General features: G+C 68.6%; 59 protein-coding genes and 1 other RNA gene (1 of these 60 running past the window's edge). 35 read left to right on the top strand and 25 right to left on the bottom strand.

Annotated elements, in window-relative coordinates:
* Positions 1-1,722, top strand: the 3' portion of a protein-coding gene (gene hrpB, locus I7S92_RS16650; RefSeq protein WP_197646429.1) for an ATP-dependent helicase HrpB. The gene continues 804 nt to the left of window position 1, outside the view; only the last 1,722 of its 2,526 coding nucleotides appear in the window; its start codon lies off the left edge, out of view; it ends in the stop codon at positions 1,720-1,722.
* Positions 1,723-1,871: 149 nt separating this feature from the next.
* Positions 1,872-3,074: an MFS transporter gene (locus I7S92_RS16645; RefSeq protein WP_197646427.1), complete on the top strand. Its 1,203-nt coding sequence runs from the start codon at positions 1,872-1,874 to the stop codon at positions 3,072-3,074.
* Between the two features lie 40 nt (positions 3,075-3,114).
* Here I7S92_RS16645 and I7S92_RS16640 read toward each other — a convergent pair whose 3' ends face one another.
* The 3 genes from I7S92_RS16640 to I7S92_RS16630 all read right to left on the bottom strand — a co-directional run bounded on the left by I7S92_RS16640 (position 3,115) and on the right by I7S92_RS16630 (position 5,914).
* A complete protein-coding gene (locus I7S92_RS16640; protein WP_197646425.1) occupies positions 3,115-3,609 on the bottom strand; it encodes a DUF1993 domain-containing protein in 495 nt (164 codons plus the stop codon).
* Positions 3,610-3,731: 122 nt separating this feature from the next.
* On the bottom strand, positions 3,732-4,658 hold the full coding sequence (gene argF, locus I7S92_RS16635) for an ornithine carbamoyltransferase (protein ID WP_197646423.1): 927 nt from the start codon (positions 4,656-4,658) through the stop codon (positions 3,732-3,734).
* A 77-nt stretch (positions 4,659-4,735) separates the two neighbouring features.
* On the bottom strand, positions 4,736-5,914 hold the full coding sequence (locus tag I7S92_RS16630; RefSeq protein ID WP_197646421.1) for an aspartate aminotransferase family protein: 1,179 nt from the start codon (positions 5,912-5,914) through the stop codon (positions 4,736-4,738).
* A gap of 330 nt (positions 5,915-6,244) precedes the next feature.
* Between I7S92_RS16630 and I7S92_RS16625 the strand changes: the two genes are divergently transcribed.
* A complete protein-coding gene (locus I7S92_RS16625; protein WP_197646419.1) occupies positions 6,245-6,865 on the top strand; it encodes a GcrA family cell cycle regulator in 621 nt (206 codons plus the stop codon).
* Between the two features lie 4 nt (positions 6,866-6,869).
* Here I7S92_RS16625 and I7S92_RS16620 read toward each other — a convergent pair whose 3' ends face one another.
* Entirely contained in the window at positions 6,870-8,861 is a 1,992-nt protein-coding gene (locus tag I7S92_RS16620) for an AsmA family protein (protein WP_197646417.1), read from the bottom strand.
* Between the two features lie 99 nt (positions 8,862-8,960).
* Positions 8,961-10,064, bottom strand: coding sequence for a class II histone deacetylase (locus I7S92_RS16615; RefSeq protein ID WP_197646415.1), 1,104 nt, complete (start codon positions 10,062-10,064; stop codon positions 8,961-8,963).
* Positions 10,065-10,223: 159 nt separating this feature from the next.
* On the opposite strand from I7S92_RS16615, the gene I7S92_RS16610 reads away from it, so the two are divergent.
* Positions 10,224-10,472 carry a DUF167 domain-containing protein gene (locus I7S92_RS16610; RefSeq protein ID WP_197646413.1) on the top strand — a complete coding sequence of 83 codons (249 nt, stop codon included), beginning with the start codon at positions 10,224-10,226 and terminating at the stop codon, positions 10,470-10,472.
* Here the strand turns inward: I7S92_RS16610 and I7S92_RS16605 are convergent.
* Positions 10,469-10,711 carry a DUF8831 family protein gene (locus I7S92_RS16605; protein ID WP_197646411.1) on the bottom strand — a complete coding sequence of 81 codons (243 nt, stop codon included), beginning with the start codon at positions 10,709-10,711 and terminating at the stop codon, positions 10,469-10,471. The two genes, I7S92_RS16610 and I7S92_RS16605, sit on opposite strands and share 4 nt — an antisense overlap.
* Positions 10,712-10,826: 115 nt before the next feature.
* On the opposite strand from I7S92_RS16605, the gene I7S92_RS16600 reads away from it, so the two are divergent.
* The 5 genes from I7S92_RS16600 (at position 10,827) to I7S92_RS16580 (ending at position 14,389) form a co-directional block, all read left to right on the top strand.
* Complete coding sequence (locus tag I7S92_RS16600; protein WP_197646409.1) at positions 10,827-11,537, top strand: M48 family metallopeptidase; 711 nt, start codon at positions 10,827-10,829, stop codon at positions 11,535-11,537.
* 61 nt (positions 11,538-11,598) lie between these two features.
* Complete coding sequence (locus I7S92_RS16595) at positions 11,599-11,850, top strand: DUF6455 family protein (protein ID WP_197646408.1); 252 nt, start codon at positions 11,599-11,601, stop codon at positions 11,848-11,850.
* Positions 11,851-11,986: 136 nt separating this feature from the next.
* A complete protein-coding gene (locus I7S92_RS16590; protein WP_197646405.1) occupies positions 11,987-12,364 on the top strand; it encodes a YigZ family protein in 378 nt (125 codons plus the stop codon).
* A 77-nt stretch (positions 12,365-12,441) separates the two neighbouring features.
* Positions 12,442-12,816, top strand: coding sequence for a hypothetical protein (locus I7S92_RS16585; RefSeq protein ID WP_197646403.1), 375 nt, complete (start codon positions 12,442-12,444; stop codon positions 12,814-12,816).
* A gap of 139 nt (positions 12,817-12,955) precedes the next feature.
* Positions 12,956-14,389 (top strand): mannose-1-phosphate guanylyltransferase/mannose-6-phosphate isomerase, encoded by a 1,434-nt coding sequence (locus tag I7S92_RS16580; RefSeq protein ID WP_197646402.1) that lies wholly within the window; start codon positions 12,956-12,958, stop codon positions 14,387-14,389.
* A 380-nt stretch (positions 14,390-14,769) separates the two neighbouring features.
* On the opposite strand, the gene I7S92_RS16575 is transcribed toward I7S92_RS16580, so the two are convergent.
* Complete coding sequence (locus I7S92_RS16575) at positions 14,770-15,621, bottom strand: lytic transglycosylase domain-containing protein (RefSeq protein WP_197646543.1); 852 nt, start codon at positions 15,619-15,621, stop codon at positions 14,770-14,772.
* A gap of 354 nt (positions 15,622-15,975) precedes the next feature.
* Between I7S92_RS16575 and I7S92_RS16570 the strand changes: the two genes are divergently transcribed.
* The 13 genes from I7S92_RS16570 (at position 15,976) to I7S92_RS16510 (ending at position 28,034) form a co-directional block, all read left to right on the top strand.
* Positions 15,976-16,182, top strand: a complete 207-nt coding sequence (locus I7S92_RS16570; RefSeq protein WP_197646400.1) for a hypothetical protein — start codon at positions 15,976-15,978, stop codon at positions 16,180-16,182.
* A 196-nt stretch (positions 16,183-16,378) separates the two neighbouring features.
* The gene (locus I7S92_RS16565; RefSeq protein WP_197646399.1) at positions 16,379-16,576 is read left to right on the top strand and encodes a Flp family type IVb pilin; all 198 of its coding nucleotides are present in this window, start codon (positions 16,379-16,381) and stop codon (positions 16,574-16,576) included.
* A gap of 111 nt (positions 16,577-16,687) precedes the next feature.
* Positions 16,688-17,536, top strand: coding sequence for a Flp pilus assembly protein CpaB (gene cpaB / locus I7S92_RS16560; protein WP_197646398.1), 849 nt, complete (start codon positions 16,688-16,690; stop codon positions 17,534-17,536).
* 208 nt (positions 17,537-17,744) lie between these two features.
* Positions 17,745-19,136, top strand: coding sequence for a type II and III secretion system protein family protein (locus tag I7S92_RS16555; RefSeq protein WP_197646396.1), 1,392 nt, complete (start codon positions 17,745-17,747; stop codon positions 19,134-19,136).
* 4 nt (positions 19,137-19,140) lie between these two features.
* A complete protein-coding gene (locus I7S92_RS16550; protein WP_197646394.1) occupies positions 19,141-19,797 on the top strand; it encodes an OmpA family protein in 657 nt (218 codons plus the stop codon).
* 242 nt (positions 19,798-20,039) lie between these two features.
* The gene (locus tag I7S92_RS16545; protein ID WP_197646392.1) at positions 20,040-21,299 is read left to right on the top strand and encodes a CpaE/TadZ family protein; all 1,260 of its coding nucleotides are present in this window, start codon (positions 20,040-20,042) and stop codon (positions 21,297-21,299) included.
* 17 nt (positions 21,300-21,316) lie between these two features.
* Positions 21,317-22,732: a TadA family conjugal transfer-associated ATPase gene (locus tag I7S92_RS16540; protein ID WP_354001342.1), complete on the top strand. Its 1,416-nt coding sequence runs from the start codon at positions 21,317-21,319 to the stop codon at positions 22,730-22,732.
* 8 nt (positions 22,733-22,740) lie between these two features.
* Positions 22,741-23,709, top strand: a complete 969-nt coding sequence (locus tag I7S92_RS16535) for a type II secretion system F family protein (protein ID WP_197646390.1) — start codon at positions 22,741-22,743, stop codon at positions 23,707-23,709.
* 8 nt (positions 23,710-23,717) lie between these two features.
* Positions 23,718-24,683 carry a type II secretion system F family protein gene (locus I7S92_RS16530; protein ID WP_197646381.1) on the top strand — a complete coding sequence of 322 codons (966 nt, stop codon included), beginning with the start codon at positions 23,718-23,720 and terminating at the stop codon, positions 24,681-24,683.
* A 19-nt stretch (positions 24,684-24,702) separates the two neighbouring features.
* Complete coding sequence (locus tag I7S92_RS16525; protein ID WP_386003107.1) at positions 24,703-25,251, top strand: tetratricopeptide repeat protein; 549 nt, start codon at positions 24,703-24,705, stop codon at positions 25,249-25,251.
* A gap of 48 nt (positions 25,252-25,299) precedes the next feature.
* Positions 25,300-26,157 carry a tetratricopeptide repeat protein gene (locus I7S92_RS16520; protein WP_197646379.1) on the top strand — a complete coding sequence of 286 codons (858 nt, stop codon included), beginning with the start codon at positions 25,300-25,302 and terminating at the stop codon, positions 26,155-26,157.
* A complete protein-coding gene (locus tag I7S92_RS16515) occupies positions 26,157-26,654 on the top strand; it encodes an A24 family peptidase (protein WP_197646377.1) in 498 nt (165 codons plus the stop codon). Before I7S92_RS16520 ends, I7S92_RS16515 begins: the two co-directional genes overlap by 1 nt.
* 63 nt (positions 26,655-26,717) lie before the next feature.
* Positions 26,718-28,034 carry a DUF8689 domain-containing protein gene (locus I7S92_RS16510; RefSeq protein WP_197646375.1) on the top strand — a complete coding sequence of 439 codons (1,317 nt, stop codon included), beginning with the start codon at positions 26,718-26,720 and terminating at the stop codon, positions 28,032-28,034.
* Positions 28,035-28,102: 68 nt separating this feature from the next.
* On the opposite strand, the gene I7S92_RS16505 is transcribed toward I7S92_RS16510, so the two are convergent.
* Together I7S92_RS16505 and mgtE are read right to left on the bottom strand one after the other, a co-directional pair.
* On the bottom strand, positions 28,103-28,663 hold the full coding sequence (locus tag I7S92_RS16505) for a 5-formyltetrahydrofolate cyclo-ligase (RefSeq protein WP_197646373.1): 561 nt from the start codon (positions 28,661-28,663) through the stop codon (positions 28,103-28,105).
* Complete coding sequence (mgtE, locus tag I7S92_RS16500; protein ID WP_197646371.1) at positions 28,660-30,030, bottom strand: magnesium transporter; 1,371 nt, start codon at positions 30,028-30,030, stop codon at positions 28,660-28,662. The genes I7S92_RS16505 and mgtE overlap by 4 nt, the downstream gene beginning before the upstream one ends.
* 119 nt (positions 30,031-30,149) lie before the next feature.
* Here mgtE and guaD point away from each other — a divergent pair, with 119 nt between their 5' ends.
* A complete protein-coding gene (gene guaD / locus I7S92_RS16495) occupies positions 30,150-31,430 on the top strand; it encodes a guanine deaminase (protein ID WP_197646369.1) in 1,281 nt (426 codons plus the stop codon).
* A 217-nt stretch (positions 31,431-31,647) separates the two neighbouring features.
* Here guaD and I7S92_RS16490 read toward each other — a convergent pair whose 3' ends face one another.
* The 4 genes from I7S92_RS16490 to I7S92_RS16475 form a co-directional block, all read right to left on the bottom strand.
* Positions 31,648-31,965: a ribonuclease E inhibitor RraB gene (locus tag I7S92_RS16490; RefSeq protein ID WP_197646368.1), complete on the bottom strand. Its 318-nt coding sequence runs from the start codon at positions 31,963-31,965 to the stop codon at positions 31,648-31,650.
* Positions 31,966-32,018: 53 nt separating this feature from the next.
* Complete coding sequence (locus tag I7S92_RS16485) at positions 32,019-33,359, bottom strand: 8-oxoguanine deaminase (protein WP_197646367.1); 1,341 nt, start codon at positions 33,357-33,359, stop codon at positions 32,019-32,021.
* 114 nt (positions 33,360-33,473) lie between these two features.
* On the bottom strand, positions 33,474-34,271 hold the full coding sequence (gene hisN, locus I7S92_RS16480) for a histidinol-phosphatase (RefSeq protein ID WP_197646366.1): 798 nt from the start codon (positions 34,269-34,271) through the stop codon (positions 33,474-33,476).
* Positions 34,272-34,346: 75 nt separating this feature from the next.
* A complete protein-coding gene (locus I7S92_RS16475; RefSeq protein WP_197646365.1) occupies positions 34,347-34,709 on the bottom strand; it encodes a helix-turn-helix domain-containing protein in 363 nt (120 codons plus the stop codon).
* A gap of 367 nt (positions 34,710-35,076) precedes the next feature.
* On the opposite strand from I7S92_RS16475, the gene I7S92_RS16470 reads away from it, so the two are divergent.
* Positions 35,077-36,045 (top strand): NADPH:quinone oxidoreductase family protein, encoded by a 969-nt coding sequence (locus I7S92_RS16470; protein WP_197646364.1) that lies wholly within the window; start codon positions 35,077-35,079, stop codon positions 36,043-36,045.
* Here I7S92_RS16470 and I7S92_RS16465 read toward each other — a convergent pair.
* Positions 36,033-36,884: a LysR family transcriptional regulator gene (locus I7S92_RS16465; RefSeq protein ID WP_197646363.1), complete on the bottom strand. Its 852-nt coding sequence runs from the start codon at positions 36,882-36,884 to the stop codon at positions 36,033-36,035. The genes I7S92_RS16470 and I7S92_RS16465 overlap by 13 nt on opposite strands.
* A gap of 119 nt (positions 36,885-37,003) precedes the next feature.
* Here I7S92_RS16465 and I7S92_RS16460 point away from each other — a divergent pair, with 119 nt between their 5' ends.
* Both I7S92_RS16460 and I7S92_RS16455 read left to right on the top strand, forming a co-directional pair.
* On the top strand, positions 37,004-37,207 hold the full coding sequence (locus I7S92_RS16460; RefSeq protein WP_197646362.1) for a DUF1127 domain-containing protein: 204 nt from the start codon (positions 37,004-37,006) through the stop codon (positions 37,205-37,207).
* A 124-nt stretch (positions 37,208-37,331) separates the two neighbouring features.
* Positions 37,332-38,069: a Bax inhibitor-1/YccA family protein gene (locus I7S92_RS16455; protein ID WP_197646361.1), complete on the top strand. Its 738-nt coding sequence runs from the start codon at positions 37,332-37,334 to the stop codon at positions 38,067-38,069.
* A 52-nt stretch (positions 38,070-38,121) separates the two neighbouring features.
* On the opposite strand, the gene I7S92_RS16450 is transcribed toward I7S92_RS16455, so the two are convergent.
* From I7S92_RS16450 to gatC, 8 genes are all read right to left on the bottom strand, one after another.
* Complete coding sequence (locus I7S92_RS16450; RefSeq protein WP_197646359.1) at positions 38,122-38,814, bottom strand: VIT1/CCC1 transporter family protein; 693 nt, start codon at positions 38,812-38,814, stop codon at positions 38,122-38,124.
* Positions 38,815-38,967: 153 nt separating this feature from the next.
* A complete protein-coding gene (rpmG, locus tag I7S92_RS16445; RefSeq protein ID WP_135448918.1) occupies positions 38,968-39,135 on the bottom strand; it encodes a 50S ribosomal protein L33 in 168 nt (55 codons plus the stop codon).
* A 101-nt stretch (positions 39,136-39,236) separates the two neighbouring features.
* On the bottom strand, positions 39,237-39,872 hold the full coding sequence (locus I7S92_RS16440; RefSeq protein ID WP_197646357.1) for a CREC-EF hand family protein: 636 nt from the start codon (positions 39,870-39,872) through the stop codon (positions 39,237-39,239).
* A gap of 103 nt (positions 39,873-39,975) precedes the next feature.
* Positions 39,976-40,367: RNase P RNA component class A (gene rnpB / locus I7S92_RS16435), an RNA gene on the bottom strand.
* Between the two features lie 32 nt (positions 40,368-40,399).
* Positions 40,400-41,095 carry an N-acetylmuramoyl-L-alanine amidase gene (locus I7S92_RS16430; protein WP_197646355.1) on the bottom strand — a complete coding sequence of 232 codons (696 nt, stop codon included), beginning with the start codon at positions 41,093-41,095 and terminating at the stop codon, positions 40,400-40,402.
* On the bottom strand, positions 41,092-41,817 hold the full coding sequence (locus tag I7S92_RS16425; protein ID WP_197646353.1) for a hypothetical protein: 726 nt from the start codon (positions 41,815-41,817) through the stop codon (positions 41,092-41,094). Before I7S92_RS16425 ends, I7S92_RS16430 begins: the two co-directional genes overlap by 4 nt.
* 34 nt (positions 41,818-41,851) lie before the next feature.
* Complete coding sequence (gatA, locus tag I7S92_RS16420; protein ID WP_197646351.1) at positions 41,852-43,336, bottom strand: Asp-tRNA(Asn)/Glu-tRNA(Gln) amidotransferase subunit GatA; 1,485 nt, start codon at positions 43,334-43,336, stop codon at positions 41,852-41,854.
* Positions 43,333-43,620: an Asp-tRNA(Asn)/Glu-tRNA(Gln) amidotransferase subunit GatC gene (gene gatC, locus I7S92_RS16415; RefSeq protein ID WP_197646349.1), complete on the bottom strand. Its 288-nt coding sequence runs from the start codon at positions 43,618-43,620 to the stop codon at positions 43,333-43,335. The genes gatA and gatC overlap by 4 nt, the downstream gene beginning before the upstream one ends.
* A 163-nt stretch (positions 43,621-43,783) precedes the next feature.
* Between gatC and I7S92_RS16410 the strand changes: the two genes are divergently transcribed.
* Positions 43,784-44,479 carry a metal-dependent hydrolase gene (locus I7S92_RS16410; RefSeq protein WP_197646347.1) on the top strand — a complete coding sequence of 232 codons (696 nt, stop codon included), beginning with the start codon at positions 43,784-43,786 and terminating at the stop codon, positions 44,477-44,479.
* 90 nt (positions 44,480-44,569) lie between these two features.
* Here the strand turns inward: I7S92_RS16410 and I7S92_RS16405 are convergent, their stop codons facing one another.
* The gene (locus I7S92_RS16405) at positions 44,570-45,031 is read right to left on the bottom strand and encodes a nucleoside deaminase (RefSeq protein ID WP_242070245.1); all 462 of its coding nucleotides are present in this window, start codon (positions 45,029-45,031) and stop codon (positions 44,570-44,572) included.
* A gap of 77 nt (positions 45,032-45,108) precedes the next feature.
* Here I7S92_RS16405 and I7S92_RS16400 point away from each other — a divergent pair, with 77 nt between their 5' ends.
* From I7S92_RS16400 to I7S92_RS16375, 6 genes are all read left to right on the top strand, one after another.
* On the top strand, positions 45,109-46,122 hold the full coding sequence (locus tag I7S92_RS16400; RefSeq protein ID WP_197646345.1) for a pseudouridine synthase: 1,014 nt from the start codon (positions 45,109-45,111) through the stop codon (positions 46,120-46,122).
* Positions 46,123-46,305: 183 nt separating this feature from the next.
* Positions 46,306-47,172, top strand: coding sequence for a 5-bromo-4-chloroindolyl phosphate hydrolysis family protein (locus tag I7S92_RS16395; protein ID WP_197646343.1), 867 nt, complete (start codon positions 46,306-46,308; stop codon positions 47,170-47,172).
* A 14-nt stretch (positions 47,173-47,186) separates the two neighbouring features.
* A complete protein-coding gene (locus I7S92_RS16390; protein ID WP_197646341.1) occupies positions 47,187-48,359 on the top strand; it encodes a toxic anion resistance protein in 1,173 nt (390 codons plus the stop codon).
* A 3-nt stretch (positions 48,360-48,362) separates the two neighbouring features.
* Positions 48,363-49,295: a DUF2927 domain-containing protein gene (locus tag I7S92_RS16385; RefSeq protein ID WP_287866187.1), complete on the top strand. Its 933-nt coding sequence runs from the start codon at positions 48,363-48,365 to the stop codon at positions 49,293-49,295.
* Between the two features lie 18 nt (positions 49,296-49,313).
* Complete coding sequence (locus I7S92_RS16380; RefSeq protein WP_197646340.1) at positions 49,314-50,414, top strand: SPFH domain-containing protein; 1,101 nt, start codon at positions 49,314-49,316, stop codon at positions 50,412-50,414.
* 3 nt (positions 50,415-50,417) lie between these two features.
* A complete protein-coding gene (locus I7S92_RS16375) occupies positions 50,418-51,554 on the top strand; it encodes a TFIIB-type zinc ribbon-containing protein (protein ID WP_197646339.1) in 1,137 nt (378 codons plus the stop codon).
* Here the strand turns inward: I7S92_RS16375 and I7S92_RS16370 are convergent.
* Positions 51,551-51,733 carry a hypothetical protein gene (locus I7S92_RS16370; RefSeq protein ID WP_197646338.1) on the bottom strand — a complete coding sequence of 61 codons (183 nt, stop codon included), beginning with the start codon at positions 51,731-51,733 and terminating at the stop codon, positions 51,551-51,553. The two genes, I7S92_RS16375 and I7S92_RS16370, sit on opposite strands and share 4 nt — an antisense overlap.
* 50 nt (positions 51,734-51,783) lie before the next feature.
* On the opposite strand from I7S92_RS16370, the gene I7S92_RS16365 reads away from it, so the two are divergent.
* Entirely contained in the window at positions 51,784-52,101 is a 318-nt protein-coding gene (locus I7S92_RS16365) for an antibiotic biosynthesis monooxygenase family protein (protein WP_197646337.1), read from the top strand.
* Here the strand turns inward: I7S92_RS16365 and I7S92_RS16360 are convergent.
* A complete protein-coding gene (locus I7S92_RS16360; protein ID WP_197646336.1) occupies positions 52,098-52,835 on the bottom strand; it encodes a DUF72 domain-containing protein in 738 nt (245 codons plus the stop codon). The genes I7S92_RS16365 and I7S92_RS16360 overlap by 4 nt on opposite strands.
* A gap of 134 nt (positions 52,836-52,969) precedes the next feature.
* On the opposite strand from I7S92_RS16360, the gene I7S92_RS16355 reads away from it, so the two are divergent.
* Positions 52,970-53,494, top strand: a complete 525-nt coding sequence (locus I7S92_RS16355; protein ID WP_197646335.1) for an REP-associated tyrosine transposase — start codon at positions 52,970-52,972, stop codon at positions 53,492-53,494.
* The last annotated feature ends 76 nt before the right edge of the window (positions 53,495-53,570 follow it).

Here is a 53,570-nt window from a genome sequence, read left to right as displayed (position 1 = left end):
AAGGTGGTGCTGGCCACCTCGATCGCCGAGACCTCGCTGACGCTGCCGGACATCCGCGTGGTGGTGGATGCGGGCCGGGCGCGGCGGGCGCGGTTCGATCCGAACTCGGGCATGTCGCGGCTGGTCACGGAACGGGTGACCAGGGCCGAGGCCGAGCAGCGCCGGGGGCGGGCCGGGCGGGTGGCCGAGGGGGTCTGCTACCGGCTCTGGACGAAGGGGGAGGAGGGCGGGCTGGCCCCCTTCCCGCCGGCCGAGATCGAGGTGGCGGATCTGGCGGGGCTGGCGCTGGAACTGGCGCTGTGGGGCGGCGCGGACCTGCCCTTCCTGACGCCGCCGCCGCCCGGCCCGCTGGCCGAGGCGCGGGCGCTGCTCATGGGCCTGGGTGCGCTGGACGCGCAGGGGCGCATCACGCCGCATGGGCGACGGCTGGCCGGGCTGCCGCTGCATCCGCGGCTGGCGCATATGCTGGCCGTGGCCGGGCCGGAGGCGGCGACCTTGGCCGCGCTGCTGGCGGAACGCGATCCCCTGCGCGGGGCGGGGCCGGATCTGGCGCTGCGGCTGCAGGCGATCGCGCGGCCCGGCCCCGAGGCGGACCGGGGCGTGGTGGAGCGGATCCGGGCCGAGGCGAAACGGCTGGCGGCGGCGGCGCGGGGGCTAAGTGCGGCAAGCCCCCCTCCCCCATCCCCTCCCCACCGGGGGGAGGGGAGCCGCAACGTGGCCAACGCAGCGCGAGGATCGACGCAGGGCACCCAGAGGGGGGGCCTGCCGGGCGGCCATTCGCTGGCCGAGATGGCGGCGCTGGCCTATCCCGACCGGATCGGGTTGCGGCGGAAGGGCGAGGCGCCGCGCTGGGTGCTCTCGGGCGGCAAGGGCGCGGCGATGGCGGCCGGGCTGGCCCTCTCCGGGGCGCGGCTGATCGTGGCGACCGACCTGGACGGCGATGCGCGCGAGGCGACCGTGCGGCAGGCGGTGGCAATCTCCGAGGCCGAGGTCCGTGGCCTCCATGCCGACCGCATCCGCTGGGAGAGCCGCTGCGAATGGTCGAAGCGCGAGGGACGGGTCCTGACGCGGCGGCAGGAGCGGCTGGGGGCGCTGGTGCTGGACGACCGGCATTGGGACGCGCCGCCCGAGGCGGTGGCGACGGCGGCGCTGGAAGGGCTGCGGCTCATCGGCCTGCCCTGGTCGCCCGCCGCGCGGCGGCTGCGGGCGCGGGCCCGGCTTGCGCGGGGCGAGGGCTGGCCGGGGATCGAGGACGCCGACCTTCTGGCGACGGCGGAGGACTGGCTGCTGCCGCATCTGACCGGCGTCAGGACCGAGGCGGAGATCCGCGGCTTCGACCTGGTTCCGGCGCTGCAGGGGCTGCTCGGCTGGGACCGGCTGGCCACGATGGACCGGCTGGTCCCGGCCAGTTTCGAGACCCCCCTGGGGCGGAAGGTGCCGATCGATTATGACGGCGCGGTCCCGGCGATCGAGGTCCGCCTGCAGGAGATGTTCGGGGTGACGGCGCATCCGGTGGTGGGCGTCGGACGCCTGCCCTTGCGGGTGACGCTGCTGTCCCCGGCGCAGCGCCCGGTGCAGGTCACGACCGACCTGCCGCGGTTCTGGGCGACCTCCTATGCCGATGTGCGCAAGGACATGCGCGGGGCCTATCCGCGCCACCCCTGGCCCGAGGACCCGACGCAGGCGGAACCGACGCTGCGGGCGAAACCGCGCGGCACGTGACGCGCAAAAGTTTTCGAAAACTTTTGCAAAATCCTTCGAAGGATTTTGGCGGCGCTTCCTTTCAAGCCTGCAACAGCCGGTGATCGGCCGGGCCTTCCCCCTGCCCCGCGTCCGGCCTATGACAGGCGCTGAAGGTGCAGGGGCGGATCATGCGGACGGACAGGCAGGCGCGGCGGGCGCGGTGGGCGGTGGCGGCCATGTTCCTGGCGAACGGCTTCGTCATGGGGGCCTGGGCGCCGCAGATCCCCCTGCTCCTGCCGCGCCACGGGGTGACGGAATCCGTCCTGGGCCTCTTGATCCTGGTCCTGGGCCTGGGCGCGGTCTCGGCGATGATCTTCGCGGGGCGGCTGATCTCGGCCCATGGCGGGCGGCGGGTGCTGGCCTGGTTCTCGCTGGCGCTGGTCCCGGTGCTGCCGATGGTGGTCTTTTCGCCGAACCTCTGGCTTCTGGCGCTGTCCATGGCGGTTTTCGGCGCGATGGCGGGCTGCATGGATGTGGCGATGAACGCCCAGGCGGTCGAGGTCGAGCGGCGGCTGCACAAGGCGATCATGTCCTCGAGCCACGGGTTCTGGAGCCTTGGCGGCTTCATCGGCGGCTCGGCCGGGAGCTACCTCATCGCCGTCCGGGGGGCCGAGGCGCAGGCGCTGGCGACGGCAGGGGTGGTGGCGGTGCTGGTCCTGGGGGCGATGCCCTTCCTGCTGCCCGACAGCCCCCGCGCCCGGCTGGCCGGGGCGGTGGCCCGCGCCCCGGCGCAGCGGACGCGGCTTTTCCCCAGGGATCTGCATGTCTGGCTTCTGGGCTTCCTCGCGCTGTTCTCGATGGTGCCGGAAGGCGCGGTGCTGGACTGGGCGGCGATCTATCTGCAGAAGGAGCTGGGGGCGGATGCCTTCGTCTCGGGCCTGGGCTTCGCCTTCTTCGCCGGGGCCATGGCGGCGATGCGTTTCCTGGGCGATACGGTGCGCAACCGCTGTGGCGCGGTGCGGACGCTGCGGCTGTCGGGGATGATCGGGGCGGCCGGGCTGATGGGCGGGGCGCTGGCACCCTTCGACGGGGTGGCGATCGCCAGTTTCGCGCTGGCGGGCCTCGGGGTGGCGAACATGGTGCCGGTCCTGTTCTCGGCCGCGGGCAACCATCCGCGCCTGCCGGCGGCCAGCGCGATCTCGATCGTGACCATGGTGGGCTACTCGGGCATCCTGGTGGCGCCGTCCTCGATCGGTTTTTTGGCCGAGCATCTGGGCTTCCGGCCGACCTATGCCGGGCTCTCGGTCCTGCTGGTGGTGGTGGCCTTCCTCGCCGCGCGGGCCGCGGATGCGGATGCGGCGCGGATCCTGCCCGAGGCGCGGGCCGCCTGAGACGGGGCGGCGGACTTCCCGGCCCGGGGGCGCCGGGAGGTCAGGGCGCGCCCATGTAGTCGCGCTTGCCGAGCTCGACCCCGTTGTGGCGCAGGATGTCGTAGGCGGTGGCCAGGTGGAAGAAGAACTGCGGCAGGGCGTAGAAGGACAGGAATTCGTCGCCCTTCAGCACCATGTCGCGGCCCCCGGCCTTGAAATGCACCTCGCGCGTGTCGGCATGGGCGAAGTCGGCGGGCTGGAAGCCGCCCATGTAGCCGCGCGCGGCGGCGATGCGGCCTTTCAGCTCGGCGAAGCTGACCTCGTGGTCGGGGAAGGACTTCGGCTCCTGCCCCGCCAGCCGGGCGGTGCCGCGCGCGGCGAAGTCGCAGGCAAGCTGGACCTGGCGGGTCAGCGGGAACATGTCGGGAAAGAGCCGGGCGGCGAGGATGACCTCGGGCTTGATCCTGCGGGCCTCGCAATGCGCCTCGGCCTTGTCGAGGATCACGGCGAGGGTCGCGAGGAAACGGTCGAAGACGGCGACGGAGCGGCGGTGCATGGGGGCCTCCTTTGCCGGAAAGGGTCCGGTGCCACGCCCGCCTTGTCAAGCCGCCGCCTTGGGCCGGGCGCCGGAATTCGAAGTCGAATTCCGGGCCGATTTCCGTTCGGAAATCGCTGGCCCTAGAGGCCGAGGCACCAGCGCATGACGGCCTTCTGGGCGTGCAGGCGGTTCTCGGCCTCGTCGAAGATCACCGAATGCGGCCCGTCCATCACCGCGCTGGTCGCCTCGTCGTTGCGATGCGCGGGCAGGCAATGCATGAAGAGGGCATCGGGCCTGGCCCGGCTCATCAGCTGCTCGTTCACCTGGTAGGGGCGCAGCTGGTTGTGCCGGCGTTCCTTGGCCGATTCCGGGTCGTGCATCGAGACCCAGGTGTCGGTCACCACCAGGTCCGCGCCCTCGACGGCGGTGAAGGGGTCGCGCTGGATGGTGACCTTCGAGCCCTTCTCGCGGGCGAAGGCGACGAACTTGTCCTCGGGGTCCAGCGTCTCGGGGCCGGTGAAGGTGAAGTCGAAGCCGAACTGCCCGGCGGCGTGCAGGAAGGAGGCCGCGACGTTGTTGCCGTCGCCGCACCAGACCACCTTCTTGCCCCGGATCGGGCCGCGGTGCTCCTCGTATGTCATCACGTCGGCCATGATCTGGCAGGGATGGGTGCGGTTGGTCAGGCCGTTGATCACCGGGACGGTGGCGTGCTCGGCCATCTCGAGGAGGGTCGCTTCCTCGAAGGTGCGGATCATGATCAGGTCGACGTAGCGCGAGAGCACCCGGGCGGTGTCGGCGATGGTCTCGCCGTGGCCGAGCTGCATTTCCTTGCCGGAGAGCACCATGGTCTCGCCGCCCATCTGCCGCACGCCTACGTCGAAGCTGACGCGGGTGCGGGTCGAGGGTTTCTCGAAGATCAGCGCGACCATGCGGCCCTGAAGCGGCGTCTCGTCGTCGGGCGAGCCCTTGGGGCGGCCGTTGCGGGCGGTCTTCATCGCCTGGGCGTTGTCGATCATGACCCGCAGGTCGGCCGGGCTGGTCTTGTGGATGTCGAGGAAGTGGTTCATGGCGTTTCGCTTTGCTGGCGGCGGCCGGGGGTTTCACACCCCCGGACCCCCGTGGAGTATTTGCACCAAGAGGAAGATCACTGGGCGGTTTCGAGTCGGACGGCGGCCTGGTCGAGGCGGGCAAGCGCCTCGGCGATGTCGGCGTCGGGGATGTTGAGCGCGGGCAGGAGGCGCAGCACGTTGTCGGCGGCGGCGACGGTGAGGACGCCGGCCTCGTAGCCGGCCTTCACCACGTCGGCGGGAGCGGGCTTGCATTTCAGGCCGAGCATCAGCCCCTCGCCCCGGACGGAGTCGAAGACCGCCGGGTGGCGCGCGACCAGGCTCTCCAGGCCCTGGCGCATCAGGGCACCCTTGCGGGCGACCTCGGCCAGGAAGGCGGGGTCGGCGATCAGTTCGACGACCCTGGCGCCCACCGCGCAGCCGAGCGGGTTGCCGCCGTAGGTGGAGCCGTGGGTGCCCGCCGTCATGCCGGAGGCGGCGCGTTCGGTGGCGAGCACCGCGCCCAGGGGGAAGCCGCCGCCGATGCCCTTGGCGACCATCATGATGTCGGGGGTCACGCCCGCCCATTCATGCGCGAAGAGCCGCCCGGTGCGGCCCATGCCGCATTGCACCTCGTCGAAGATCAGGAGCGTGCCGGTCTCGTCGCAGAGCTCGCGCAGAAGCTTCAGCTCGGCGTCGGGGACGACACGGATGCCGCCCTCGCCCTGGATCGGCTCGATGATCACGGCGCAGGTGTCGTTGGTGATCGCCGCGCGGGCCCCTTCGCTGTCGCCCCATTTCAAATGCACGAAGCCGGGCATCAGCGGGCCGAAGCCCTTGACCATCTTCTCGGACCCGGCGGCCGCGATGGCGCCGGTGGAGCGGCCGTGGAAGGCGCCCTCGAAGGCGACGATCCCGGTGCGCTCGGGGTGGCCGGCGTCGTGATGGAACTTGCGGGCCATCTTGATCGCGAGCTCGGCCGCCTCGGTGCCGGAGTTGGTGAAGAAGACGGTGTCGGCGAAGCTGTTCCCGGTCAGGAGTTGCGCCAGCCGTTCCTGTTCCGGGATCGTGTAGACGTTGGACACATGCCAGAGCTTTTGCGCCTGGTCCGTCAGGGTCTGGACCAGTGCGGGATGGGCGTGGCCGAGCGCGTTCACCGCGATCCCGGAGCCGAGGTCGAGGTATCGCCGCCCGTCCTCGGCGGTCAGCCAGCTGCCCTCGCCCTTCACGAAGGCGAGGGGCGCGCGGTTGTAGGTCGGCAGGACGGGTGGGATCATGGCAGGGGTCCTTGAACGGATATGGCCAATGGGTGCCCGAGGGCAGGGGCCGAGTCAACGGAGGGAAGGAGTGCGCCGGGATCGGCGCGGATGACGGCGGAAGGCTGCGCGGCGTCAGACGCGGTTGCGTCGGCGCAGGGTGGCAGCGTATCGGGTCCAGGCGGTCATGGCGCTGGCATAGCGGGGCGGATCGGCGCGGTAAAGCGGAATTTCACCGGGCCCCGGCCGGGAGGGGCGTCTTTCCCCGGCGGCGTCCGGGTTCAGCCGCCCTTGCGGCCCCTGCCCCGGCGCGGATAGTATGGGCCGGTCAATGACCAGCCGGAGAGCAAGATGTCCTGGACCGACGAGCGCGTCGAGACGCTCAAGCGCATGTGGGGCGAGGGCCAGTCGGCCAGCCAGATCGCCAAGGAGCTTGGCGGCGTGACCCGCAACGCGGTCATCGGCAAGGTGCACCGGCTGGGCCTGTCGAACCGCGTCGGCGGCAAGGAGGAGGAAGAGGAGGCGCAGGCCACCCCCGCCCCGGCCGCGGCCGCCCCCCGGCCGGACCCCGTGGCGCGGCCCGAGCCCGCCGCCCCCCGTGCCGAGGCTCCGCGCCCGGCCCCGGCTTCGCCCGCCGCCCCGGCAGCCGCCGCGGCCGCGCCGGTGTCGAATGTCACGCCGCTGCCGGTCCGCAAGGCCATCGTCCCGGCCGGCCAGCCGCTGCCGCCGCAGCCGAGCCTGAACGAGATCAGCCCCGAGGCGCTGGCCTCGGTGCGCGAGGTCGAGAAGCGGGCGCGGAAGCTGACGCTGATGGAACTGACCGAGCGGACCTGCAAATGGCCGATCGGCGATCCGGCGACGGACGACTTCTGGTTCTGCGGCCTGCCCAGCCTGCCCGGCAAGCCCTATTGCGAGGCCCATGTCGGCGTGGCCTTCCAGCCGATGAGCGCCCGGCGCGACCGGCGGCGCTGAGGCCCTACTCGCCGCGCAGGATCTCCTCCAGCGCCTTGCGGGCCTGGTCTTCCAGCGCCTCGGTCGCGCCGCGGATCGCGGCATCGCCGGTGCTCTCCTCCGGGGCGACCTCGACGCCGAGCTCGTCCTTCAGGCGCTGTTCGAGTTCCGCCTTCGCCGCCGCTTCGGCCGCCTTTGCCGCTTCGGCCGCGCGTTCCGCGGCGGCTTTGGCCTCGGCCTCCATCTTCTCGCGGGCGATGCTTTCCAGATCCAGCCGGAAGCGGGGCGCGGCCCAGGGGCCGGTGATCAGAAGCGGCACCATCACGCCGCCGGTCCCGTCCTCGGCCGCGAGCGCGGTCGGGCGGATGCGGTAGTCGAGGGTGCGGGCGCCAAGGCCGATCTCGCCCGCGCCCGAGGCGGTGAGATAGGGGGCGACCAGTTTCAGGTCGCGGTTGGTCAGCACGCCTTCGGCCATGGTGAAGGTCCCGGCCAGGCCGTCGAAGATCGTCTTCTGCCCCTCGCCGACATAGCCCGTGTCCAGTGTGCGCAGCATGCCGCCGATGTCGAGGCCGCGAAGCTCGCCCTTGCCCAGTTCCAGCGCGCCCTCGCCTTCGAGGCTGGCCATGATCGCGGCGATGGAATTGCCGACGCCGAGGAATTTCAGCTCCAGATTGCCGGTCGAGAGCAGGCGGTCATAGCCCGCGAGGTCGGACAGGAGCGGCTGGGTCTGGATCCCGGCCAGGGCCAGCCTGCCGCCGACCGAGAGGCCGCCGCGGCCGTTGACCACGAAGTCGCCGGTGACCGAGCCGCCATAGGCCTCCATCTGCCGGATGTCGAACACCGCCCGCGCCCGCTCGACGGTGATCACCGCGCGGGTCGCGCCGAGGGTCAGGACGCCGAGGTCGATCGAGGGCGCGGAAAGCGCGATCTCGGCATCCATCGCGGCCAGGGCGCCGACGTCGATCTCGGCCTCGGGCCAGCCGGCGGCCTGCATCCCGCCCGCGTCGCCATCGCCCATGCCGCCCCCGGGGACGATGCGGATCGGGGCGGCGGCCAGTTCGGCCGAGAGCTTGGGCCGCGCCTCGCCGGGGCGCAGGTCGAGGTCGCCGGTCAGGCGATTGTCATCGGCCAGGATCTCGGCCCCGCGCAGGAAGGCGGTGCCGGTGCCGTCCAGCGTGAGCTTGCCCGCGACGGTCAGCGCCTTCTGCCCGAGGCCGGGCGCGGGGGCGGCAAGCGCGGTGCCCAGAAGCCCGCCCAGCGCCGGCAGATCGGCGAGGTTTGCCCGCAGCGCGCCTTCGGCGACCAGGGGGGCGATCCCGCCGCGCCCGTCGAAGTCGAGCCGCGAGCCGCCGGCCGCGAGGGCCAGCCGGAGCGGCACCACGCGCCCCATGGCGAAGGTCGAGAACACCCCGCCGGAAAGGTCGAGCGCCACCTTCTGCCCGCCGGAAAGCCCGGTCGCGGACAGGGTGAAGGGCCCCGAGACCTCGGGGATCGAGAGCCGTCCCTCGACGGCATCCAGCGCGATCACCCGGCCCGACTGCCGGTCGTCGAAGCGGATGCTGCCGCCGGTGATCCGGCCCTCGTCCAGGGTGAAGGCGGGGGCGGCGGCGGGGACGGTGCCGTCGCCCTGCGCCTGGAACACCCAGTTCGCCCGGCCCTCGGGGCTGCGTTCCAGGTTCAGTTGCGGCCGGTCGGCGGAGAGGCCGAGGATGTGGACCTCGCCGCCGAAGAGGGCGCCGAAATTGACGTCGATCGACAGGCTTTCGGCGGTGAAGAGCGGTGCCTCGCCCTGTGCCCAGTCGGCGTTGGCGATGCTGACCGGGCCGGTGGTGACGCCGAGATTGGGCCAGAAGCGCGGCCGGACCTCGCCCTGCAGCACCAGCTTGCGCCCGGTCAGGCTTTCGAATTGCGCGCCGGCGGCGGCGGCCACGCGCTCGGACGGCACCATGGCCGTGAGGCCCAGCGCCAGAAGGACCAGAACCGCCAGTCCCAGTCCGACACGGATGATCCAGCGCATGCCCGCCCTCCGGATTTTCTTGCTTTGCTCCAGAATAGGCCCCGCCGCGCCGGATTGCCAAGCAGCCGCCGGGCGCGTGGCATCAAATGGCCGAGAGCGTCAGAACCCCAGCGCGCGGGCGGCCCCCTCGATCCAGCCGCGGGCGAAGGCGTCGAAGCGGGCGTCGGGCTGGCGTTTCTCCAGCGTCGGGGCCAGGGGATCGGGGGCGCTGACGGGTGCGGCGGACAGTTCCTCCAGCACGGCATGGCCGCAGAAGGGGACATGGACCTCGGAATAGCCGCCCTCGTGCACCAGGACGAGGCGGCCATCGCAGAGCGCGTCGGCCGCCCGCATCAGCTGGCGGGTCATCAGGCGGAAGGTCCCGGCGGTGCAGAGCATCCGGCCCAGGGGATCGACGGCCGAGGCGTCATAGCCGCAGGCGACCACGATCGCGTCGGGGCGGAAGCGGTGCAGGGCGGGCAGGACCACCCGCTCCATCGCGTGCAGATAGGCCTGGTGGCCGCAACCGGGCGGCAGCGGCAGGTTGAGGTTGGCGCCGGGGGCGTTCGGGCCGCCCTGCGCCTCGACCCCGCCGGTATCGAGCGGATAGTTGTGCTCCTGGTGCAGGCTGATCGTCAGCACATCCGGGTCGTCCCAGAAGATCGCCTCGGTCCCGTTGCCGTGATGGACGTCCCAGTCCACCACGGCGACCCGGCGCGCAAGACCTTCGGCCTGGGCCGCCCGGATCGCCACGGCGATGTTGTTCAGCAGGCAGAAACCATTGGGGAAATCCGTGGTGCAATGATGCCCCGGCGGGCGGGACAGCGCATAGGCATTGGCGGCCGCGCCGGTGAGGACGGCGCGCAGGGCAGCGGTCGCAAGGCCGGCCGAAAGCGCCGCGATCTCGTAGCCGCCCTTGCCGAAGGGGGTGCGCAGGCCAAGCTCGCCCCCGCCCGCGTCGGAGAGCGCCCTGAAGGCCGAGAGATAGCTTTCGGGATGGACGCGGCGGAGGTCGGCTTCGGTCGCGGGATCGGCGCTTTGGACCGCGAGGTGGCGGGCAAGGCCGGTGACCTCGACCAGGTTCCGCAGGCGGCGTTTGGTCTCGGGGTTCTCGGGCAGGCCCCCGGCCAGGGGCTGCACCAAGCCCCCGACCGGAAGGGTGAAGGCATAGTTGCCGCCGCCGTGCCAGAAGCAGCGTTCGTCGGTGAAGAAGGCGGTGGTCATGGCGTGTCTCCCTTTGCGGGCAGCCTATGTGGCGGGCGCGCCGCTGGCCAGAGGGACGCGCGGGGGCGGCCGGGGGCCAAAATCCTTCGAAGGATTTTGCAAAATTTTTCGAAAACTTTTGCCCTTGCCCCGGCGGAGTGCCCGGGCCACCACTCCCGCATGTCCGACCTCTCGCACCTCGCCCTGCCCGGCGCGACCTTCGCCGTCCGCGTCACCCCGAACGCCCGCCGCGCCGGGCTGGAGCTGGCCGGCGGGGTCATCCGCATCGCCGTGACCGAGGTGCCCGAGGCCGGCCGCGCGACCGAGGCCGCCCGGGTGGCGCTGGCGCGGGCCCTTGGCGTGGCCAAGTCGCGGCTGACGCTGCTGCGGGGGGCCACGGCGCGGGACAAGCTGTTCCGGCTGGACTAGTCCGGCTTGCGTTCCAGCCGGTAGCTGCCCTCGGGCAGGTTCAGCGCAGCGGCGAGGTCGCGGACCTGGCTGAGCGACAGGGTGATCCGCGACACCTCCTCGGTGCGGGGATCGAGCTGTTCCAGGGTCACGCAATCCTCGAAGGCGGCGATCGTCACATCCTCGATCAGCGGCAATTCCTCGCCGTCGTCGACGAGGGTGATCACGGTGGCGTCGAATTCGTGCTCGATGGTGAACATGGGGGAAGGCTAGCGCCATGGGCCGCGCCCGGCAAGGCATGACAGCTGCGTGAGGCGGGCTTTCCCCCGCCGGGCGATTTGCTACCCTGCCGCCGTCCCCGACCGAGGTTTTCCGATGCGCCTGCCCCTGATCGCCGCCCTGCTGGTTTCGCTGGGCGGCTGCGTGCCGGCCTATTCCCCGCCCCCCGCCGTCCCGATGGCCGAGCCCCCTGCCCCGCGTCTTGCCGCCGAGGATGCGGCAAGGAGCTTCCTCACGGTGGTGGCCCGGGTCGAGCCGGTGGCCGAGGCGCAGTGCCGGGCGCGCGGCGTGGCGGGGAATTGCGACTTCCGCATCGTGGTGGACGACCGGCCGGGCCAGCCGCCAAATGCCTTCCAGACGCTGGACAGCTACGGCCGGCCGGTGATCGGCTTCACGCTGGCGCTGATCGGCGATGCGCGCAACGCCGACGAGCTGGCCTTCGTCCTGGGCCACGAGGCGGCGCATCACATCGCGGGCCATATCCCGCGCCGCAAGGACCAGGCGCTGTCCGGCGCGCTCTTGGCCGGGGTGCTGGCCCAGGCCAGCGGGCTGACGCCGGACGAGGTGCGGGCGGCGCAGGATATGGGGGCCGAGGTCGCGGCGCGGGGCTACTCCAGGGATTTCGAGCTGGAGGCCGATGCGATGGGGGCCGAGATCGCCCTTCTCGCCGGCTACGATCCGCTGCGCGGCACCGGCTTCTTCGACCGGCTGCCCGATCCCGGCGACCGCTTCCTCGGCTCGCATCCGCCGAATGCCGAGCGCAAGGCGATGGTGCTGGCGACGGTGCGCCGGTTGCGCGGCACTTGATCTGCGTCAAGGCAGGGAAGGTCATACCGGCGCATCCTGATTGCAGATGGAGGGGTCGAGGATGATCGGGTATCCGGAAGCACCGAAAGCCTGGTGGCTGACAAGGGGAATGGCGCGCATCTCGGGCGTGAACCTGCCGCGCGCGGTGGTCGAGGGCTGGCTGCAGCGCGACGAGCTGGAGGATCTGGTCACCCGCTGCGCCGCCTGCCGCCGGAGCGCCGATTGCGAGGCCTGGCTGGCGCGTTCGGCGAGTGCGAGCTCGATGCCCGGCTTCTGCCCGAACAAGGCCCGGATCGAGGCCCTCGTCTCGTGAATTCCTTGCGCGTTTTCCCGGGCTTCTTCCCTTGGCCCCGCGCATGACCTGCGGCGCCTGACCGCATCCCGGTCGGGCGCCGCCCTTTCCCCCGAGGGGGGCTGCATCCCGCCGCGCGCCGTGGCAGTATCGCCCGATGATCGTCCTGGAAGACATCCTGCGCGACCGCGGTTCGCGTTATGCGGCCTCGGCCGGCCCGGTGCGGGGCCGGGCCGGGATCGAGGCTTTCCTCGCCACCCTGCGGCAGAGGCGCAAGTTCGCCAAGGCCACCCATCACAGCTGGGCCGCGGTCCTGTCGGGCGAGGGTCCGCTGAAGGGCGACGACGGCGAGGCGGGCGCCGGGGCGGTGATCCTGAAGATGCTGGAGCGCGAGGGGCTGGTCGATCAAATCGTCGTGGTCACCCGCTGGTACGGCGGGGTGCATCTTGGCGGCGACCGCTTCGCCCATGTCGTGACCTCTACCCGCGCGGCGCTGGCGGCGCTGCGGGACCGTCCAATTCAAGAATTGGAATAATTCTCTTTGGTGCGGGCGGCGAAGGGTCTACCCTGTCGCCGCGGGCAGGAAGACCCGCATTTTCCAAAGGGACGGACATGAACATCTCGCGCGGATTTCTTCTGACGGGTGCGGTCTATCTTCTGATCGGCATTCTCCTCGGCTCATACATGGGGGCCAGCGGCAAACACGAACTTGCGCCGGTGCATGCACATATCAACCTGCTGGGCTTCACCCTGATGACGGTCTTCGGGCTGGCCTACCGGCTGATCCCGGCGCTGGCCGAGGGGCTGCTGCCCCGGCTGCATTTCTGGCTGCACCAGCTGGGCAGCCTCGGCCTCTTGATCGGGCTGTTCCTGATGATGAGCGGCAGCGTCCCGGCCGAGACGATCGGGCCGATCTTTCCGATCTTCGAGGGCGCGATCCTGGTGGGCGCGCTTCTGTGGCTGACCAACCTGCTGCGCCGGGCCTGACGGGAACCGGACGCCCGGCCGGCCGGGCGTCCGGCATCCGGGGCCCTGCCCCGATCCTTCCACGGTTATTCCATTGAACTGCCTGCCTTCCGCTTTAACATCGCCGGGATGTCAGGAACCCCGTGGAGCGGATCGTCCAATGCCAGAGCTTCATCCCATCCTGCTGTGCGGCGGCTCCGGCACGCGGCTCTGGCCGCTGTCGCGCAAGAGCTTTCCCAAGCAGTTCGTGCCGCTGACCGGCGAGACGACGCTGTTCCAGGCGGCGGCGGCGCGGATGGCGGGGACGCCGGGGGTCGCGGCGCCGGTCGTGGTCACCAATTCCGACTTCCGCTTCATCGTGACCGAGCAGCTGGCCCATGCCGGGATCGACCCCGGCGCGGTGCTGATCGAGCCTTCGCCTCGCAACACCGCGCCGGCGATCCTGGCGGCGGCGCTGCAGCTTCTGGCCTCGGACCCCGGGGCGCTGATGCTGGTCATGCCGACCGACCACGAGATCCCGGACCGCGAGGCCTTTCGCGCCGCCGTGGCCGCCGGGATGCCGCAGGCGCAGGCGGGCCGGATCGTCACCTTCGGCATCCGGCCCGACCGGCCCGAGACCGGCTATGGCTGGCTTGAACTCTCGGCCCTGCCCGAAAGCGGCCGGGCGCAGCCGCTGGTCCGCTTCGTCGAGAAGCCCTGCGCCGAACGCGCCGCCGCGATGCTGGCCGAGGGACGCTATCTGTGGAACGCGGGCATCTTCCTGATGTCGGCCGCCGCCCTGAAAGCCGCCTTCGAGGCGCATGCGCCGGAACTTCTGGCCCCGGTGGCCGAAGCCGTGCGGGAGGCGCGGGCGGACCTGGGCTTCCTGCGCCTGGCCGCCGGCCCCTGGGAGAAGGCGCGCGACATCTCGGTCGATTTCGCGGTGATGGAAAGGGCGGACAACCTGGACGTGGTGCCCTTCGACGGCGCCTGGTCCGACCTTGGCGACTGGAACGCGGTCTGGCGCGCGGCCGAGGTGCAGGGCCTGGCCACGCATGGCGCCGTCACCACGATGGATTGCTCGGGCAGCCTGATCTGGTCCGAGACCGAGGCGATGCATGTCATGGGGATCGGGCTGAGCGATACCGTGGTCGTCGCCATGCCCGACGCGGTGCTGGTCGCCGACCGCTCGCGCACGCAGGAAGTGAAGGAGGCGGTCGCCGCGCTGAAGCAAAGGGGCGCGCGCCAGGCCGAGATCTTTCCGCGCGACCATCGCCCCTGGGGCTGGTTCGAGACGCTGGCACTCGGCGACCGCTTCCAGGTCAAGCGGATCGTCGTGCATCCCGGCGCGGCGCTGAGCCTGCAAAGCCATGTCCACCGGGCCGAGCATTGGGTGGTGGTGTCCGGCACCGCCAGGGTCACGATCGACGGCGAGGCGCGGCTTCTGACCGAGAACCAGTCGGTCTATGTGCCGCTGGGCGCCGTGCACCGGATGGAGAACCCCGGCCGCGTCCCGGTGGTGCTGATCGAGATCCAGACCGGCAGCTACCTGGGCGAGGATGACATCATCCGCTACGAGGACATCTATGCCCGTGGCCAGGGCGCGAAGGGCTGACCTCTGGACCAGCCGGATCGCCCCGCCGCCGAACTCCAGCAGATCGACGCCCGCCCGGCGGGCCGCGCCAAGGGGCCTCAACAGGTCGCGGGTTGCGGCCTGGTCAGACAAGGCCGCCGAGCCCGGCCCCGGCCAGTCCAGCCGGGGACTGGCCGAGAAATCGCCCGACAGCCTGTTCTCGATCGACAGCTCGATCATCCGGCCCACCAGCAGGCGGCCACGGGCAAAAGGGGCGCGGATCACGCCCTCGGGCGCTCTCGTGGTGGATTGGGCGCCAGGATCAACGCGATGGGCGGGCGGGCGCGGGCTGCCGCCAGCGCAACCCGGTCGAGCGGCTCTTCCCAAGCTCCGGCACTTCGGCGAGCCTATGGGTCCACGACCTAGCCGCCGGCCGTCATCACCCGGAAGATGCAGGGATCCGTCACCAGCTCGGGCGGCGTCAGGCAGAGGCCCTGCGCCACCTGCCAGGCGGCCAGCACCTTCGGCACATAGTCCCGCGTCTCGGCATAGGGCGGCACGCCCTGGTTGGCCCGGACCGCGCCCTCGCCCGCGTTATAGGCGGCCAGCACCATCAGCGGGTCGTTGTCGAACTCGCGCATCAGCCAGTCCAGGTAGGCGACCCCGCCCGCGATGTTCTGCACCGGATCGGTCGAATCATCGACACCGAAGCGCCTGGCCGTCGCCGGGATCAGCTGCATCAGCCCGACCGCCCCGGCATGGCTGACCGCATCCGTCCGCCCCGCGCTCTCGATCCCGATCACCGCCAGCACCAGCGCGGGCGAGACCCTCGTGTCCAGCGTGGCGCGCAGGATATCCTTGCCATAGCGGTCGGCGACCGACTGCAGATGCTGCATCCGGGGCGCGCCCACCACCGTGCCATCCGGCCCCTGGGCCAGCGCCGCCAGCGCCAGGTCGAAGCGGCCGCTCGCCTCGCTCAGGCCTGGCGGCACCTTGTCCCAGAACCAAGCATATGAGGAGGCAGGGGCCGGAGCCGCCCTACCCTCGGGCCTGTCGGCCCCGACCGGCGGCAGGTCCGGCGAGGGTTTGGGATGCGGATCGACCTTCGGCAGCGCGGCCAGGTAGCGCGCCTGCTCCTCGGGGTCGATCTGCACGGTGATGCGCTTGCCGGGCTGGCTGTCGCCCACCTTGATGCGCTTGAACGTATGGTCCTCTGCCGCCGCCGTGCCGGGCAGAAGGACGCAGAGAATCACTGCGACCGTCCGGGAGGTCATGTCCATGATCGGGCCTGCTCGCCTCGTTGTCATTGCCGGAAGGAATCGCAGCTTCGAAGGGGTTCGACCAGCGATTTTGGGCTACAATCATGGCATTTCCGCCAAATTCGACCCGAAAAGCACGGTCCAGGCTTCCTGGGATTAACCTCTGATAAAGAAATGTTTCATGTATTATCAATAGCTTGCGGGTCTTTCTCCCATTTCCCGGAAATGGCCCGAAAACTTCGGCCTCCCTCCCAACTGCTGCCACGATTGAGGGGCTTTATAAGGCCATACCGAGCGGGACACGGGACAGAGAGCCACCCCCGAAGCGGTTGTAAGTAACAGTGCAACACCTCCGAAAGGGACAAGATCATGACCAAGTTCACCGCTTTCCTGAACGACGAAACCGGCGCCGTGACCGTTGACTGGGTCGTCCTGACCGCCGCCGTCGTGACCCTCGGCCTCGTCGTCTTCAACTTCGTCGCTCCGGCCGTCTCGACCCTGGCGGCGGATATCGGCGACGAAGTCGGCAACGCCGGCAGCCGCATGGGTGCGGCCAGCGACGCCCTGAACAACTAATTCGCTTGCGCCAGCACCCTGGCGCTCCGGGCCACGCTTCCGTCGGAAGCGTGGCCCTTCCCATTTCGGCGGACCGCTGCCGTTTGCCCCCACAAAACGCCGAATTGTCCAAAGTCTGCTGAAGTTTCGCCTCATTCCACCGCAAGGATGGACCCAAGGGCGCGGGGGATCCGGGCCGCAGGTTCTGGAGTGCGACATGACTCGGTTCAAACGTTTTCTGCGGGACGAAAGCGGGGCGGTGACGGTCGACTGGGTCGTCCTCACCTCGGGCGTGGTGATCCTGGGGATTGTGGTGATGCCGCCGATCGCCCGCGCCGTCGGCGACATGGCCATACTGATCGGCGATCAGGTCGGCCAAGCCGGTAGCAACCTGGAAGAGGCCGCGAACCGCTGACGGATCCGGCCAGACCGCATCGGGGGCGCCCTTCCATCAGCTTGATGGGGCGCCCCTTTCACTTTAGAATCACCGTCCAAACCTTTTCCCAAGCCCACGAAGGGGATGCGAATGCGCGCGATTTTCGGACTGGTCCTCATCGTCGGCATGGCGCTGGCGGGGGCCGCCGTCTACCTGATCCAGCAGCACATGGCCCGGACCGAGGCGCTCTTGCAGAAAGAGCGCGAATTCAACGCCAAGGCCGGCAAGCTGGTCGAGGTCTTCGTCTTTACCAAGCCGCTGAAATACGGCGACGCCCTGACCGAAGCGGACGTCCAGCTGATCTACTGGCCCGAGAAGGCCCTGCCGCCCACCATCTTCCGCGACAAGGCCGTCCTCTTCCCTGAAAACGCCCCCGGCCCGCGCTACATCATGCGCCCGACCGAGGCGTTCGAGCCGGTCCTTGCTTCGCGCCTGACCGAACCGGGGCAACTCGCCAACCTCACCGCCAAGCTGCAACCCGGCCAGCGCGCCTTCGCGATCCGCGTCGGCGTGGCCTCGGGCGTCTCGGCCTTCGTCAAGCCGGACGATTTCGTCGACATCTACTGGACCGGCAGCGTGCGCGGCACCGACGGCGAGGTCACCCGGCTGATCGAGAATTCGGTGCAGATCATCGCCGTCGACAGCAAGATCGACGAAGGCCAGATGACCGGCAACACGGTCGCAAGGTCGGTGACTGTCGCCGTGAGCCCCGAACAGGTCGCCCGCCTGACCCAGGCGCAAAGCTCGGGCAAGCTGTCGCTCTCGCTGGTCGGCGCCAATGCCGCCGCGATCGAGGGCCAGGTCGAGGTCAACACCAGATCCATGCTCGGCATCGTCGAGGAGGAGGCCGCGCCCGCCCCCCAGGCCGAGCGGGTCTGCACCATCAAGTCGCGCAAGGGCGGCGAGCTGATCGAGACCGTCATCCCCTGCACCGACTGATTTCTGCCCGATTTCGTCAGGGGCGCGGCCACATCATATGGGGCTGCGCCCCTTTGCTTTTCCAAGAAGTTGCGCGTGTTGCAGTTAATCCACATCAAGAAACCCATCCAACCACTTGATTCTTGCAAAAAATCGACCTCTCCGGCATCGTGACGCCATCAAGGGCAGTACAAGACCCAACCGAGGCGTGGTCGAAAGGGCAGATCACATGAACATGAAACGACTCGTTATTGCGGGCTACCTGGGGGTGCTTGCGGCATCCACGGCGCTGACCCCGGTCAATGCCGAGGTCCTGCGCGTCATGCAGGGCCAGGCCTCCGACGTCCTCGCCGTTCCGATGAACCGCGCTGTCGTCGTCGAAAGCGACGTCCCCTTCGGGGAACTCTCGATTGCAAACCCCGGCATTGCCGACATTTCCACCTTGTCCGACCGCTCGATCTACGTCCTCGGCAAGGCGCCGGGGCGGACGACGCTCACGCTTCTGTCCCCCGAGGGGCAGCTGATCTCGAACGTGGACGTGCAGGTCACGCCCGACGTGGCCGAGTTCAAGGAGCGCCTGCAGCAGATCCTGCCGGGCGAACGGATCGAGGTGCGGACCGCCAATGACGGCATCGTGCTGTCCGGCACCGTCTCCTCGACCGCCAAGCTCGACCGCGCGCTCGACCTGGCCAACCGCTACGCGCCCGACCGGGTGTCGAACCTGATGGTGGTGGGCGGTACGCAGCAGGTGATGCTGAAGGTCCGCTTCGCCGAGATGAACCGCACCGTCACCAAGAACCTGTCCTCCTCGCTCACCTTCGGCGACGGCGGCCGCTTCGGCGGCGAAACCGGCTCCCTGCTCGGCAGCGGCGTGAACGGAGGCAACTTCACCTATCGCCCCGGCATCGCCGGCGGCATCCAGGGCGGCGGCACGATCGGCGGCCTTGAATTCGGCGTCCTGATCGAGGCGCTGGAAGCCAAAGGCATGGTCCGCACCCTGGCAGAGCCGAACCTGACCGCGCTGTCGGGCCAGGAAGCCAAGTTCCTTGCCGGCGGCGAATATCCGGTGCCCGGCGAATCCGATTCCGGTGGCATCACCATCGAATACCGCCCCTTCGGCGTCGAGATGAACTTCGTCCCGGTGGTCGTCGATGGCGACATCATCAACCTGACGATCAACGCGGCCGTCTCCTCGATCGACACCGCGAACGGCATCTCCACCGGCAACGACACGGTGATCCCGGCCTTCCGCACCCGCCGCACCTCGACCACGGTCGAGATGCGCGACGGGCAGAGCTTCGCCATCGCGGGCCTCCTGCAGGACGATTTCCGCGACGCCAACTCGCAGCTGCCCTGGGTCGGCGACATCCCGGTGCTGGGCGCGCTGTTCCGCAGCTCGGAATACCAGCGGGCGCAGACCGAACTCGTCGTCATCGTCACGCCGCATCTGGTGACCCCGGTCTCGGGCGAGGCGCTGGCCCTGCCGACCGACCGGATCCGGATCCCGACCGAGCGGGAGCTGTTCCTGCTGGGCTCGGTGGCCGAATCGGCGAACAGCGGTGCTGTGGGCGAGGTTGCCCGTCAGGACTTCTCCACCTCCTACGGCTATGTGATGGAGTAAGACGATGACCGCCATGTTTCCCCGGCTCTTTGCCGCCACCGCGCTCCTCGCGCTGACCGCCTGCGGGGCCGAATACACCAACAGCTTCGACAGCGAAGCGGGTGCCCAGCTGGACAAGGGCCAGTTCGGCAATGCCACGATGAACAACACGCTGATCCAGACCGGACAGATCAGCTATACCGTCGCCCTGGCCGAGCGTTTCAATGCCGAAGTGCCGGACACCATCAACTTCGCCTTCGACAGCTCGACGCTGGATGAAGAGGCCAAGGCGATCCTGCGCAGGCAGGCGCATTTCATCCGCCAGTTCCCCGAGGTCCGCTTCCGGGTCTACGGCCATACCGATCTCGTCGGCTCGGCCGCCTACAACCAGCGACTCGGCCTGCGCCGGGCCCAGGCCGCCGTGGCCTATCTCACCGCCCAGGGGATCTCGCGGTCCCGTCTCGAGGCGGTGGTCAGCTACGGCAAGACGCGCCCGATCGTGCAGACCAACCAGCCCGAGGAGCGCAACCGCCGCACCGTGACCGAGGTCTCGGGCTTCGTCGAGTCGCATCCCCTGGTGCTGAACGGCAAATACGCCGCGATCATCTGGCGCGAATACGTCGCCAGCGCGGTGCCGGGCGGCAAGGTGGCCGAAACCTCCACGATTGCGCCGGGTGGCTGAGGCGGAACATCCCCTTGCGCGAAGGCCGGGCATCTGCCCGGCCTTTTCGTTTCCGGTTCGTGGTGAAACCGCAGAATCAGGCATTTTTGGCCCCAATATCGCCACCATTCCTGACCAAGGTCGCCCATGTAAGAAAAGTGCGGGCCGTTCCGTTCAATGGTCGTGGTCGCTTCCCGTCATGCTGCGACATCCGACGCCAGTTCAATGTCTTACGGTACCGTGCTGAAAGGACGTAAAGCGAGATGACAAGCAAGCCCACCGTAAACAGTGATCCCGCCCCGATCCTCGCCTGCACGATTTCCCGCGACGTGCAGCGATTCGACCTTCTGATCGACGACATGGAGCAGGAGCTGGGCGAAGCCTGGGGCGATCTCAATTTCGAGGATGCGCTTGTCTTCCTCAAGCAGCCCGACAGCACCGGAATGCAGTTCGTCGCCATCGCCGTCGACAGCGAGGACGAGAGCGAACTGTCCAAGATGAACGACGTGATCAAGGCGGCCAAGGCCAAGAAGATCAAGGTTCTGCTCATCGCCAACCAGGTCAGCCCCTCGGTCCTGCACCAGATGCTGAAGCTCGGCGCCGACGATTTCGTCCCCTACCCCCTGCCCGAGGGCTCGCTGCACGAGGCGATCGAGCGCCTGCGCCGGCCCGATCCGGTCGTCCCCCCCGGCTTCGACCCCGAAACCGGCACCTTCAACCCCAACCTGCGCCCCAAGGGCGACCGCAACGGCGTGATCCTGCCCGTGCACGGCATGGCGGGTGGGGTCGGCGCCTCGACTTTCGCCGCCAACCTCGGATGGGAGCTGGCCACGCTTCCCGACAGCGAGGGCACGCGTGTCTGCGTGCTTGACCTCGACCTGCAGTTCGGCGCCATCGCCACCTATCTCGACCTGTCGCGCAAGGAGGCCGTGCTCGAGGTCCTTACCGACACCGCGGCCCTCGATGCCGACAGCCTGATGAAGTCGATGCAGACCTTCAACGACAAGCTGCACGTGCTGACCGCTCCGGCCGACATGCTGCCGCTCGAGATGATCACGCCCGATGACGTGGGCCGCATCCTGGACACCGCGCAGGCGAATTTCGACTTCGTGATCGTCGACATGCCCTCCACCGTCGTCTCCTGGACCGAGGCCGTGCTGACCCGGGCGCATGTCTATTTCGCGCTCCTGGAACTCGACCTGCGCTCGGCCCAGAACATCCTGCGCTTCATCCGCGCCCTGAAGGCCGAGGCGCTGCCGCACGAAAAGGTCCGCTACATCCTGAACCGCGCGCCCAAGTTCACCGACCTCTCTGCCAAGGCCCGCGTCAAGCGCATGGCGGAAAGCCTGGACATCGTCATCGAGGTGCAGCTGCCCGACGGCGGCGAGCAGATCACCCAGGCCAATGACCACGGCCTGCCCATCGCCGAAAGCGCGGCCAAGAACCCGCTGCGCAAGGAACTGCAGAAACTCGCCAAGTCCTTGTACGACGTGAACAAGGCGACCGAGTCCGCCAAGGCTTGATCAAGGGGGATTGATCCGTGTTTAGCCGTTTCAAGAACAACACGCCCGCCAGCAACCCGGGCGCCACGGCCCCGGCGGAAAAGCCGGCCAGCACGATGCGCCCCGCCGTCGCCGTCCCCCAGCGCAACCCGGCCGAGGCGATGGCGGCCGACAAGGAAAAGAAGCGCAAGGAACGCCTGACCGAGCTCAAGGTCGAGATCCACAAGCGCCTTCTGGAAGACCTGAACCTCTCGGCCCTGGAATCCGCCTCCGAGCAGCAGCTGCGCACCGAGATCGCCTCGCTTGCGACCGAGGCGCTGGACGAGATGTCGGTCGCGCTGAACAAGGACGACCGCCTCGCCCTCACGCAGGAACTCTACGACGAGGTCATGGGCCTCGGCCCGCTCGAGCCGCTGTTGAAGGACGAGACGATCAACGACATCCTGGTCAACGGCCCGAAGCGCATCTTCGTCGAACGCGCCGGCCGGCTGGAGCTTTCGGACGTCACCTTCCGCGACGAACGCCACCTTCTGCGCATCATCGACAAGATCGTCAGCGCCGTGGGCCGCCGGGTCGACGAATCCAACCCCTATTGCGACGCCCGCCTGCAGGACGGCAGCCGCTTCAACTGCATGATCCCGCCGATCGCGGTGGACGGCTCGCTGGTCTCGATCCGCAAGTTCAAGAAGGACAAGCTGAAGATCGAGGACCTGGTCCGCTTCGGTGCCTTCACCGACGAGATGGCCGCCTATCTCCAGGCCGCCGTCTCCTGCCGGCTGAACATCATCGTCTCGGGCGGGACGGGCTCGGGCAAGACGACCACGCTGAACGCGCTCTCCTCCTTCATCGACAACCACGAACGCGTCCTCACGATCGAGGATACGGCCGAACTCCAGCTCCAGCAGGTCCATGTCGGCCGGATGGAAAGCCGCCCCGCCAACGTCGAGGGCAAGGGCGCAGTCACCCAGCGCGACTGCCTGCGCAACGCGCTTCGTATGCGTCCCGACCGGATCATCGTGGGGGAAACCCGCGGCGAGGAGGTCATCGACATGCTGCAGGCGATGAACACCGGCCACGACGGCTCGATGACGACGATCCACGCCAACAACCCGCGCGACGCGATCAGCCGCCTTGAGAACATGGTCGCCATGGCCGGGATCGAGATGCCGCTGAAGGCCATGCGCAGCCAGATCGCCAGCGCCGTCAACCTGATCGTCCAGGCCAGCCGCCTGCAGGACGGCACCCGCCGCATGACCTCGGTAACCGAGATCACCGGCATGGAGGGCGAGGTCATCTCGATGCAGGAGGTGTTCCGCTTCGAACGCCTCGGCGTCGAGCCCTCGGGCAAGATCATCGGCCGCTTCAACGCCACCGGGTTGCGGTCCTATTACTCGGACCGATTCCGCCAGTGGGGCTATGACCTGCCGGCCTCGATCTACGAACCGATCATCTGAGGCCCCCCATGCAGATCAGCATCGAGCCGCTCATCTATATCCTGATCTTCGTCGCCGTCGTGGTGATCGTCGAGGGCGTCTATCTGACCGCCTTCGGCAAGTCGATCAGCCTGAACAACCGCCTCAGCCGCCGGCTTGCGCTTCTGGAAAAGAACGCCAACCGCGAGCAGGTGCTCGAACAGCTCCGCAAGGAGATGAACCAGCACCTGAACTCGAAAAGCATCCCGCTCTACTCGGTCTTCGCCAAGAAGGCGCAGCGGGCGAACATCGCCTTCTCGCCCAAGGCCCTGATGGGGGTGATGGCGATGGTCTCGGTGCTGGCCTTCATGATGCTCAGCGTCTTCACCCCTGCGGCCCTGCCGGTCCGGCTGGCGCTTGGCGCGGTGATGGGGGTGGGCGGGGTCTACTACTGGGTCAACAGCAAGGCCAAGAAGCGGATGAACCTGCTTGAGGAGCAGCTGCCCGACTCGATCGAGCTCATGGTGCGCAGCCTGCGCGTCGGCCACCCGTTCTCGACCGCCATCGGCATCGTCGCCAAGGAAATCCCCGATCCCTTGGGCTCGGAATTCGGCGTGATCGCCGACGAGGCCGCCTATGGCCGCGACGTGACCGAATCGCTCAAGGCCTTCGCCGAGCGGATGGACAGCCAGGACCTGCGCTTCCTCGCCGTCGCCGTGTCGATCCAGCAGCAATCGGGCGGCAACCTGGCCGAGATCCTGGAGGGCCTCGCCAAGGTGATCCGCGCCCGCTTCAAGCTGTTCCGCCGGGTCCGCGCCATCACCGCCGAGGCGAAATGGTCCGGCATGTTCCTCTCGGCCTTCCCGATCGGCGCGCTGATCCTGATCACCGTGGTCCGCCCCGACTATTACGACGACGTGAAGGAAACCGCCGCCTTCATTCCGGCCGCGCTTTTCGTCGTCGTCTTCCTGATCATCAACATCATCTACATGAAGATGATGACCAACATTAAGGTCTGAGGCCCGCGATGGATGCTGCCCTGTCCTTCCTGACCGACCGTTTCGGCCCGCTGGGCCCGCTTCTGGCGATCGGCCTGCTCGGCCTCCTGCTGATCCTGATCGCGCTGCCCACCGTGATGAAGAAGCAGCGCGACCGCTTCCGCGAGTTGAAGGAGGTGCAGCCCGCCGCCGGGACCAAGGACAAGAAGCGCGCCCTGCGCAAGGCCGGGCGCCTCGACAAGCTCGAGAAATTCGCCCATTTCCTCGAACCGCAGAAGAAAGAGGAGCTTTCGGCCGCCAAGCTCAAGATGCTGCGGGCGGGCTACGACTCGAAGAACGCCGTGCGCATGTTCCATGCGATGCAGTTCATCCTCGGCGTCAGCTTCCTGATGGTCGGCGCGGTCTATGCCCTGATCCAGTCCTACACGGCCGAGGTTTCGGGCAAGTCGCTGGTGCTCTATACCCTGATCCCCTGCTTCGTCGGCTATTTCATCCCGCGCTACTGGGTCGACAAGCGCGTCGAGAAGCGCAGGACCGAGATCATCGAGGGCTTCCCCGACGCGCTCGACCTGATGCTGGTCTGCGTCGAGGCCGGGCAGTCGCTTGACCAGTCGATCATCCGCCTCGGCAAGGAAAGCCGCGCCGCCTATCCCGCGCTGGCGGACGAATTCGAGATGGTCGCGCAAGAGATCAAGGCCGGCAAGGACCGCACTTCGGTGCTCAAGGACATGGCCGAGCGTGTGGGCGTGCCCGACGTCGCCTCCTTCGTCACCACGCTGGTCCAGTCCGCGACCTTCGGCACCTCGGTCGCCGAGGCGCTGCGGGTCTATTCCGCCGACATGCGCGACAAACGGATCATGCGGGCCGAGGAAAAGGCAAACATGTTGCCGACCAAGCTGACCCTTGGCACAATGCTGTTCACCGTCCCGCCCCTTCTGGTCATCCTCATCGGTCCGTCGCTTTATGGCATCGCAACAATGCTCGGGAACATGTGACGGCGGCCCGGCCGCGCTGATGCGCACCCTTCTCCTCCTGATCCCCCTCGCCCTGGCCGCCTGCACCCCCGGGTCGGGCGTCTCGCGCAACCAGCCCTACGGCGTCGATCCGCGCGGCGAGGCGGTCGATGGCCTCATGGTCGGCCACCGGCTGATGGAGGCGAAACAGCCCGAACTGGCGCTCAAGGCCTATCTCCGCGCCGCCGGCGAGGAGGGGATCACCACCGATGTCCTTTCCGCCATCGGCTCGGCCAACCTCGCGCTGGGGCGCCTGGGCCAGGCCGAGCAGATCCTGCGGCGCGCGGTCGAGCAGGACAACAGCTCCGTCCCGGCCCTGAACAACCTTGGCGTCGTCCTGATGGAACGCGGCAATTTCGGCGAGGCGCGGATCTATTTCCAGCAGGCCTTCGCGCTGGACAGTGGCCAAACGGACTCGATCCGCGAAAATCTGAAGCTTGCTATCGCCCGAAGCGAATCGGCGGTGTATGATCCCAGCCAAGAAGAAGAAGGCGGGTTCCGCCTCGTCCGGCAGGAAAAGGGCAAATACGTCCTTCTCACCCAGCTCTAGACGGGACCCCGAGCAGTCAACGAGCAGTCTGAAAAAAGGACGCCCAAGATGCGCCACCCGGGTCTTGTCATGCTCTGCCTCGGCAGCGCCCTCGCCCTGTCCGCCTGCCAGAACAATTCCGACGCGCAGGTCAAGCGGGCGATGAAGGACATCAACGTCATCGACGAATCCAACCTGAACGAGGTGATGCTCACCGTCGCCGACCCCGGCGAGGCGGTGGCCTATTTCACCAAGGCCGTCCAGGACAACCCCGGCCGCGTCGACCTGATGCGCGGCCTCGGCAAATCCCTGACCCGCGCCCAGAAACCGACCGAGGCCGCGCAGGTCTGGCGCCAGGTCGTCGCCCATCCCGAGGCGGTGGCCGATGACCGGGTGATGCTGGCCGACGCGCTGATCCGCTCGAACCAATGGGCCGAGGCCAAGGCCGAACTGAACCAGATCCCGCCCACCCACGAAAGCTTCGACCGCTACCGGCTCGAGGCGATGGTGGCCGATGCCGACAAGAACTGGAAGAAGGCCGACAGCTTCTACGAGACCGCCACCGGCCTGACCACGCGGCCGGCCAGCGTGCTGAACAACTGGGGCTTTTCCAAGCTGACCCGGGGCGACGCGGCGGGCGCAGAGAAGCTGTTCACCGAGGCGCTGACCTACGACCCGTCGATGTTCACCGCCAAGAACAACCTCGTCCTCGCCCGCGCCGCCCAGCGCAAATACGACCTGCCCGTGGTCCGCATGACCCAGACCGAGCGGGCGGAGCTCCTCTATTCCCTCGGGCTCGCCGCGATCAAGCAGGGCGATGTCGCGGTGGGCAAGGGCCTGTTGCAGCAGGCGATCGACACGCATCCGCAGTATTTCGACGCTGCGGCACGCAGCCTTGAAACCCTCGATTCCAATGTGAAGCTGTAATGATTACCCCGACCGGAGCGTTGATCCTGCTGGTTCCCGTGCTGCCCATCGCGATCTGGGCGGCCCTCAGCGACCTCAAGCGCCTCAAGATCCCGAACAGGGCGGTCATGGCGATGGCCGCCGTCTGGCCGCTTCTTGGCTGGCTCGCCGTGCCGACCTGGACCGCCTGGTTCTGGGGCTTCGCCTTCCTCGGGATCGGGATCCTGATCGCCTACCTCGCCTTCGCGCTGTTCCGCTTTCCCGGCGGCGACGGCAAGTTCGCCGCCGCGATCTCGCCGGTCTTCGTCGGCGCGCCCATCGGCGAGGTGCTGATCCTCATCGCCCTCAGCATGTTGGGCGCCACCCTTGCCGTGCAGCTGGTCCGCCTGATTCCCGCCGTAAGCCGCGCCTCGGACCAGTGGGTCGGCTTCCGGCACTGGCGCATCATGCCCTTCGGCGTGGCGCTTTCGGCCATGGTCGTGATCTATCTTGTTGCCGCCATCTGGCCACAGGTCTGACACAAGTTACGCCTAAGACTCAAATCAAAGCCCTTTGCCGCGATTGTCCACGGAGCTTGTCGAATGAACGCTGAAGCCCCGGTGTCCGGCGTCACGCCGCCACCCTCGCCCCGGTCGCTGGCCGATACCGGCCTCTCGACCGTGATGATGCGTGACATCCTCTTGAAGTCGATGTTCCGCACCAACCAGGACCAGGTCTCCGCACTGTCCAAGGTGATATGCCTGCCGGTGCCGCTGACCCAGGAACTGGTGGACCTCGCCCGGTCGCAGAAGCTTTTGACCGCGACCGGCACGCTGCATGCCAATGCCGGCAACGAGATGGGCTACGAGCTGACCGATGCCGGCAAGGCGCGCGCGCTGGATGCCCTCTCGCAGTCCGAATACTACGGCGCGATGCCGGTACCGCTGGATCAGTATGGCGTGCAGATCAAGCGCCAGTCGGTGCGCGACATCCGCCTGAACCGGGACCAGCTGATGTCCGGCATGGGCCACCTGATCCTGCCGCCCGACCTGATCGACAACCTCGGCCCCGCCGTGACCTCCGGCCGCTCGATCCTGCTCTACGGCCCGCCGGGCAACGGCAAGTCCTCGATCAGCCACGGCATCCGCGCCGCGCTTGGCGACAAGGTCTATGTCCCCCGCGCGATCGAATATTCCGGCCAGATCATCAGCGTCTACGACCCGATCGTCCATTCCGCCGCCGAGGCCGCGGTGGACGACCCGAACTCGCTGCGCCGCACCTCGAACCGCTTCGACAACCGCTATGTCTATTGCGAGCGCCCCTCGGTCATCACCGGCGGCGAACTCAGCCTCGACATGCTGGACCTCAACTACAACCCCACCGCCCGCACCTACCAGGCGCCCCTGCAGCTCAAGGCCACCGGCGGCATCTTCATCATCGACGACCTCGGCCGCCAGCAGGAGCCGCCGCAGAAGATCGTCAACCGCTGGATCGTGCCGCTGGAGGAATCCCGCGACATCCTGGCCCTGCAGTCGGGCGAGAAATTCACCGTGCCCTTCGACACGCTGGTGATCTTCTCGACCAACTTCCACCCGAACCAGATCTTCGACGGCGCGGCGCTGCGCCGGATCTTCTTCAAGATCAAGATCGACGGCCCCAGCCAGGAGAACTTCCTGAAGATCTTCGCCATGGTCGCGCGCAAGAAGAAGATGCCGCTGGACGAAACGGCGCTGATGCACCTGATGAAGGTCAGGTTCCCGACGATCCAGAACAACTATGCCAACTACCAGCCGGTGTTCCTGATCGACCAGATGATCGCGGTCTGCGAGTTTGAGAACATCCCCTACCAGATGACGCCCGAGCTGATCGACCGCGCCTGGGGCAACATGTTCGTCCGCCAGGAAGAGATCGCGCACTGACGGCCCCCTCATCGTTCGACTGCGTCTCCTCCTCGGCCGCGAGGAGTGACGAAGTCATCGACGAGCGATCAGCCGAAGAGAGTGACGCCCTTCTCCGTGACCACCGCGTCCAGCCGCTGGTCGAACCCGTCCACCGGCACCTCCGCCATCTCCTGCGCCCCAAAGGCGAACCCCACCGCCAGCACCGGCCCGCGCGCGCGCAACAGCTCCAGCGTCCGGTCGTAGAACCCGCCGCCATAACCCAGCCGATAACCCCGCGCATCATAGGCCAGCATCGGCACGATCATGACCTGGGGCTCGATCCAGGCCCCCTCCTCCGGGATCATCGCCCTGAAGGCGCCTTCGACCAGCCGGCAGCCCGGCGACCACTCGCGGAACCGCAAGGGCGCCGCCTTCTCCAGGATCACCGGCACCCCCACCGGCCCCTGATGCGCCGCCATCGCCGGCAAGGGGTCGATCTCCGACCGCATCGGCATGTAGCCCGACAGCGCCTTGCCCCGGTGCGGCGCCAGGAAATCCGCCAGGATCTCGGCCGCCTGCCCCTGCCCCGCGGCAAAGGCCGCCGCCCGCCGGGCGAAGGCCTCTGCCCGCGCAACCGCCTTGAAATCGGGCGCTTTCACATCCGTCATGTCAGCATCACCGTCGCCAGCCCCAGAAAGGCAAAGAATCCCATCACATCCGTCAGCGTCGTCACGAAGGTCCCCGAGGCCAGCGCCGGGTCCAGCCCCATCCGCTCCAGCGTCAGGGGCACCAGCACGCCCCCCAGCGCCGCGACGATCTGGTTCACGATCATCGCCAGCCCCAGCACCGCGCCCAGATGCCAGTCACCGAAGATCACCACCCCCGCCGCCCCCAGGATCAGCGCGAGGCCCACCCCGTTCATCATCCCCGCCAGAAGCTCGCGCCGCACCACCCGCGCCGCATTGGCCCGCGTCAGGTCGCGCGTCGCCAGGGCCCGCACCGCCACCGCCAGCGACTGCGTCCCGGCGATTCCCCCGGTCGAGGCCACGATCGGCATCAGCGCCGCGAGCGCCACCAGCGTGGCGATCGTATTCTGGAACTGGCTGATCACCAGCGCCGAAAGCGACGCGGTGAAGAGGTTGACGACCAGCCAGGGAAGCCGCTGCTTCACCGTCTCGACCGGCCCGTCGCTCACATCCGCCTCGTCGCCCACGCCCGCCAGCCGCAGCATGTCTTCCTCGTGCTCCTCATCCAGCACGTTCATCGCATCGTCGATGGTGATCACCCCCACCAGCCGGCCCGAGCCATCGACCACCGGGCAGGAGATCAGGTGATACTGGTTGAAGATATAGGCGACATCGGCCTCGGCATCGGTCGCCGTCACGCTGCGGAAACTGTCCTCGGTGATGTCGCGCAGCCGCGCCTCGCGGCCCGAGGACAGGATCCGCCCCAGGGTCACATATCCCACCGGGGTCATCCGGGGATCGACCAGGATCACGTGATAGAACTGGTCCGGCAGGTGTTCCGCGCCGCGCAGGAAGTCGATCGCCTCGCCCACGGTCCAGTGCTCGGGCGCGACCACCAGCTCGCGCTGCATCAGTCGCCCGGCCGAGTTCTCGGGATAGGCCATCGCCTGCTCGACCGCGACCCGGTCGGCATCCTCCAGCGCCGTCAGGATCAGCTCCTGCTGCGGCGCGTCCAGGTCCTCCAGGATATCGACCACATCGTCGGTTTCCAGGTCGCGCACCGCCTCGGCCAGCACCTCGCGCGGCATGGCCTCGACCACTTCCTCGCGGATCCCTTCCGAGATTTCCGACAGGATCTCGCCGTCGATCTCATGCGACCAGAGCGCCAGCAGCGCCCGCCGGTCCGAGGGGCCGATCTGCTCCAGCAGGTCGGCGATATCGGCCGCGTGCAGCGGGTCCAGCAGCGAATCGACGCCTTCCCCATCCCCCGCCTCGACCGCGGCCAGGACGGCGTCGATCCGGGGCTGGTCCAGCACCTCGTCCTCGGTTTCGGCCAGGTCTTCCGCCATTCTTCCCCCGTGCGATTGCCGCGACCTTAGCGAAAACTGTTTCAGGGAAACAGGGGCGGCGGTGAATTTACCGCGCGGGCGAATGGCCTTAGTCTGGCCGCCTGCACGCGGGGGACAGCATGACAGACCTACTTCTCGGCCAGGTGATCCGCTTCGACGGCGATCCGTTCCGCGACGGCCCGGGCGCCGCGCGCCCACTCAGCCAGGGCGCTGTCGCCATCGAGAATGGCCGCATCGCTGCCGTGGGCGAGGCTGCCGCTTTGCGCGCCCGCTACCCCCGGGCGCGTGTCCATGACCATGGGCAAAAGCTCATCTCCGCCGGCTTCGTCGACGCCCATGTCCACTATCCGCAGACCGCGATCATCGCCTCCTGGGGCAAGCGGCTGATCGACTGGCTGAACAGCTACACTTTCCCCGAGGAGATGCGCTTTTCCGATCCCGCCTATGCGCAGGAGATCGCGAACCGCTACCTCGACCTGGTGCTGGCGCGCGGCACCACCACCGTCTCGACCTACGCCACCATCCACCCGGCATCCGTCGACGCGATCTTCACCGCCGCCCAATCGCGCGGGATGCGGCTTTTCGCGGGCAAGACCTGCATGGACCGCAACGCTCCCGAGGGCCTGCGCGACACCGCCGGGTCCGCCTACGACGACAGCAAGCGGCTTCTGGAAAAATGGCATGGGGTGGACCGCCTCTCCTATGTCATCACCCCGCGCTTCTCGCCCACGTCCACCCCCGAGCAACTGCACGCCCTCGGCCAACTCTGGCGCGAATATCCCGACTGCCTGATGCAGACCCATCTCTCGGAACAGACCGACGAGATCGCCTGGGTCCGGTCGCTCTTCCCGCAATCCCGCGACTATCTCGACACCTACGAGGCGCAGGGCCTCCTGCGCGAGGGCGCCGTCTACGGACATGCCATCCACCTGACCGACCGCGAGCGCGCCCGGCTGGTCGAGGCCGGGGCCTCCCTCGTCCACTGCCCGACCTCGAACACCTTCATCGGCTCGGGTCTCTTCGACATGGGCCTCGCCACCCGGCTCCGCGTCGGCCTCGCCACCGACACCGGCGGCGGCTCGAACTTCTCGATGCTGCGCACCATGGCCGCCGCCTATGAGGTCGCCCAGCTGCGCGGCCAGTCCTTGCACCCGTCGCAGCTCTGGTGGCTGGCCACCCAGGGCTCCGCCCGCGCCTTGCACGCCGAGGACCGGATCGGCAACATCGCGCCGGGAATGGAAGCCGACCTCGTGGTGATCGACCTCGCCTCCACCCCCGCCATCGAACAGGCCACCCGCCGGGCCGGGGATCTCTGGCAAGAGCTTTTCCCCACCATCATGATGGGCGACGACCGCGCCGTGGCCGAAGTCTGGGTGAACGGCCGCCGCCTTCCGACCTGAAAGCCCCTTCATACTGGCGCAAATATCCCCGCCGAAGGCTCCGACGCCCGCCACAGGCCGCAAGGCCCCAAGCGCCCCGAGGCCCGCCAGAAGCACCTCCCCTTCCTCTCCGTGGGGCGGGGATGGGGGCAGCCGCCGGACTGGTCGAGACCACCCCGACGCCCATGGCCAGCCTGCCGATTTCAAACGGTCGGAAATCCTGCCCGCGCCTGGACAGCTACTCCGCCAGTTCCCAGCCATCCGGGTAGAAATCATGCTTCAGCGCGATCGAGGTCGCGATCCGCTCGTATTTCCAGATCTCCTCCGCCGTCACCGGGATCGGCCCGATCGCGGCGACCAGCGTCTCGCCGTCCTTCAGCCGCCGGGTGCGGAACCCTTCCAGCCGCAGCGCCCGTTCCAGCGCCGGCCATGAGGCGTCCAGTTCCTCGATGAAGAAGGCATATTCGACCACCGCCGTCTTCGGCAGGCTGATCCCCTTCGACTGGCGGAAGGTGTCAAAGGTTTCACGCCGCTGGGCTTCAAAATTGTGGGACATCGGGCCCTCCTTCCCGGCCTTCTAGCGCAAGCCCCCCGCCCCCGCCAGAGAGCCTAGCCCACCAGCCGCGCGGCCAGGAAGCGTTGTCGCTCCAGGACCAGGGGCAGGTCCAGCGTCACCATCCGGCCCTCGCGCACCACGGGCCGCCCGTCCACGATCAGGTCGCGCACCCGCGTCGGGCCGCAGAGGACCAGTGCCGCCACTGGATCCCAGCTCCCCGCCGCCTCGACCCCGTTCATATCCCAGATCGCCAGATCCGCCCGCTTGCCCACCTCGATCGACCCTAGGTCGCCCCGCCCCAGCACCCGCGCCCCGCCCAGCGTCGCGATCTCCAGCGCCTCGCGCGCGGCCATCGCATCCGCCCCCCGCGCCACCCGCTGCAGCAGGAGCGCCATCCGCGCCTCGGCGATCAGGTTGCTTGCGTCGCTCGAGGCCGAGCCGTCGACCCCCAGCCCCAGCTTCACCCCCGCATCCCGCATCGCCCGGACCGGCGCGATGCCCGAGCCGAGCCGGCAGTTCGAGCAGGGGCAATGCGCGACCCCGGTATGGCTCCGCGCGAACAGGTCGATCTCCGAGCCGTCCAGTTTCACGCAATGCGCATGCCAGACGTCCGGCCCGGTCCAGCCCAGATCCTCGGCATATTGTCCCGGACGGCAGCCGAAGCGTTCCAGCGAATAGGCCACGTCCTCGTCGTTCTCGGCCAGATGGGTGTGCAGCATCACGCCCTTGTCCCGCGCCAGCAGGGCCGCGTCCCGCATCAGCTCGCGGCTGACCGAGAAGGGAGAGCAGGGCGCCAGCCCCACCCGCACCATCGCGCCCGGCTGCGGGTCGTGAAAGGCATCGACCACACGGATCATGTCGTCCAGGATCGCGCGCTCGCTTTCCACCAGGCTGTCCGGCGGCAGGCCCCCCGCGCTTTCGCCGATCGACATCGCGCCGCGCGTCGGATGAAAGCGCAGCCCCACCTCGCCCGCCGCCGCGATCGTGTCGTCCAGTCGCGCGCCGTTGGGATAAAGATACAGGTGGTCCGAGGTCATCGTGCAGCCCGACAGCGCCAGCTCCGCCAGCCCGACCTGGGCCGAGGTGAAGATCTCCTCGGGACCGAAGCGCGCCCAGATCGGATACAGCGTCTTCAGCCAGCCGAACAGCAGCGCATCCTGCCCCCCCGGCACCGCCCGCGTCAGGGTCTGGTACAGGTGGTGATGCGTGTTCACCAGGCCGGGAGTGACAACGCAGCCCGCTGCCTCGATCACTTGCGCCTCGGCCGCGGCAAGGTTGCGGCCGACCGCCAGGATCACGCCGTCGCGGATATAGATGTCGGCCCCGGCCAGTTCGGCCCGGGCAGCGTTCATCGTCACCACGACCAGGGCGTTGCGGATCAGGATATCGGGCATGGACGCAACGGCCTCGTGCACCCTTCTGCCGCATCAGCCGACCGTCGGAAGGGAGAAGGACACGGCGGCAGCGGCTCTCTAGCCGCCGAAATCCATCCGAACAAGAAAAATCGCTCAACCGTTGAGCAGTTGCAACGCCTCGGCATGCAGGGCGGGGCTCGCGGCCGCGATGATCCGGCCGCCCTCGGGCGCGGGGCGGCCCTTCCAGTCGGTGACGATGCCGCCGGCCGCCTCGATCACCGCGATCGGGGCCTGCACGTCATAGGCCTGCAGCCCGGCCTCGATCACCAGGTCGATCTGCCCGGCCGCGACCAGCGCATAGGCGTAGCAGTCCATCCCGTAGCGCACCAGCCTGGCCCGCCTGGCCACCCGGCGGAATGCCGCGCCCTCCTCCTCGGTGCCCACCTCGGGGAAGGTCGAGAACAGGATCGCCTCGTTCAGCGCCCGCGGCGCGCGCACGGCCAGCGGCGCCTCGCCCAGGGGTCCCCGCACCAGCGCCCGGCCCAGCCCGCCCTCGAAGCGTTCGCCGATATAGGGCTGGTCGATGATGCCGTAGATCGGCCCCGTCGCGTCGCGGACCGAGATCAGCACCCCCCAGGTCGGCGTGCCCGAGAGATAGCCGCGCGTGCCGTCGATCGGGTCCAGCACCCAGGTCAGCCCGGTGCTGCCGCAGACCGCGCCATATTCCTCGCCCAGGATGCCGTCGGCCGGGCGACGGCGCGCCAAGATCGCGCGCATCTGCGCCTCCGACAGCCGGTCGGCCTCGGTCACCGGGTCGAAACGGTGGGTTTCCTTGGTATCGGCCGTCAGGTCCCGGCTGCGGAAATGCTGCAGTGTCGCGGTGCGGGCCGCATCGGCCAGTTCATGCGCGGTGGCGACCAGATCCCTGGCCAGTTCCGGTGTCACACGCATCCCGCCCCTCCGTCATCCGCGGGCCGAAGGGGCCAGCCTCGCGGGCGCTAACGGCTCGCGAGGCCGAGGTCAAGCTCAGGCGGCGTCCGACAGCACGCGGGCCAAGTCGAACAGGCGGCGGCGCTGCGCCTCGGGGATGGCATAGTAGGAGCGCACCAGTTCCAGCGCCTCCTTGTCGGCCATCATGTCGCCCTGCGCCTGCGCGGCGACCGCCTGACCGTCGGCAAGCCCCTCGAAGAAGAACGAGATCGACACCCCCAGCGCATCCGCGACATCCCACAGCCGCGAGGCGCTGACCCGGTTCATGCCGGTTTCGTATTTCTGGATCTGCTGGAACTTGATGCCAACCTTGTCGGCCAGTTGCTGTTGCGTCATGCCCACCATCCAGCGGCGGTGACGGATACGCTTGCCGACATGGGCGTCTACAGGATGTTTCATTCTTCACTCCGAGTACAAGTCAGTCCCCTTGCAAACCTATAAGCAAGTTCCGTGCCAAAATTGCCCGGATCGGGAGGTCGCGAAGAAAAGTTTGATCGACCGGGAAAACCTGTCCTTTTGGATAAGTCCAATTATCCACATGTATAAGACACGGCGGAGTTGTCCCCAGGACGATCAGCGATACGCCCCTTGACGCCGCAACTCGCCTTATGCGGGAATCTCGCTTTGCATTGCATTTTGCGAACATAACACAAGACTTTCGCGTTTTGCAAAAGATTGCCCGCTGGCCGCTATCGGATTATTGTTCCCGGTTGCGAAATGAACCAAGGTTTTCACGCGAAACGAAAGATAATATCGGAGACAATCCATGGAGAGTTGGCAGATCCCGGCACCTGGGGCCGCCCCGCAGCGGGTCCGGCTTCCCGACCCAACTCCCGCAGAAGGCGAGGTGCTGGTGCGGGTCGCGGCGGTGGGATTGAACTTCGCCGACCTCCTGATGATCGAGGGCAAGTATCAGGTCCGCGTCGCCCCGCCCTATATCCCCGGCATGGAGTTTTCCGGCGTGGTCGAGGCGCTCGGCCCCGGCGCCAAGGGCCCCGCGATCGGCACGCGCGTCCTGGGCACCTGCACCAGCGGCGCGCTGGCCGGGCGGATCGGCGTCCCGGCGCCGGCCCTCGCCGCCCTGCCCGACGCCATGTCCTTCGACGAGGCCGCGGGCTTTCCCATCGCCTATGGCACCTCGCACCTTGCGCTGAGCCATGTCGCGCGGCTGCAACCCGGCGAGACGCTGTTCGTCACCGGCGCGGCGGGCGGCGTCGGGCTTACGGCGGTCGAGATCGGCAAGCGTCTCGGCGCGCGGGTCATCGCCTCGGCCCGGGGGACCGACCGGCTGGCGGTGGCCGGGGCGGCGGGGGCCAACGTGCTGATCGACAGCGAGGCCGGGGGGTTGAAGGACCGCCTGCGCGCCGAGGGCGGCGTGGACGTGGTCTATGACGCGGTCGGCGGACCGGCCTTCGACGCCGCGCTCCGCGCCTGCCGGCCCGAGGGGCGGCTTCTGGCGATCGGCTTCGCCTCGGGCCAGGTGCCGCAGGTGCCGGCCAACCTCCTCCTGGTCAAGAACCTCACCGTCTCGGGCTTCTGGTACGGCGGCTTCCAGGCCCATGCCCCGGCCCGTGCCGCCGCCAGCATGGCCCAGCTTCTGCGCTGGCGGGCCGAGGGCACGCTGCGCCCGCATATCGGCCAGGTCCTGCCCTTCTCGGCCTTTCCCGAGGGGCTGGAGCTTCTGCGCGCCCGCAAGGCCACCGGCAAGGTGGTGATCCGGGTTCAGCAGCCGTAGCCGCAGCGCAATTCGGCCAGCAGCATCTCCAGCGCCTCGTCGTTGCGGCGGTTGCCGCGGTACAGCGCCAGCTTCATCTCGCCCAGGGGCGGCAAAAGGTTGTCGCCGGTGATCGGCTCCATCCCCTCCGGGATGCTGCCCGCCATCCGCACCGAGATCGCCAGGTCCGCCGCCACCGTCGCCTCGACCGCCTGCTCGCTTTCCCCCCCGGTGGCCATGTCCCAGGCGATGCCCGCCGCGTCCAGCGCGCCCTGCGCCGTCGGGCGGAAGATGCAGCTGTCCTTGAACCCCAGCCGCAGCGGCCGCCGCTGCCAGGCATTGCCCCCCGGCGCGCCGACCCAGACCAGCGGCCGGGCCGAGACCACCTCGGCCGCCGCCTCCGGCGCCTCCTCGGTGGTCAGGATCACGTCGAACTCGCCCCGGGCGAATTCCTCCTTCATCAGCAGGGTGAACGAGGACACCAGGTTGATCTGCACCATCGGATAGGCCTGCGCCATCCGCCGCAGGATGCCGGGGATCGCCGGATAGACCACGTCATGCGGCACCCCCAGCCGGATCGAGCCCTGGCAGCAGCTGGTCGAGAAGCGGGACAGCACCTCGTCGTTCAGCGCCAGCATCCGGCGGCCATAGGACAGAAGCTGCTCGCCCTCGGGCGACAGGGCCAGCTTCCGCGCCGCGCGCAGGAACAGCGTCAGGCCCAGCGATTCCTCCAGCCGCTTGATCTGCATCGAGACCGCCGATTGCGTCAGGTTCAGATACCCCGCCGCCCGCGTCACCCCGCCGACATCGGCCACGGTGACGAAAGAGCGGAGGGAGGCAAGGTCGAGGTTGCGCGGCATATCACGGATCCTGATCAGTCTCGTCACAATCATTCGTTTGAGAAATGTGCCACGGAAGCGCATGTTCATCAACAGAAATGAACCCTCCCTCCCAATGCATCACCGAAAAGGATGACCCCATGACCACCCTCGCCCTCCGTCTCCTGGCCCGCCGCCCCCGTCCGCTCGCCGCCCTCGCCGCCGCGCTGGAAGCACACCGCAGCCGCAAGGCGCTGGCCCGGCTCGACCCGCATCTTCTGCGCGACATCGGCCTTACCCATGACGAAGCCAGGACCGAGGCCGCCCGCCCGCTCTGGGATCCCCCGGCACATTGGACACTCTGACCGGGAATCTTCTACGCGCGCGCGAGGAGGCGCTTGAAATCGCAGGCGTTCGTTCCGATATTTCCCGCATGAGGTCGCGCCGGTTCCCCCGGCGTTGCCCTTAGGGACAACATCGGAGGCTTCAATGGCTCAATACGACACGATCCGCAGCGCAGGCGTCGGCGCCCGCGCGCAGATCGACGAAGGGCTTCGCGCCCATATGAACAAGGTCTACGGGCTGATGTCCGTGGCGATGCTGGTCACGGCCGGCGTCGCCTGGGGTGTCGGCACGACGGACGCACTGCTCGCGGTCTTCCGCGACCCGATGACGCTGCAGCCGAACATCCTGGGCTGGGTCGTCATGTTCGCGCCGCTGGCAATGGTCTTCGCCTTCGGCGCGATGATCAACCGGCTATCGGCCGCCGGGGCGCAGTTGTTCTTCTACGCCTTCGCCGCCGTGATGGGCCTGTCGCTGGCCTGGATCTTCAAGGCCTTCACCGGCATCTCGATCGCGCAGACCTTCCTGGTCACCTCGATCGCCTTCGCCGGCCTGTCGCTCTACGGCTATATCACCAAGCGCGACCTGTCGGGCATGGGCACCTTCCTGATGATGGGCCTGATCGGGCTGATCGTCGCCTCGATCCTGAACATCTTCCTCGGCTCGGGCGCGCTGGCCTTCGCGATCTCGGTGATCGGCCTCCTGATCTTCGCCGGTCTCACCGCTTTCGACACCCAGCGCATCAAGATGGATTACGTCCAGCATGCGCAGGCGATGGACCAGGAATGGCTTGGCAAGTCCGCGATCATGGGCGCGCTGAACCTGTATCTGAACTTCATCAACATGTTCATGTTCCTGCTGCAATTCATGGGCAACCGCGAATAACCGCAGCAAGGAACCCTCGGGGGGCCGGTCGCAGGACCGGCCCCTTTGCGTTTCAGACCACCGCGCCGAAGACATGGCCGACCGCCCAGGTCACCGCCATCGCGACCGCCCCCCAGAAGGTCACCCGCGCCACGGCGCGGGGCAGGCTCGCCCCGCCCGCCTTCGCGCCCACCGCTCCCAGCAGCGCCAGGAAGACCAGCGACAAGGCGGTGACCCAAAGCGCGATCTGCGGCTCGGGCGCCAGCGCCGCCGCCGCCAGCGGCAGGGCCGCCCCCACGCCGAAGGTCAGGGCCGAGGCCCCCGCCGCCACCAGCGGCCTTGCCTCGGTATGCTCGAAGATCCCCAGCTCGTCGCGCACATGGGCCGCCAGCGGGTCCTTCGCATGCAAGGCCGCCGCCACCTGCCGGGCCAGTTCGGGCGGCACGCCCCGGTCCTCGTAGATCCCGGCCAGCGCGCGCAGCTCCTCGGCGGGGTCCGCGGCGATCTCCCGCCGCTCGCGGGTGATGTCGGCGGCCTCGGTATCGGCCTGGGACGAGACGCTGACATATTCCCCCGCCGCCATCGACAGGGCCCCCGCCGCAAGGCCCGCCGCCCCGGCCAGCAGCACCTCGCCCCGGCCCGAGGCGGCCGCGACCCCCACGATCAGCGAGGCGGTCGAGACGATGCCGTCATTCGCCCCCAGCACCGCCGCCCTGAGCCAGCCGACCCGCGCGACGTAATGTTCTTCCCGGTGATTGCGTTCCATCTCGGTCTCCGCTGCGTGACCCGCATGGGATCGCCGCCCGCCCCCCGTCCGTCAAGCGGCGGCACGGGAATTCGCATCAGCGTCGGCTTACCGCAAAAGGAAAGGGCCGCGTCCCCCGGACACGGCCCCTGATTCCCCTTGGATCGGCGGATCTTACTTGATCTTGCCTTCCTTGTATTCGACATGCTCCCGCTTCACGGGATCGTATTTCTTGATGACCATCTTCTCGGTCATCGTGCGGGCGTTCTTCTTGGTCACGTAGAAGTGGCCGGTGCCCGCGGTCGAGTTCAGGCGGATCTTGATGGTGGCGGGCTTTGCCATGGTCGCTTCCTCTGCATCGGGGAAACCATCGGCCCCCGGTCAAATCCTTGAAGCCCGCCTTTTAGCCAGCTTCGTGGCAGAGTCAACCGCAATCGGCTGACTTATTGCCACATCGCCGCCCGCAACTCCCAGGGCGAGACCTTGCCGTCGCCATCCTTGTCGGCGGCATCGTACTGCGCCTTCTCGGCGGCAAGGAATTCGGCCATCGTGACCTTGCCGTCGCCGTCGCCATCCCGCGCGGCGAAGCGTTGCGCGTGGCGTTCCTGCATCGCCTGCGCCATGCCGGGGGCCCAGGGGTTCATCATCCCCATCCGCCCCGCGCCGAACTCACCTGCTTCCAGCACGCCATCGGCATTGCCGTCCATCAGCGCGAACATCGCCTCGGCATGGGCCGCCGCTTCCTCGGCCGAGATGTCGCCGCTCTGGTCGGCGTCGATGCCGCCCATCATCATCCCGCGCCCCATGGCTCCGGGCCCCATGCCGCCCGGTCCCATGCCCCAGCCGGGCATTCCGCCGCCGGGGCCCATGCCCCAGCCCTGCCCCATTCCCGGCCCCATTCCCGGCCCCATGCCCCAGCCGGGGCCCTCCCAACCGGGGCCCATACCCCAGCCGGATCCCATACCGCCGGAGCCCATGCCCCAGCCCGGCCCCATGCCCCAGCCGGGTTGCCCCTGTGCCAACGCGGGAGCGGCGGCCCCGAGGGCCATGGCCACTATGATGGAGAATGCCTTGGTCATCTGTCCCTCCTGTCCAGATGGATGCAATGGCGCATCCACAGTATGATCGGGCCGCGTCCGGTCGGCCTTGGCATTGACCTGTATCAAGGGCACGGGATCGTGACTGCGCGGAGAGCCTGTAAGCCGGATTCTGTCCAAGGGTTGCCCCTCTGGATGACCATTCCTCTGCCGACCGTGTCGCCACGGCGGTCAAGCTGCCAACCCGGGCCTCTCGGGCGTTGGCGTCCCTGCGGGCGGTATCCCTTTCGGGACCGGCCCCCGCGCGAGGCCCCTATTTGGCGTTGCTCCGGGTGGGGCTTGCCATGCCGGTCCTGTTGCCAGTCCCGCGGTGGGCTCTTGCCCCACCTTTTCACCGTTACCCTTGCGGACAAGGGCAGTCTGTTCTCTGTGGCGCTTTCCCTGGGGTTGCCCCCGCCGGGCGTTACCCGGCACCCTTGCCAACGGGAGTCCGGACTTTCCTCGAGGCTTGCACCCCGCGGTCATCCAGCCCTCCGCGCGGGATCAGTTAGGCAGGCAGGCCCGGCGCGTCAATCGGCAAAACGGCGCAGCCCCGCCGCAAGCGCCCGGTCGGCGTCGTCCAGCGGCCCCTGCGCCCAGGGCCGGAAGCGCAGGCGGAAGGCGGCCAGCAGCGTCGCGGGCGCGGCCTCGGGATAGCCGAAGGCCCGCAGGTCGTCCAGGAAACCCGCCATGTCGGGTGAAGCGCCTCCCTCCCCCCGCGTGGGGGAGGGATGGGGAGGGGGGGCCGCGACCGGAGTGGGCCAGACCGACAGCCCCTCCTCCGCCAGCCTGCGCCAGTCGAAGCGGCGGCCGGGGTCGCCCTTGCGGCCGGGGGCCATGTCGCTGTGACCGATCACCGCCCGCGGCGCCAGGCCATGCCGGTCCAGGATCCCGGACAGCACCCGCTCCAACGCCCGCATCTGCGGCTCGGCGAACGGCCGGTCGCCCGGATTGGCCAGTTCCACCCCGATCGAGCGCGAGTTCACATCCCCCTCGCCCCGCCATTCGCCCGCCCCGGCATGCCAGGCCCGCGCGCCCTCGTCCACCATGGACAGGACCGTTCCATCCACGTCGATCAGGTAATGCGCCGAAACCTCGGCCGCAGGGTCGCATAGCCGCGCCAGGGCCTCGGCGCAGCCGGGCATCGCGGTGTAATGCAGCACGACCAGTTCCACCCGCCTGCCGCGCCGGTCGCCGAAGTTCGGCGACGGATGCGTCAGGCTCACTGCAGCGCGGTGCGGAACGGGCGCGGGTCCCAGGCGCAGGCGAAGCCGTCGCCGTCCGGGTCCACGCCCATCCGGTCACGCTCCGGCCCGCCCTTGGCCAGAAACTCCTGCTGCGCCAGATCCGGCGAGGCGAACTTGGCGCAGGCCGAGCTTGAATCGCGCGAGCCCAGGCCGCTGCGCTTGTACATCTGCACGCCGGGCGCGTGGTTGGTGGCCAGCGCGAATTCGACGATGTTCGGCCCGGTATCCCCCGGCCGCTGCGGCAGGTCCTTCGGCTGGACCACGACATAGTCCGCCCGGTTGCGCGCGATTCGCTCCGCGTCGCTCTCGATCGTCTCGCGCGCCGCGACGGCGGTGAAGTCCTGCTCGTCCGAGATGCCGGCGTGGCTGACCTCGCCCGATTCCTCCTGGATCCCGGCCGGAGCGCCGCCGCGCGGGCGGTTGTCGCTGATGATGCCGGCATCCGTCCCCGGCAGTGGCGTCACCACCGGCGGCGGGGTCACGCCCGAGGCCCGGTCGATCGCCGCCGAGGCCGCGGCCGGATCGAAGCCGGCGGCGGGCGGGGCGACCGTCACCGGCTGCGGCTGCGCCCCACGGACATAGGCGTTGTAGTCCTGGAACCCCACGCCCGAGCCGCTGCTCTGGGTCGAGGGGGTGCAGGCGGTCAGCAACAGCGCCGCAAGGGCGGCGCCGGCAACGGGACCAATGGAATTACGGCTCATCAACTGCCTCGGCAAGCGAACTTTCGGCCGCCCCTTACCACCATTTCCCGGCCTTGGCCACAAAGCCCGCACGGCTTTCCAACACATGTGCGTAATTGAGCAGCGCCCCCTCCTCCCAGGGCCGCCCGATCAGCTGCAGCCCCAGGGGCAGCCCCTGGTGATCCAACCCGACGGGAACCGAGATCCCCGGCAGCCCGGCCAGGTTCACCGTCACGGTGAAGACGTCGTTCAGATACATCTTCACCGGATCCACATCCGCCATCTCGCCCAGCCCGAAGGCCGCCGAGGGCGTCGCGGGCGTCAGGATCGAGTCGATTCCCTCCGCGAACACGGTCTCGAAATCGCGCTTGATCAGCGCCCGCACCTTCCGCGCACGGTTGTAATAGGCGTCGTAGAACCCGGCCGACAGCACATAGGTCCCGACCATGATCCGCCGCTGCACCTCGGGGCCGAAACCCTCGGCCCGGGTCTTCTCGTACATCTCGGTCACGCCGTCGCCATGGCTCAGCTTGGCGCGGTGGCCATAGCGCACCCCGTCATAGCGGGCGAGGTTGGACGAGGCCTCGGCCGGGGCGATGACGTAATAGGCCGGCAGCGCGTATTTCGTATGGGGCAGCGAGATGTCCCGCACCTCGGCCCCGGCATCGCGCAGCATCTCGATCCCGCGCGCCCACAGCGCATCGATCTCCTCGGGCATCCCGTCCATCCGGTATTCCTTCGGAATCCCGATGACCTTGCCGCGGATGTCGCCGGTCAGCGCCGCTTCGAAATCCGGCACGGCCAGGTCGGCGCTGGTCGAATCCTTCGGATCATGCCCCGCCATCGCCTGCAGCATGATCGCCGCATCGCGCACCGACTTGGTCATCGGCCCGGCCTGGTCCAGCGACGAGGCAAAGGCCACCACGCCCCAGCGGCTCACACGGCCATAGGTCGGCTTGATCCCCACGATCCCGGTAAAGGCCGCCGGCTGCCGGATCGAGCCCCCGGTATCCGTCCCCGTCGCCGCCAGGCACAGGTCCGCCGCCACCGCCGCAGCCGAGCCGCCCGAGGATCCGCCCGGCGTCAGCTGGACGTTCGACCCCTTGCGCTGCCAGGGGCTGACGGCATTGCCGTAGCACGAGGTCTCGTTGGACGAGCCCATGGCGAATTCGTCCATGTTCAGCTTGCCCAGCATCACCGCGCCCGCGCCGAACAGCTTCGAGGTGACGGTCGACTCATACTCGGGCCTGAAGCCCTTCAGGATGTTCGAAGCGGCCTGCGACGGCACCCCCTTGGTGCAGAACAGGTCCTTGATCCCCAGGGGAATCCCGCACATCGAGGGCGCATCGCCCGCCTTCAGCCGCGCATCCGCCGCCCGCGCCTGTTCCAGCGCGATCTCGGGCGTCCTGTGCACGAAGGCGTTCAGCGTATCGCCCGCGTCGATCGCCGTCAGGCAGGACATGGTCAGGTCGACCGCCGAGATCTCGCCCTTGCGCAACGCATCCCGCGCCGCCGCGATGGTCCATGTATTCGCGCTCATTCCACCACCTTCGGCACGGCAAAGAACCCCTCGCGCGCATCCGGCGCGTTCTTCAGGACCTGCGCCTGGATATTGCCATCCGTCACCTCGTCCACCCGCCGCTTCAGCCGCATCGGCGTGACCGAGGTCATCGGCTCCACGCCCTCGACGTCCACCTCGTTCAGCTGTTCCATGAAGCCCAGGATGCCCGAAAGCTGGCCAGCCAGCTTGGGCAGATCGGCCTCCTCGACCCGGATCCGGGCCAGCTTTGCCACCTTGCGGGCGGTGTCGATATCAATGGCCATTGGGCTCTCCGATGGTTTGGCCCCCGTTTAGCCCGCTGCCCCTGCCCCTGCAAGCGCAAGGCGGGTGACGGCAGGGCAATCAGGCCATTCCGACGATTGCGGATTGTCAGGACCGCGACATTTCCCGAAACTGGCCCCTTCCCGAATGAAGATGGAGAGACCCATGCAGATCACCTGGCTCGGCCATTCCGGCTTTCGCATTGAGATCGAGGAGGCCGTGCTCCTGGTGGATCCCTGGATCACCGGCAACCCCAGCTTCCCCGCAGGCCGCGAGGACGAGGCCGTGCAGGGCGCCACGCATCTTCTCCTGACCCATGCCCATGGCGACCACGCCGCCGATGCCGCCCGGCTGGCGGGCAAGCTCGGGATCAAGGTGCATTGCATCCACGAGCTTTCGGAATGGCTGAACGGCCAGGGGGCGCAGACGGTGGGCTTCGGCAAGGGCGGCACGCTGGAGTTGGGCGGGGCCAGGGTGACGATGGTCAACGCGGTCCATTCCGCCAGCATCGACTTCGGCGACAAGGGCCTTCTGCCCGCCGGATCGGCCGCCGGCTTCATGATCGCGGGCGAGGGCCACACGATCTACCTCTCGGGCGACACCGACATCATGGCCGACATGGCCTGGATGGCCGAGTATCACCAGCCCGACATCGGCATCCTCTGCTGCGGCGGGCATTACACGATGGACATGGCCCGCGCCGCCTGGGCCGCGCGCAAGTGGTTCAACTTCCGCTGGGTGATCCCCTGCCATTACAGGACCTTCCCGATCCTCGCGCAGGACGCGAGCGTGCTCAAGGCGGGCCTGCCCCCCGGTGTCCAGGTGATCGAGCACGAGGTCCTGGACCCGATCCGCATCTGACGGGCCTTCTCCAGATGTTAACATTTCCTGAATCGCGGCCGACAGGTCATTGGAATCATTGAACCGGCAAAGCTGTCCACGCGTGGACAGCTACCGCCTGCCCTGGAAGAACCCCTTCAGCAGCGCCTCCGCCTCCCCCGCCCCGATCCCGTCGTAGACCTCGGGAACGTGGTGGCACTGCGGGTGGCTGAAGACCCGTGCCCCCACCGCCACGCCCCCCGACTTCGGATCCGCCGCCCCGTAGTAAAGCCGCCCGATCCGCGCCGCCGAGATCGCGGCCGCACACATCGGGCAGGGCTCCAGCGTCACATAGAGATCATGCCCCCCCAGCCGCTCCGACCCCGCCAGCCGGCAGGCCTCGCGGATCGCCAGCATCTCGGCATGGGCCGTGGGGTCCTTCAACTCCCGTGTCCGGTTCCCCGCCCGCGCCACCACCTCGGCCCCGCGCACCACCACCGCGCCGACCGGCACCTCTCCCCGCGCCGCCGCCGCCCGCGCCTCCTCCAGCGCCAGTGCCATGAACGACCGGAAGCCTTCGCGTTGCTCTTTCATCTTTGCTCAAATATCCTCGGGGGTCCGGGGGTGGAAAACCCCCGGGGCTGGCCACCTTGCGCCGCAGGATGATGGTCATGGCCGAAAAAGAAAAGCCCAAAGCCCCCGCAAAGCCCCCGGCCGACGCCCCCGAGGGCGAGCGCATCGCCAAGGTCCTGTCGCGCGCCGGCATCGCCTCGCGCCGCGAGGCGGAGCGGTTGATCGAGCTCGGCGAGGTCAAGGTCAACGGCAAGGTCATCACCTCGCCCGCGCTGAACGTGACCGCCCGCGACCGGATCACCGTCCGGGGCGAGCCCGTGGGCCAGCCCGAACCCCCGCGCCTCTGGCTCTACTACAAGCCCGAGGGGCTGGTGACCTCGGCCGCCGATGAAAAGGGCCGCGACACCGTTTTCGACCACCTGCCCGAGGACATGCCGCGCGTGATGTCCGTGGGCCGGCTCGACCTCAACTCGGAGGGGCTGCTGCTTCTCACCAACGACGGCGAGCTGAAGCGGCGGCTGGAGCTGCCCTCGACCGGCTGGCTGCGGAAGTACCGGGTGCGGGTCAAGGGCAACCCGACCGACCCGGATCTGGACCCCCTGCGCAGGGGCGTCATCATCGAGGGCGAGAAGTTCCTGCCGATGGAAGTCAAGCTCGACCGCCACCAGGGGGCCAACGCCTGGCTGACCGTGGGCATCCGCGAGGGCCGCAACCGCGAGATCCGCCGTGCGATGGCGCATATCGGGCTGACGGTGAACCGCCTGATCCGCATCTCCTACGGGCCCTTCCGCCTGAACGAGCTGAAGCCCGGAGAGGTCGAGGAGGTCAGGGCCCGCGTCCTGCGCGAGCAGTTGGGCCTGGGCGAGGCCGACGCCGGCGACAAGCCCCGCCGCGCCGCGCCGAAACCGGCGGAGAAGACCCCGGCCAAACCCGCCCGCAAGGCGCTGAAGCCCGGGGAGGGCCTGAAACAGCTCTCGGACAGCTGGCAGAAGGCCACCCGCCCCGCCGCCCCGCGCAAGCCGGGCGAGCGGATCGCGACCGACCGTCCGACCGGGCCGCGCAGCCCCGCCGGGCGGCCCGGACCACGCCCGAAGCCCCCCCGCGACCGATGATCCGAGGGGGAAGATTGCCGCCGATTCCCCCCATGCTCTGCTGGCAAGCGGCCGGGCCATCGGCTAAGGTCGGCGCAAGTGGCGGTTGCAGGGAGTGGCCATGTCTGGAACCGGATTGAGGAACCTCGCGCTGACCCTGCTCGTTGCCCTGGTGGCCTATGTGGCTTGGTCGGGGGGCATCTGATGGCCGAAAGGTTCGGCGGAAAATACTCGCCGCAGGGCGCGAGCCAGGGCAGCCCGCGTCCGGCGGCGGCCGCCGAGGTCCGGCCGCGCGGGCTCTGGCGGGCGACGGTGCTGTTCCTGACCGCCTTCCTGTTCCTCTTCCCCGCCTTCGGCGACGATCCGGGCGACATGCTGCTGGGCCTTGCCGCCGGCGGGCTGATCGTGCTGGCCGCCTGGCTGACGCGCGAGGGGCTGAAGGCCGAGGCCGCCTATCAGTCCCGCAAGCTTGCCCGCCGCCCCGCCCTGCCGCGCAAGCTTCTGGGGGCGGTCCTGACCGGCGCCGCGCTGGTGGTGGGCGGGGCGATCGCGGATCAGGGGCTGGTCTATCCGGTCCTCTACGCGCTGGTCGGCGCGGGCCTGCACCTGGGAGCCTTCGGGCTGGACCCGATGGCCGACAAGGGGATGGAGGGGATCGACGCCTTCCAGACCGGCCGCGTCGCCCATGCGGTCGAGGAAGGCGAGAAGCATCTGGCCGCGATGCAGGACGCAATCCTGCGCGCGAAGGACCGGGCGCTGGAGCGGCGGGTCGAGCAGTTCGCCGGGGCCGCCCGCGGCCTGTTCCGCACCATCGAGACCGATCCGGGCGACCTGACGGCGGCGCGGAAATACATGTCGGTCTACCTGATGGGCGCACGCGACGCGACGGTGAAGTTCGCCGACCATTATGCCCAGACCCGCGACGCCGGCGCCCGCGCGGATTACGAGGCGCTGCTGACCGATCTGGAAACCACCTTCGCGCAGAAGACGACGGCCTTCCTGTCGAACAACCGCACCGATCTCGACGTCGAAATCGCCGTCCTCCGGGACCGGCTCAAGCTTGACCACTGAAACGGGGAATTGCCATGTCCACTACCGTCCAGGCCGATGCCGCCGCCCTTCTGAGCGAGGTCGAGAAGGTCAATGCCGTGATCCTGCCCGAACCCATGGCCGAGGTCGTGGCCCTGACCGCAGCCCCCGCCGACAAGGCCGAGGCGATCCGGCAGCGGATGACCGAGGTCGACCTGTCGAACACCCAGTCGATCATCGCCTTCGGCTCGTCGGCGCAGGCCGAGTTGCAGGTGATCAGCCAGGCCATGCTGCAGGACGTGAAGAACAAGGACGTGGGCCCGGCGGGCGACAGCTTGCGCAAGATCGTCACCACGATCCGCGGCTTTGCCAGCGAGGAACTGGACCTGCGCCGCGAGTCGAGCTGGTGGGAGCGCCTTCTGGGCCGCGCCGCGCCCTTCGCCGAATTCGTCGCCAAATACGAGGACGTGCAGGGCCAGATCGACAAGATCACCGGCGAGCTTCTGACCCATGAGCATACGCTCTTGAAGGACATCAAGAGCCTGGACCTGCTCTATGAAAAGACCCTGACCTTCTACAACGAACTGGCGCTCTACATCGCGGCGGGCGAGGCGAAGCTGGCCGAGGTCGACGGCACCACCATCCCCGCCAAGGAGGCGGAGGTCGCGGCGGCGCCGGAGGCAGACCAGGTGATGAAGGCGCAGGAGCTGCGCGACCTGCGCGCCGCGCGGGACGACCTGGAGCGGCGGGCGCATGACCTGCGGCTCACGCGGCAGGTGACGATGCAGTCCTTGCCCTCGATCCGGCTGGTGCAGGAGAACGACAAGTCGCTGGTGACGAAGATCAACTCGACCCTCGTCAACACCGTGCCGCTGTGGGAGACGCAGCTGGCGCAGGCGGTGACGATCCAGCGGTCGAAAGAGGCGGCCGAGGCGGTGCGCGACGCCAACGACCTGACCAACGAGCTTTTGAAATCCAACGCCGAGAACCTGCAGCAGGCCAACAAGGTGGTGCGCGAGGAGATGGAGCGCGGCGTCTTCGACATCGAGACGGTGAAGCAGGCCAATGCCACGCTGATCGCGACGATCAACGAAAGCCTGGCCATCGCGGACGAGGGCAAGGCCCGCCGCGCGGCGGCCGAGGCGGAACTGGTGAGGATGGAGGCAGAATTGCGCGATACGCTGGCAGCCGCGAAGGCGCGGCAGGCCTCACCCGGCACGCAGGGGTAAGGCGTGGCGTTTTCCCGCATCCTGCGGGCCTTCGGGCCCGCCCTGGCCCTGGCCGCCTGCATCCCCACCGCCACGCCGCCCCGCGCGCCACAGCCGCGCACGCCGATGGCCGCCCCCGTCCCCGTCCCGCCGACGCCGAAAAGCGCGGCGGCCACGGCCTATTTCGCCCAGATCCAGCAGGCGCTGCTGGCGCAGGGCCTCTTGCGCTCGGATTCGGGGGCGGACGTGCCCTTCACCGACCGGATGCTGGCCGAGAACTTCCTGAAGATCGCGCTTTACGACGAATACCGCCGCTCGGGCGGCGGGTTTGTCCGGCAGGAGACGGAAAGCCTTTTGCGCCGCTGGGAAGGTCCGGTCCGCGTCTCGGTCCGCTTCGGGGCCAGCGTGCCCCCCGACCGCAAGGCCACCGACCGCGCGCGGATCGCCAGCTTCGTGGGCCGGCTGGCCGCGATCACCGGCCATCCGATCACGATGGACGAATCCAACCCGAACTTCTTCATCCATGTCGTCTCGGAGGACGAGCGCGAGGCGCTGGGTCCCGCCGTCCGCGCCGTATTGCCGAACCTATCGTCGGGCGACGTGGCGGGGATCACCCAGATGCCGCGCTCGACCTATTGCCTGGTCTATGCGCTGTCCGAGGGCAATTCCGGCGCCTATACCCGCGCCTTCGCGGTGATCCGGTCCGAACACCCCGACCTTCTGCGCCTGTCCTGCGTGCATGAGGAGCTGACGCAAGGGCTTGGCCTGCCGAACGATTCCCCGCGCGCGCGGCCCTCGATCTTCAACGACGACGAGGAATTCGCGCTTTTGACCGACCACGACGAGCTGCTCTTGCGGATCCTCTACAGCCGCGAGCTGCGCCCCGGCATGACCGCCGCCGAGGCCCGTCCCATCGTCTTCTCGCTTGCGAGCCGCCTGATGGGCGGCGACAGTTGAACCCAAACGGAGGGTGCCATGGTCTTCGATTTCCTCAAGGGCGAATTCATCGACGTTATCTCCTGGCTGGATGACACGCGCGACACGATGGTCTGGCGTTTCGACCGGCGCGGGCAGGCGATCAAATACGGCGCCAAGCTGACGGTGCGCGAGGGCCAGGCGGCGGTCTTCATCCATGAGGGCCAGCTCGCGGACGTGTTCGGCCCCGGCCTCTACATGCTCGAGACCAACAACATGCCGGTGCTGACCACACTGCAGCACTGGGACCACGGCTTCCAGTCGCCGTTCAAGTCCGAGGTCTATTTCGTCAACACGACCCGCTTCAACGACCAGAAATGGGGCACCAAGAACCCGATCATGGCCCGCGACCCCGAATTCGGCCCGGTCCGCCTGCGCGCCTTCGGGACCTATTCGATGCGGGTGGGCGATCCCGGCAGGTTCATGACCGAGATCGTCGGCACCGACGGCGAGTTCACCGCGGACGAGATCAGCTTCCAGATCCGCAACATCATCGTGCAGGAAGCCAGCCAGGTGCTGGCGAAATCCGGCATCCCGGTGCTGGACATGGCCGGGAACCTGGCCGACCTGGGCAAGGTCATCGCCAATGCGATCGCGCCGAAGGTGGCGGAATACGGGCTGTCGATCCCGGAATTCTACATCGAGAACATCAGCCTGCCCGAAGAGGTGGAGAAGGCGCTGGACAAGCGCACCTCGATGGGGGTTGTGGGCGACCTGAACCGCTACATGCAGTACAACGCCGCCGAAAGCCTGTCGCAGCCGGGCAGCGCCATGGGTTCGGCCATGGGGGCCGGGATGGGCATGGGCATGGGGGCCTCGATGGCGCAGAACATGGGTCCCTGGGGCGCGCAGCCGGGGGCCGCCGCCGCGCCCCCGCCCCCGCCCCCTCCCCCGCCGGCGGGCAGGCAGTGGCATCTGGCCGTCGATGGCGCGACCACGGGTCCCTTCGGCGAAGGCGATCTCGCGCGGCTGGTCGGAGAGGGTCGGCTGACCCGGGCAACGATGGTCTGGACCGCGGGCCAGGACGGCTGGAAGATGGCCGCCGAGACCGAGCTCTCCCGCCTGCTGGACCAGGTGCCGCCGCCCCCGCCGAAACCCTGAGCCATGCCGCAGGACGAATACCGCTGGCCTTGCGAGCAATGCGGCGCGCAGTTGCGCTATGCGCCGGGCCAGACGCGGCTGGTCTGCGACCATTGCGGCCATGTCCAGGACATCCCGGCCTCGGCCGCAGGCGACCGGAGCCGCGCCCTGCAAGAGCTTGATCTTGCCCGCGGATTGCGCGACGACCTCGCAGACCGCGACATGGTCGAGACGCGGACGACCAGTTGCCCGAACTGCGGCGCGCAGGTCGAGATCACCGGCGCGACCCATGCCACCGAATGTCCGTTCTGCGCCACGCCCGTCGTGCTGGACACCGGCACCACGCGCCACATCAAGCCGCAGGCGCTGATCCCCTTCGCCCTGACCGAGGAGCAGGCGCGCAAGGCGATGACCGGATGGCTCGGCAGCCTCTGGTTCGCACCGAACACGCTTCTGGAATATGCCCGCAAGGGCCGGGCGATGAACGGGGTCTATGTCCCGTTCTGGACCTTCGACGCCGATAGCGACAGTCGCTACTCCGGCGAGCGCGGCGAATACTACTACACGACCCGGACCGTCCGGGTTCGGGTCAACGGCAGGATGGAGACCCGGCAGGAGCGCGAGCGCCATACCCGCTGGCATTCCGTCTCGGGCCGGGTGGCGCGCGGTTTCGACGATGTGCTGGTGATGGCCTCGCACAGCCTGCCGACCCGCCTGGGCAACGAGCTTACCCCCTGGGACCTTGGCGCGCTGGTCCCCTATGCGCCCGAGTTCCTGGCCGGCTTCCAGGCCGAGGGCTATACCATCCCCCTCGCCGAGGGCCATGCCGAGGGCCGCGGCAAGATGGAGGAGGTGATCCGCAGCGATGTGCGCCGCGACATCGGCGGCGACGAGCAGCGCATCCACGGCATCGACACCGCCTGGTCGGAGGAGACCTTCAAGCACATCCTCCTGCCGGTCTGGATGGCGGCCTACAAGTACAACGGCAAAAGCTACCGCTTCCTGGTGAACGGCCAGACCGGCGAGGTCCAGGGCGAGCGTCCCTGGTCGATCTGGAAGATCGCCTTCGCGGTGCTGGTGGCGGCCCTTCTGGCCCTTGGCGCCTATTACCTGTCCGAACAGCAGGGAGGCGAGGTCACGCTTCCCGACTGGATGGACTAGCCCCGCCGCCGGAAGAACAGCATCCAGCCGGCATAGGCCCCCGCCGAAAGGAACAGGATCGCCCACACCGGCGCGCCCGCGAAAGCCTCGAAAAGGCCCCAGGCCAGGGGCAGAAGCACCGTCAGCCAGCGCACCCAGGCGCGTGCGAAGAATGGATCGTCGGGGTCGAGAAACTTCATGCCTTTGCCCCGCATCCGTGGCATCCTGTGCCCAGGAAGGGAGGCCCGACATGCCCCAGATTGTCAAGGATTTCCAGGGACAAACCGTCATCACCACTTTCGAGACCACGCCCGCGACGGCCTTCGACCTGGTCGAGGCGCTGGAAACCGCCTATCGCGACTGCATCCGCAACCAGCCCGGTTTCCTCTCGGCCGGCCTGCACATGAACGACGCCCGGACCCGGATCTGCAACTATTCGCAATGGCGCTCGCGCGAGGATTACCAGGCGATGCTGCGCACCCCCGAGATGCGCGAGCGCAACCGGCATATCCACGAGCTGTGCCGCAGCTTCGAGCCGGTGATGTACGAGGTGACGGGGGTGTTCTAGAGCCGCCGCAGCAGTGCCAGCGCGGCGGCCGGATTCGCGATCTTGTGGCCCGAGATGACGAAGAGGAACAGTTCGCGCTGCCGCGCGATGTCGCGGATGCGGTCGGCCCAGCGGTCGAGGTCCTTCGCGGGATAGCCGTGCTCCTCGCCCTCGACCGTGCCCATGATGCGGAGATAGGCGAAGGGGGCGGTGGCGGCGTCGATCTCCGGGTAGGGGCTGTCAGCGGCCTGGACGGCGGCGAGGCCCCGGTCACGGAGGAGCGTCGTGAAGGCGTCGCAGGCGAAGCTTTCGTGCCGGGCCTCGATGGCATGGCGGAGCGGCAGGCCCTCCAGCCGGTCGGGCAGGAGGTCGAGGAAGCCGGCCATGTCGTCGGCGTCGAACTGCCTGGTCGGCGGCAGCTGCCAGTTGATCGGGCCGAGCTTCGGTCCGAGTTCCGCCAGCCCGGAGGCGAGGAAGCGGCGGGTGGAGTCGCCGCCCTCGGCCAGCTTGCGCCGGGCGGTCGCGAAGCGCGGGGCCTTCAGCGCGAAGACGAAGCCCTGGGGCGCCTCACCGGCCCAGCGCCGGAAGGTCTCGGGCTTCTGGGTGCCGTAGTAGGTGCCGTTCACCTCGATGGCGGTGAGGGCGCGGGCGGCGAAGGCCAGCTCGTCGGCCTGGCGGAGGCCGGAGGGGTAGAAGCTGCCCCGCCAAGGCTCGTAGGTCCAGCCGCCGACGCCGATGTGGATGGGATGCGGCATGGGATGCCTGCCTTTGTGTCCGATGAGCCAACCGACGGCGCGCACATCGGTTCCCACGATTGCGTAGGGTGGGCAATCTGCCCACGCGCCGCGCAGTTTACGGAGTATCAAGCCTCTCGCGCCAGTCTTGCCAAATGTCCTTCTATCGCCGCCTGCGGCCTTCCGGGGCCACCTATTTCTTCACGGTCAATCTTGCCCGGCGCGGCGATGACACCCTGACCCGGCACATTGATCTGTTGCGCCATGCGTATCGCGTCACGATGGAGGAGCATCCGGTCCACTGCGACGCCATGGTCATCCTGCCCGATCACCTGCACGCGGTCTGGACCCTGCCGCCCGGCGACGCCGACTATTCGCTGCGATGGCGCAAGCTGAAGGGCCGGTTCACGCATTGGACGGGTCTCGCCTGCCCCGCATCGCCCAGCAAGGCGCGCAAGCGCGAAGCGGGGCTGTGGCAGCGCCGGTTCTGGGAGCATGTGATCCGCGACGATGCCGACCATGCCGCGCATGTCGGATATTGCCTGTGGAACCCGGTGAAGCACGGGTTGGTGGCAGCGGCGGAGGACTGGCCGTTCTCGTCGATCCACCGCGACAGGCGCGCGGGCGTGGTTTTCGATGCGAGAAAGGCGGCGGAGCTTGCGGAGGCGGGCGAAGCGTAGGGTGGGCGATTCGCCCACGGACCCCCGCGGGACGTGGGCGAAAAGCCCCCCCCACCAGCGCCCCCCGCACCATTTT

Source organism: Tabrizicola soli (genome assembly GCF_015999335.1).
Classification (GTDB): domain Bacteria; phylum Pseudomonadota; class Alphaproteobacteria; order Rhodobacterales; family Rhodobacteraceae; genus Tabrizicola; species Tabrizicola soli.
Note: the sequence above shows the minus strand (reverse complement) of the source record. Positions and strands in the feature narration are given on the sequence as shown.

Excerpts from the sequence above, each read along its gene's own strand:
- I7S92_RS16645 (WP_197646427.1), top strand. The coding sequence starts at position 1,872 with ATGCGGACGGACAGGCAGGCGCGGCGGGCGCGGTGGGCGGTGGCGGCC.
- I7S92_RS16640 (WP_197646425.1), bottom strand. The coding sequence starts at position 3,609 with ATGCACCGCCGCTCCGTCGCCGTCTTCGACCGTTTCCTCGCGACCCTC.
- argF (WP_197646423.1), bottom strand. The coding sequence starts at position 4,658 with ATGAACCACTTCCTCGACATCCACAAGACCAGCCCGGCCGACCTGCGG.
- I7S92_RS16630 (WP_197646421.1), bottom strand. The coding sequence starts at position 5,914 with ATGATCCCACCCGTCCTGCCGACCTACAACCGCGCGCCCCTCGCCTTC.
- I7S92_RS16625 (WP_197646419.1), top strand. The coding sequence starts at position 6,245 with ATGTCCTGGACCGACGAGCGCGTCGAGACGCTCAAGCGCATGTGGGGC.
- I7S92_RS16620 (WP_197646417.1), bottom strand. The coding sequence starts at position 8,861 with ATGCGCTGGATCATCCGTGTCGGACTGGGACTGGCGGTTCTGGTCCTT.
- I7S92_RS16615 (WP_197646415.1), bottom strand. The coding sequence starts at position 10,064 with ATGACCACCGCCTTCTTCACCGACGAACGCTGCTTCTGGCACGGCGGC.
- I7S92_RS16610 (WP_197646413.1), top strand. The coding sequence starts at position 10,224 with ATGTCCGACCTCTCGCACCTCGCCCTGCCCGGCGCGACCTTCGCCGTC.
- I7S92_RS16605 (WP_197646411.1), bottom strand. The coding sequence starts at position 10,711 with ATGTTCACCATCGAGCACGAATTCGACGCCACCGTGATCACCCTCGTC.
- I7S92_RS16600 (WP_197646409.1), top strand. The coding sequence starts at position 10,827 with ATGCGCCTGCCCCTGATCGCCGCCCTGCTGGTTTCGCTGGGCGGCTGC.
- I7S92_RS16595 (WP_197646408.1), top strand. The coding sequence starts at position 11,599 with ATGATCGGGTATCCGGAAGCACCGAAAGCCTGGTGGCTGACAAGGGGA.
- I7S92_RS16590 (WP_197646405.1), top strand. The coding sequence starts at position 11,987 with ATGATCGTCCTGGAAGACATCCTGCGCGACCGCGGTTCGCGTTATGCG.
- I7S92_RS16585 (WP_197646403.1), top strand. The coding sequence starts at position 12,442 with ATGAACATCTCGCGCGGATTTCTTCTGACGGGTGCGGTCTATCTTCTG.
- I7S92_RS16580 (WP_197646402.1), top strand. The coding sequence starts at position 12,956 with ATGCCAGAGCTTCATCCCATCCTGCTGTGCGGCGGCTCCGGCACGCGG.
- I7S92_RS16575 (WP_197646543.1), bottom strand. The coding sequence starts at position 15,621 with ATGACCTCCCGGACGGTCGCAGTGATTCTCTGCGTCCTTCTGCCCGGC.
- I7S92_RS16570 (WP_197646400.1), top strand. The coding sequence starts at position 15,976 with ATGACCAAGTTCACCGCTTTCCTGAACGACGAAACCGGCGCCGTGACC.
- I7S92_RS16565 (WP_197646399.1), top strand. The coding sequence starts at position 16,379 with ATGACTCGGTTCAAACGTTTTCTGCGGGACGAAAGCGGGGCGGTGACG.
- cpaB (WP_197646398.1), top strand. The coding sequence starts at position 16,688 with ATGCGCGCGATTTTCGGACTGGTCCTCATCGTCGGCATGGCGCTGGCG.
- I7S92_RS16555 (WP_197646396.1), top strand. The coding sequence starts at position 17,745 with ATGAACATGAAACGACTCGTTATTGCGGGCTACCTGGGGGTGCTTGCG.
- I7S92_RS16550 (WP_197646394.1), top strand. The coding sequence starts at position 19,141 with ATGACCGCCATGTTTCCCCGGCTCTTTGCCGCCACCGCGCTCCTCGCG.
- I7S92_RS16545 (WP_197646392.1), top strand. The coding sequence starts at position 20,040 with ATGACAAGCAAGCCCACCGTAAACAGTGATCCCGCCCCGATCCTCGCC.
- I7S92_RS16535 (WP_197646390.1), top strand. The coding sequence starts at position 22,741 with ATGCAGATCAGCATCGAGCCGCTCATCTATATCCTGATCTTCGTCGCC.
- I7S92_RS16530 (WP_197646381.1), top strand. The coding sequence starts at position 23,718 with ATGGATGCTGCCCTGTCCTTCCTGACCGACCGTTTCGGCCCGCTGGGC.
- I7S92_RS16525 (WP_386003107.1), top strand. The coding sequence starts at position 24,703 with ATGCGCACCCTTCTCCTCCTGATCCCCCTCGCCCTGGCCGCCTGCACC.
- I7S92_RS16520 (WP_197646379.1), top strand. The coding sequence starts at position 25,300 with ATGCGCCACCCGGGTCTTGTCATGCTCTGCCTCGGCAGCGCCCTCGCC.
- I7S92_RS16515 (WP_197646377.1), top strand. The coding sequence starts at position 26,157 with ATGATTACCCCGACCGGAGCGTTGATCCTGCTGGTTCCCGTGCTGCCC.
- I7S92_RS16510 (WP_197646375.1), top strand. The coding sequence starts at position 26,718 with ATGAACGCTGAAGCCCCGGTGTCCGGCGTCACGCCGCCACCCTCGCCC.
- I7S92_RS16505 (WP_197646373.1), bottom strand. The coding sequence starts at position 28,663 with ATGACGGATGTGAAAGCGCCCGATTTCAAGGCGGTTGCGCGGGCAGAG.
- mgtE (WP_197646371.1), bottom strand. The coding sequence starts at position 30,030 with ATGGCGGAAGACCTGGCCGAAACCGAGGACGAGGTGCTGGACCAGCCC.
- guaD (WP_197646369.1), top strand. The coding sequence starts at position 30,150 with ATGACAGACCTACTTCTCGGCCAGGTGATCCGCTTCGACGGCGATCCG.
- I7S92_RS16490 (WP_197646368.1), bottom strand. The coding sequence starts at position 31,965 with ATGTCCCACAATTTTGAAGCCCAGCGGCGTGAAACCTTTGACACCTTC.
- I7S92_RS16485 (WP_197646367.1), bottom strand. The coding sequence starts at position 33,359 with ATGCCCGATATCCTGATCCGCAACGCCCTGGTCGTGGTGACGATGAAC.
- hisN (WP_197646366.1), bottom strand. The coding sequence starts at position 34,271 with ATGCGTGTGACACCGGAACTGGCCAGGGATCTGGTCGCCACCGCGCAT.
- I7S92_RS16475 (WP_197646365.1), bottom strand. The coding sequence starts at position 34,709 with ATGAAACATCCTGTAGACGCCCATGTCGGCAAGCGTATCCGTCACCGC.
- I7S92_RS16470 (WP_197646364.1), top strand. The coding sequence starts at position 35,077 with ATGGAGAGTTGGCAGATCCCGGCACCTGGGGCCGCCCCGCAGCGGGTC.
- I7S92_RS16465 (WP_197646363.1), bottom strand. The coding sequence starts at position 36,884 with ATGCCGCGCAACCTCGACCTTGCCTCCCTCCGCTCTTTCGTCACCGTG.
- I7S92_RS16460 (WP_197646362.1), top strand. The coding sequence starts at position 37,004 with ATGACCACCCTCGCCCTCCGTCTCCTGGCCCGCCGCCCCCGTCCGCTC.
- I7S92_RS16455 (WP_197646361.1), top strand. The coding sequence starts at position 37,332 with ATGGCTCAATACGACACGATCCGCAGCGCAGGCGTCGGCGCCCGCGCG.
- I7S92_RS16450 (WP_197646359.1), bottom strand. The coding sequence starts at position 38,814 with ATGGAACGCAATCACCGGGAAGAACATTACGTCGCGCGGGTCGGCTGG.
- rpmG (WP_135448918.1), bottom strand. The coding sequence starts at position 39,135 with ATGGCAAAGCCCGCCACCATCAAGATCCGCCTGAACTCGACCGCGGGC.
- I7S92_RS16440 (WP_197646357.1), bottom strand. The coding sequence starts at position 39,872 with ATGACCAAGGCATTCTCCATCATAGTGGCCATGGCCCTCGGGGCCGCC.
- I7S92_RS16425 (WP_197646353.1), bottom strand. The coding sequence starts at position 41,817 with ATGAGCCGTAATTCCATTGGTCCCGTTGCCGGCGCCGCCCTTGCGGCG.
- gatA (WP_197646351.1), bottom strand. The coding sequence starts at position 43,336 with ATGAGCGCGAATACATGGACCATCGCGGCGGCGCGGGATGCGTTGCGC.
- gatC (WP_197646349.1), bottom strand. The coding sequence starts at position 43,620 with ATGGCCATTGATATCGACACCGCCCGCAAGGTGGCAAAGCTGGCCCGG.
- I7S92_RS16410 (WP_197646347.1), top strand. The coding sequence starts at position 43,784 with ATGCAGATCACCTGGCTCGGCCATTCCGGCTTTCGCATTGAGATCGAG.
- I7S92_RS16405 (WP_242070245.1), bottom strand. The coding sequence starts at position 45,031 with ATGAAAGAGCAACGCGAAGGCTTCCGGTCGTTCATGGCACTGGCGCTG.
- I7S92_RS16400 (WP_197646345.1), top strand. The coding sequence starts at position 45,109 with ATGGCCGAAAAAGAAAAGCCCAAAGCCCCCGCAAAGCCCCCGGCCGAC.
- I7S92_RS16395 (WP_197646343.1), top strand. The coding sequence starts at position 46,306 with ATGGCCGAAAGGTTCGGCGGAAAATACTCGCCGCAGGGCGCGAGCCAG.
- I7S92_RS16390 (WP_197646341.1), top strand. The coding sequence starts at position 47,187 with ATGTCCACTACCGTCCAGGCCGATGCCGCCGCCCTTCTGAGCGAGGTC.
- I7S92_RS16380 (WP_197646340.1), top strand. The coding sequence starts at position 49,314 with ATGGTCTTCGATTTCCTCAAGGGCGAATTCATCGACGTTATCTCCTGG.
- I7S92_RS16375 (WP_197646339.1), top strand. The coding sequence starts at position 50,418 with ATGCCGCAGGACGAATACCGCTGGCCTTGCGAGCAATGCGGCGCGCAG.
- I7S92_RS16370 (WP_197646338.1), bottom strand. The coding sequence starts at position 51,733 with ATGAAGTTTCTCGACCCCGACGATCCATTCTTCGCACGCGCCTGGGTG.
- I7S92_RS16365 (WP_197646337.1), top strand. The coding sequence starts at position 51,784 with ATGCCCCAGATTGTCAAGGATTTCCAGGGACAAACCGTCATCACCACT.
- I7S92_RS16360 (WP_197646336.1), bottom strand. The coding sequence starts at position 52,835 with ATGCCGCATCCCATCCACATCGGCGTCGGCGGCTGGACCTACGAGCCT.
- I7S92_RS16355 (WP_197646335.1), top strand. The coding sequence starts at position 52,970 with ATGTCCTTCTATCGCCGCCTGCGGCCTTCCGGGGCCACCTATTTCTTC.